Genomic DNA, 56,101 nt, shown 5'->3' on the forward strand with positions numbered 1-56,101 from the left:
TCTAACGTCTCGATTGGTCATGGCACTTCCCCTTCCACGGGAATCGGTGATCGCAACGTCACCACCGTGCCATGGCCGCTCGCCCCTCAGAGCAAGCCCCGTTCTCTCTCCAAAACTTTTTGCAGAACCTTCAGCACACTATCCTCCCCCTCAAGGGGGGAGATTGGCAGTTCCCGCGCCCTGCCCGCCCTTCCGGCGCCGGTGATTGGCGAAAGCCGAGGCGACATCCGATCTCCCCCCTTGAGGGGGAGATGCCCGGCAGGGCAGAGGGGGGTGCCTCGCGCCGACATTTCCTACCAAGGCATGACACTGATCTCCGGCCAGTTCTCCCTGGCACGCGCGCCCTTTGCCTCGTGCGTCTGGCGACTGTCCAGTACCCGGTTCGGCGTGATGCGAAACGAGAAGATGTCGTCCAGACCAAACGGCGCGACGAGATCAAGTCGCCCGTCCGTATCGAAGCGGACACCGACCGCATGGGTCTTCGAGGCGAAGAAGCGAACCGAGTCGCTGGAACTGGAATAACATGGACAGGACCGTCCGAACTTGGACGGATACCATAGATGCACCCGCGCCTGGTTGCGAATCTCGACTGGTAGGGGCAGATCGGCAAAGACCGGCGCGGCGCGGGCGATCACACTGTCCTCGGCTTCATAGGACAGATCGCTCTCATCGAAATAAAACAGGTCGACATCCCGGATGCCGTACCCCGAGGGCTTTCCGGTCAGATGATTCCAGACGCTGTTGTAAAGCGCGCCGGAGACGACCAGCCAGTCCGGCAGGCCCAGCACCCGTACCCGCGACAGCGTCTCACCGACCAGCGGATCGGCCGAGACGATATCGAGAAAGGCTGCACGCTGTTCCTCGAAGGGCAGCCCTGAATAGCGCAAATGGTCCATCGCCCTTTGGACGGCGATTCGCCACCTGCCGGCAACCCCTCTAGGTCCTCAGCGCGCCATCCGTTGTGCAATTATCGGAAAGGGCGTCGTGACGCCCATTTCTGCAGGCTAGTTTCCCTCCCGCCCAAGGCTCATTGTTCGGTCGGTCTCGGACCAGAAGACTGGCTCCTCGATTGACGGCCATTCTTCGCCGTACACAAAGCCTTCGATCGCCTCTAGCTTTCCTTCAATCTCATCGAAGAACAGCACCATGCCGCAAAGAAGCTGGTCAGGTCCAACGCACGCTACCCGAAGCGAACTGAACACTCGACTCTCAAAGCGCAATTCCGGGGGAACCGATGAGGGAGTGACTCTGGTCATGAATCCTACAGGATCGCGGCTGCGTTCTTTGACTTTCAGCGCACGCATCATGTCAGGAGAAACGCCGGCGGAACGGCAGAACTCCTTGACGAAAAACACTTCCAGCGGGGTCAGGTGCATTTAGCTCAGCGGCAGAACGGACAGCGTTTCATTGGCGCTTGTACATCACGTCCGTTCGGATGACGTACTTGCGCCCCGACAGCACCTCGTCGCCGCGATGCTCGATCGGATGGTAGAATGCCAGAGCCATTCCTTTCTTCGGCTTCACCAGAAGACTGCTACCGGCATAGCCCGGCATCTCGCCACGAAACGAGGTTCCTCCCCCTTCAAATCCATCTGATAGATAAATCATGAACGTGAACTGACTGCGCTCCAAGGCGTGGCGCTCGAAATAGCCGTCATGATGCCAATCGAACTTCTGGCCCGGCCCATAGCGATAGAAACGGAAACGCTCATTCAGCCCGGTCAAGCGCCAGTCGCCGAGACCACGATAGAGCAGAGGCCGCGCCCGCGCAAAAAGCAGGTCGGCAAGATCCTCGTCATCAAAAACGACGCGGTCGTTGTTGCGGAGTTCCGTCATCACGCTCGCGCCGCCGGCGCTGTTTACCTTGGCTGCCTCAAAACCACGCCGTTCGCTGTCGGCGATCAGATCGGCGCATTCCTGGTCGTCCAGGAACCCATCGACAGTCCCGATATGCGTTGCCAGCCAGTTGATGGAGAGCTTGTGGTCCATCAGAGCATCCCCTTACGTCCGCAGCACGCCGCCGGTCTGCTTGCCGACATTATCGACGATGCGCTTGGCCAGCGCCTCGAAATCCTCATCGGTCAGCGTCTTTTCGACCGGCTGGATCGACACTTCAATGGCGATCGATTTTTTCGCCGCGCCGAGCGCTGCACCCTCGAAAACATCGAACACCGAGACGCCGGAAATCAGCTTTCGGTCGGCGGCAAGGGCGGCGCGAACGAGTGTGCCGGCTTCGACTGCCTTGTCGACGACGAAGGCGAAATCGCGCTTGACTGCCTGGAAGGCGGACAGATCCAGTCTCGGCTTTGTCCGCGTCGGCTTGGTCTTCGGCTCAGGCACCGCATCGATGAACACTTCGAAGCCGCAAAGCGGGCCGGAGATGTCAAGCCTCTCCAGCGTCTTCGGGTGGAACTCGCCAAACGTGCCAAGGATTACCTTCGGCCCGAGCTTGATCGTGCCGGAGCGGCCGGGGTGATACCAGGCCGGGCCGCTGGCCTCGATCTGCAGCCGCTCGACCGGCGCGCCGCAGGCTTCGAGTGCTGCGATCGCGTCGGCCTTGGCATCGAAGACGCCGACGGCGCCGGCATTGCCGGCCCAATGGCGGCCGGAGCCCTCGAGCCTGGCGGTGCCGCGCCGCACGCCGGCGGCAACACGCCGCTGCTGGTCGGCGCCGTCGCCCTCATAGGTGCCCGACACTTCGAACAGCGCGACATCGCCGATGCCCCTGTCGGCATTGCGTTGCGCTGCCGCGATCAGCCCCGGCAGCAGCGACGGCCGCATGTCCGACATATCGGTGGCGATCGGGTTGGCAAGCTTCAGCGCCTGCTGGCCGCCGCCGAACAATTCGGCGTGTTTTGCCGGAATGAACGACCAGGTGACGGCCTCCATCATGCCGCGCACGGCAAGTGCCCGCTTGGCGGCGCGGGTGCGGATCTGCAGCACAGTCAGGATCCTGGCGTTGACCGCATCGTGCGAACCGAGCGGCTGCGGCGCGATGTTGTCGACGCCGTGGATGCGCATGACCTCCTCGACCAGGTCGGCCTTGCCGTCGACATCCGGCCGCCAGGACGGGACCGCCACATTGACGACATCGCCCGTGCCCTCCGGCCTGAAGCCGAGGCGGGCAAGAATGTCGAGGCTTGTCGAGCGCGGCACTTCGATGCCGGTCAGCCGCTTCACTTCCGACAATGGGAACGAGACGATCTTCGGCTGATGGCCGGCATAGCCGACGACTTCGGTTTGCGCCGGCGTACCGCCGCAGAAATCGAGCACCAGCTTCGTCGCCAGCTCCACACCGGGAATCATCATTTCCGGGTCGACGCCACGCTCGAAGCGGTAGCGTGCGTCGGTGATGATGCCGAGCGTGCGGCCGGTGCGGGCGGTGGTGATCGGGTCCCAAAGCGCCGACTCGATCAGCACGTCGGTGGTGTTCTCGTCGCAGCCGGAATGCTCGCCGCCCATGATGCCGGCAATCGATTCGATGCCGTCCTGGTCGGCGATCACGCACATCTCCGGCGTCAGCGTGTATTCGCGGCCGTCGAGCGACAGCACCTTTTCGCCATCACGCGCCCGGCGCACGGCGAGATTGCCGGTGACCTTCGCAGCGTCGAAGACATGCAGCGGCCGGCCGCGGTCGAAGGTGACGTAATTGGTGATATCGACGAGCGCGCTGATCGGCCTCAAGCCGATGGCGAGAAGCCTTTGCTGCAGCCATTTCGGCGACGATCCGTTCTTGACGCCGCGCACCAGGCGCAGCGCAAAGCCGGGACAGAGCTCCGGCGCTTCGATCGTCACCTTGACCGGCGTCTCGCCCTTGCCGGGGATCGGCTCTATCGGGGCGCTCTTCAGCGTGCCGAGCCCGCTCGCCGCCAGATCGCGGGCGATGCCATGGACACTGGTCGCATCCGGCCGGTTCGGCGTCAGATTGATCTCGATCAGCGGGTCGTCGAGATGGGCATAGGCGGCGAAGCTGGTACCGACCGGCGCATCGGCCGGAAGGTCGATGATGCCGTCATGCTCCTCGGACAATTCGAGCTCGCGCTCGGAGCACATCATGCCATGGCTTTCAACGCCGCGGATCTTGCCGACGGTCAGCGTCACGTCGATGCCGGGAATATAGGTGCCCGGTGCTGCAAAGGCGCCGACCAGGCCCGCGCGGGCGTTCGGCGCTCCACACACGACCTGCACCGGCGGCTTGCCGTCGCCGGTGTCGACGGTCAGCACGCGAAGCCGGTCGGCGTCGGGATGCTGGACCGCCGTCACCACCTTGGCGATGACGAAGGGAGCCAGGCTCGCCCGGTCGTCGACATGCTCGACCTCGAGGCCGATCGAGGTGAGACGCTCGACGATTTCCGCCAGCGAGGCGTCGGTCTCGAGATGATCCTTGAGCCAGGAGAGGGTGAGTTTCATGACTGTGTTCCGTCTGGTCTGGGCACGCTGCACTTGAAGCTATGCGGCCGCGCGTCGGACATGTGCAGGAAGGCGAGCTGCCCGCGGATTTGCTGCGGCCCGGTCGTCACGCGCTCAAGCCCCCGAACAGCGTCGGCATGTCGAGCGGCCTAAAACCGTAATGCGAAAGCCAGCGGACATCGGCGTCGAAGAAGGCGCGCAGATCCGGCATGCCGTATTTCAGCATGGCGATGCGGTCGATGCCCATGCCCCAGGCGAAGCCCTGGTATTCGTCAGGATCGAGGCCACCGTAACGGAGCACATTGGGGTGGACCATGCCGCAGCCGAGGATCTCCATCCAGTCCGAGCCCTCGCCGAAGCGCACCTCGCCGGGCCGCGAACGGTCGCACTGGATGTCGACCTCGAGGCTGGGCTCGGTAAACGGGAAGAAAGACGGCCGGAAGCGCATCTTGACGCTCGGCACCTCGAAGAAGGCTTTGCAGAACTCCTCCAGCACCCATTTCATGTTGGCGACGTTGGCTGATTTGTCGATCACCAGCCCCTCGACCTGATGGAACATCGGCGAGTGGGTGGCATCGGAATCCTGCCGGTAGGTCTTGCCGGGGATGACGATGCGGATCGGCGGCTTCTGCATCTCCATGGTGCGGATCTGCACCGGCGAGGTGTGGGTGCGCAAAAGCTTGCGCTCGCCCTGCTCGTCCGGCTGGAAGAAGAACGTGTCGTGCATCTCGCGCGCCGGGTGGCCTTCCGGGAAGTTCAGCGAGGTGAAATTGTAATAGTCGGTCTCGATGTCCGGACCTTCGGCGATGGCAAAGCCGAGATCGCCGAAAATCGCCGCGATCTCGTCGATAACCTGGCTGATCGGATGGATGCGGCCGCGCTCGGCCGGCGATTGCCTGACCGGCAAGCTGACGTCGACCTTCTCGGCGGCAAGCCGTGCTGTGATCGCCACATCTTTCAGCTCGGCGCGGCGCGCCGAAAGTGCCTCGGTGACGCGGTTCTTGAGGCCGTTGATTGCCCGGCCTTTGACCTGTCGCTCCTCGGCGCTCATCGAGCCGAGTGTCTTCAGCATCTCGGAAACCGAGCCCTTCTTGCCAAGGGCAGAGACACGCACCGCCTCGATCGCCTGCTCGTCGGCGGCCGAGGCGATCTCGGCCATCAGGGAATTTTCGAGAGTTTCCATGTCACTCATGTTCCAGATCCGATTGGAAGCAAAGAAAAACCCGCGCCAGCCCTGCCAGCGCGGGTTTCCCAAATCAAGTGTCGAATAGCTTGGGAAGCGCTGGTCTTAAGCGACAGCGCTTTCAAAAGCATTCGGCGTGGTATTCTTCAGGTATTCGAGCGCGACCTTGGCCTTGGCCACGAGTGCGGCGAAGGCCTGCGGCTCGTGGATGGCCATGTCCGACAGGATCTTGCGATCGATCTCGATCCCGGCCTTGTTGAGACCGTCGATGAAACGGCCATAGGTCAGGCCATGCTCATGCGTCGCCGCATTGATGCGCTGTATCCACAGCGCGCGGAACGAGCGCTTGCGGTTCTTGCGGTCGCGATAGGCGTACTGCAGCGACTTTTCCACCGCCTGCTTGGCGATGCGGATGGTGTTCTTGCGACGGCCGTAAAAACCCTTGGCGGCTTTCAGGACCTTCTTGTGCTTGGCGTGCGAGGTGACGCCTCTCTTTACGCGTGCCATGTCATGATCTCCTTAACGCTGTCCAGACCGAATGCTCAGAGGCCGTTCGGCAGAAAATTCTTGATGACCTTCTTGCCATCCGGTTCAGCCAGAACCATCGTGCCGCGGGCATTTCGAATGAACTTGTTGGACCGCTTGATCATGCCGTGACGCTTGCCGGCCGCAGCCGACAGAACTTTACCCGTACCTGTGATCTTGAACCGCTTCTTGGCGGCCGATTTGGTCTTCATCTTGGGCATTTTGCTACTCCGTTTATATGCGCACCAATGCGCTTTTTGTTCGCTTCAGGCCGACCAAAGCCCGAAAAGCAAATGAAACCGCCACGGCATGCCCTGCCGGGCGGTTTTTTGGGAACGGCGGTCCTATACGTCAAAGCGGGCTGGCGCGCAACACCCCGTGCCGAGCAACACTGTAGTGCTCAGGGGAAACGGAACAGCACCGGCAATATGCCGGACTGCTGGGCGCCGTCGATCAGTTCGAAAGCCGGCAAGGCAACCAGGAAGACCAGACCGTCGAGCAGCGTGGTTCGCAGCAGGCGCGGCTTGAAGCCGCCGGTGTCGCCTTCCTGATACAGCGACAGTTTCGGGAAGAAGCGCGGCACTTTCAACAGGTAGGTCTGGTATGGCGCGCCAAGAACCTGCCTGAGGAATTTCTCCTCGCGCAGGATAACGATGTAAAATGCACCCGCGCAGAGCGCTCCAAAGCCGATCGTGGCGGTGATGGAGCCGATCTGTGCGCCGACACCGGCGGCAGCTAAAGTAGAGAAGACATAGAGCGGGTTGCGGGTGATCGAATAGGGTCCGCCGGTCACCACTTCGGAGGATTTGCGTCCACCAATATAGAGCGTCGACCACAAGCGTCCGACAACGCCGAGAAAGATCAGCAGGACGCCGACCATTTCGATCGTTTCATGCACAGGCGTATCGGGCGGAAAAACCGACTGCCCGAACAAAAGCATCGCGAAAAGGACGACGACGACGACGGCAAGCACCATCCTGCGCGTGTGCTGGTAGCTGCCCAGCCCATATTTGGCTTCCGAATGCTTGACGTCATTGACCATGTCGGGAATCCGATCGTCGAGGGAACCAGAGCGTCTTTGCTCTCGCCGGCGATCGCAGCGTCTGGCCAAGAACAGGCGCCCCGCCGATCGCCGGGACGCCTTGCAATATGATTCAGGCGGATTTAATGCACGTCGCCCAAAAGTGCGCTGCGGTTTTGCGACAACGACATGCACAAACAGAACTAAAGCGCAACGCGCTTTAGCGGGGCGCCAGCACCATCATCATCTGGCGGCCTTCGAGCTTCGGTTCGGCTTCGACCTTGGCGATGGGCGCCACTTCCTCGCGAACCTTGTTCAGAAGCTGCATGCCGAGTTCCATATGCGCCATCTCGCGACCGCGGAAGCGCAATGTCAGCTTGACCTTGTCGCCTTCCTCGAAAAAGCGCCGGACGGCCTTCATCTTGGTCTCGTAGTCGTGGCTGTCGATGTTCGGGCGCATCTTGATCTCCTTGATCTCGATGACCTTCTGGTTCTTGCGCGCCTCGGCCGCCTTCTTCTGGTTGGCGTATTTCAGCTTGCCGAGATCGAGGATCTTTACGACGGGCGGCACTGCATTGGGCGATATCTCGACCAGATCGAGCCCAGCCTCTTCGGCGAGCAGCAATGCGTCGTTGATGGAGACATCGCCGCGGTTCTGGCCTTCGGCGTCGATTAGCTGGACCCGGGGAACCCGGATGTCACGGTTGGAGCGCGGGCCTTCCTTGGTGGGCGCCGCTGCTTTGAAAGGTCTGCGAATGGTCGTGGTCTCCTTGAGCCGTTTCGTTAAGGGGTTCTTCAGTTCAGAATTGCGAACGCGCAATGTGGTGAGCGCGCGGTCGGAGTCAATAGCACAGCATTCTCAGGAAATCACCTGCTCGATGGAATGCTCCTCTGCACCAAGCGAAGAAAGTGGCGGAGCACTTTTCGTTGAATGCCTTGCTGTGCCAAAAGACCGGCGTGAGGGAATACACCATGAGCACCACCCCGATCTTCCTGGACGTCGACGGGACGAGCATCGCCGTCAGGCATGCGGCAGGTGCCGAGCCCGGCATTGTCTGGCTTGGCGGCTACAAATCCGACATGCTGGGCACCAAGGCCGAAACCTTGTCGGAATGGGCGCTCGGGGAAGGCCGCGCCTTCCTGCGCCACGATTATTCCGGCCACGGCGAATCGGGCGGCGCCTTTGCCGACGGCACCATCTCGAAATGGCTGGGCGAGAGCCTGGCGGTTTTCCGCCGTTTCACCCAGGGCAGGCAAATCCTGGTCGGTTCGTCGATGGGCGCCTGGATCGCGCTGCGCATGGTGCAGGAGTTGCGCAAGGCGGGCGAGAACAGCGTCGCCGGCCTTGTGCTGCTGGCGCCGGCGCCCGATTTCACATTCGAACTGGTGGAGCCGGTGCTGACCGGGGCGCAGAAGCGCAACCTCAGGAAAAAGGGCTTTTTCGAAGAGCCGTCGGACTATTCCGCCGAACCGTACATCTACACGCGCACACTGATCGAGGACGGCCGCAACAACCGGGTGATGACCGGGCCGATCGACACGCACTGTCCGGTCCATATCCTGCAAGGGCTGGCCGATCCCGACGTGCCGTCGAGCCATGCGCTGAAGCTGGTCAGCCTGCTGCCGGCCGACGACGTCACGCTGTCGCTCATTCCCGACGGCGACCACCGCCTGTCGCGGCCGCAGGATCTCGACATGCTGGTGCGGGCGGTGGACGCGATGGTGCGGCAGGCGGGATAGAGACATGCGCATTTCCATTCCGGTGTCCGCCTTCGTGGCGGCGATCGTCGGCTTCGGCGGTACGCTGGCCATCGTCATTGCCGCCGCCAAGGCGGTCGGCGCAACGCAGTTCGAGACCGCAAGCTGGGTGACGACGCTTTGCCTGGCGATGGCGATCGAGAGCCTGTGGCTGTCCTGGCGTACGAAAATGCCGGTCATCACCGCCTGGTCGACGCCAGGCTTGGCGCTGATCGCCGCGTCGACCGGCTTTTCGATGGGTGAGGCGGTTGGTGCCTTCGTCGTCACCGCGGTCCTGCTGATCACCACAGGCCTGTTCGGGCCCTTGACCAAGCTGATCGCCAGAATACCGGCGTCCGTCGCGTCCGGAATGCTGGCCGGCATCGTCGTCACCTTCGCCATCAATGCGGTGAAAACCGTTCCCGTCGACCCCTGGCTGATCCTGCCGCTGGTTGCGGCGTTCTTCGTCATCCGCCTGTTCAACCCGGCCCTGTCGGTGCTGCTGGTGCTGATCGGCGGCGGTCTCGCCGCCTTCCTCACCGACCGGGTCGGCGGTCTGCCGGCACCGGAACTCTCGAGCTTGACGCTGGTGATGCCGCAGTTCACCGCCACTGCGATCATCGGCCTCGCCTTGCCGCTCTACCTCGTCACCATGGCCTCGCAGAACCTGTCCGGCCTCGCCGTGCTGAGGGCAGCCGGCTATCATCCCGAACCCGGGCCGCTGATCGGCGTCACCGGCCTGTTTTCGCTGCTGACGGCGCCGTTCGGCGCCTCGACCACCAATCTGGCGGCAATCTCGGCGGCGATCTGCACCGGGCCCGACGTGCATGCCGATCCGGCCGAGCGCTGGAAGACCGGGCCGTTCTATGCGTTGGCCTATCTCGTCTTTGCCCTGTTCGGCGCCTCGCTGGTGGCGATCTTCGCCGTATTGCCGCAGAGCCTGATCGCGCTGGTCGCCGGCCTGGCGCTGATGGCGCCGCTCGCCAATGCACTGTCGATCGCCTTGAAAGACGAGGACGAGCGAATGGCCGCCACCGTCACCTTCGCCGTCACCGCATCGGGGCTGACGCTGTTCGGCGTCGGTGCGGCGTTCTGGGGCCTGATCGCCGGATTGGTCGTGCTTTTCCTTGAAATGCTCAAAAAGCGATAATCATTTCAGCCGCTTGTCCGGTTTTGGCGGTTGCTGTCTTGAATCGCCGTTTTCTTCATCCCATTTCGATTCCACGCAGCCGGATTTGGCTGTCTCCAACTGAAGGATTGGGAGAAAATGAACACATCTGCATTGATCCGTCCGGCCTGGACGCCGGCAACCATCGCGTTGATGGTAATCGGGTTCATGGTGTTCTGGCCGCTCGGCTTCGCCATGCTCGCCTACATCATCTGGGGCGATCGGCTCGAGGGCTTCAAGCGCGACGTCAACCGCGCCACCGACGGCATCTTCGCCGGCTGCCGCCGCGGCTCCGACAGGGCCGCGCGCTGGGGCCATGGCTCCGCACGCACCGGCAACGTCGCTTTCGACGACTGGCGCGAAAAGGAACTCGAGCGGCTTGCCGAGGAACGCCGCAAGCTCGACGAGATGCTGAGCGAGTTCGATGAATATGCCCGCGAATTGCGCCGCGCCAAGGACCAGGAAGAGTTCGATCGCTTCATGGCCAACCGCAACAAGTCGACGTCGCCCACGACGGGTGGGTTAACTGGCTCGACGACGAATAACAAACGCGGCGGCAACTCCACGCCAGGCCTGCTCGACGAGTAAGGTCCCGTGCCCAGATAGATAATCCAACGGCGTCGCGTCAGCGGCGCCGTTTCTTTTTTGTTCTAGTCGTTTCCCTCGAATCACGTATCGTCCCGGAATGTCCTTCGGCTTCTTCCGCACCCCGACGAAACCCAAGCCCACGCCCGTCGTGGAGCGCGAGCATTGCGTTGCCGGCCGCACGCTGCCGCTCAAGATCGTCGAGAACGACCGGGCGCGGCGCCTGACGCTGCGCATCGATTCCGGCGGCCGCGGTTTGCGCATCACCGTGCCGCCGGGGCTGCGCCGCGGCGAGGTGGAAAAATTCCTCGACCGCCATCAGGACTGGCTGGAGCAAAGGCTGGCCAAGGTACCCAACCGGCCGCAGGTGCGGCCCGGCATCAAGGTACCGGTGCGCGGCGTGCCGCATCGCATCGTCCATGAACCGTCGAAACGCGGCACCGTCACGCTGTCGCGCGACGAGCGCGGACCGCTGATGATCGTGCATGGCGAGCGTGTGCATCTGCCGCGCCGCATCGCCGATTTCCTGAAGCGCGAAGCCAAGCGCGAGATCGAGGCGCTGGTGACGAAGCACAGTGCGGCGGTCGGCAAGCGCGCCAAGGCGATCCGCTTCAAGGATACGTCGAGCCGCTGGGGATCGTGCACGTCGGACGGCAATCTGTCGTTTTCCTGGCGCATCATGATGGCGCCGCGGCCGGTGATAAACTACCTCGTCGCGCATGAGGTGGCGCATCTCAAGGAGATGAACCACGGCCCGAAGTTCTGGAAACTATGCGAGCAGCTTTGCCCGGATACCGAGCGCTGCAAGGACTGGCTCAAGCGCAATGGCGGCGCGCTGCAGGCGATCGCGTTCGAGTAGGATGCTTGTAGGGGCACGAAATGGAAACTGTAGCGATCCTTCGCGCCGGCCTCAATAGATTCTGCACTGCCGATCAATCGTCATTCGCCGCGTTCAACTCCTCCGGCCGCAACCCCTCATCGACATGGCGCGGCCAGGGCAAGAAATCTTTCTCGAAGCCATCGTTGCTGAAATAAGCCAGCGCCCGGTGCGCCTCGGCGCCGTTGAAGGCTGCCTTGTCCATCAAATGAGCGATGACCTCATGGGCCTGCGCCAGCTTTTGCCTGAGTTCCGCGACGGTCTTTTCCGGCATGATCTTTGTTCTCCCGCCTCTGTGCCTGAGCAAGTAGCGTTGCGCTCTTATATTAGCAAGGTAGCGCGTTCCGCTCTTACATTAGCAAGGTAGCGCGTTCCGCGCTGGCGGCAAACAGGATGCTTTTTCTCGACTCTTTGGCAGTTTCATGCCAATCCCGCGCCATGGCGCTGGACATCAAGATATGCGGGTTGAAGACCGACAAGGCACTGGCTGCGGCATTGGCCGGCGGCGCCAGCCATGTCGGCTTCATTTTCTTTGCCAAAAGCCCGCGCTATGTCGAGCCGGCGGAAGCCGGCCGCCTGCGCGAAGCGGCGCGCGGCAAGGCCAAGGCGGTTGCCGTGACGGTCGACGCCAGCGATGCGTTCCTGGATGACATCGTCGAAAAGATGCAGCCCGATATGCTGCAGCTTCACGGCGCCGAGCCTCCCGAGCGGGTGGCCGAGGTGAAGGCCCGCTACGGCTTGCCGGTGATGAAGGCGCTGCCGGTCAGCGAGGCCGCCGATCTCGGGCGAGTCAAGCCCTTCATCGGCATTGCCGACCGCTTCCTGTTCGATGCCAAGCCGCCTAAGGGTTCGGAATTGCCGGGCGGCAACGGTCTTGCCTTCGACTGGGGCATTCTGGCTGGCCTTGACGCCGGCGTCGATTACATGCTTTCCGGAGGGCTCAATGCCGGCAATATCGGCGACGCCTTTCGGCTGGCGAACCCGCCCGGAATAGATGTTTCCTCGGGCGTGGAGAGCGCGCCGGGCGTCAAGGAACCGGCGCTGATCGAACAATTTTTCCGCGCCGTCGGGGCAGCACGCGACAACCGCGCCGCCTGATCACGCTTCAAACCACAGACCAGGAGATCGGCGATGGACAAGCCGGCGATACCGAATTCCTTCCGCACCGGCCCCGACGAGCAGGGCATGTTCGGCATTTTTGGCGGTCGTTTCGTTGCCGAAACGCTGATGCCGCTGATCCTTGAGCTGGAGCGGCACTGGAGCGAGGTCAAGAACGACCCGGATTTCAAGGCCGAACTGACCGATCTCTCGACGCATTACGCCGGGCGGCCGTCGAAGCTCTATTTCGCCGAAGGCCTGACTAGGCATCTTCGTGAGGTGTCCTCGGCGAAGGGCCTCGGGGGCGGCGCAAGGGTCTATTTCAAGCGCGAGGACCTGAACCACACCGGCTCGCACAAGATCAACAACTGCCTCGGCCAGATCCTGCTCGCCAAGCGCATGGGCAAGACGAGGATCATCGCAGAGACCGGTGCCGGCCAGCATGGCGTCGCTTCCGCTACGGTGGCGGCGCGTTTCGGCCTTCCTTGTATCGTCTATATGGGTGCAACCGACGTCGCCCGGCAAAGCCCCAACGTCTTTCGCATGAAGCTTCTGGGCGCCGAGGTGCGGCCGGTGACGGCCGGCCACGGCACGCTGAAGGACGCCATGAATGAGGCCCTGCGTGACTGGGTGACCAACGTCGAGGATACCTATTACCTGATCGGCACCGCCGCCGGCCCGCACCCCTATCCGGAGCTGGTGCGCGACTTCCAGTCGGTGATCGGCACCGAGGCGCGCGCCCAGATCCTCGAGCAGGAAGGCCGGCTGCCGGACACCATCATCGCTTGTGTCGGCGGCGGTTCCAACGCTATCGGCCTGTTCCATCCCTTCCTCGACGACAGTGAGGTGCGCATCATCGGCGTCGAAGCCGGCGGCCGCGGGCTCGACGGCATCGAGCATTGCGCCTCGATGAGTGCCGGCGCGCCCGGCGTGCTGCATGGCAACCGTACCTACCTCCTGCAGAACGCCGACGGCCAGATCATGGACGGTCACTCGATCTCGGCCGGCCTCGACTATCCGGGCGTCGGTCCCGAGCACTCATGGCTGCGCGATTCCGGCCGCGTCGACTATGTGCCGATCCTCGACAGCGAGGCGCTGGAGGCGTTCCAGTTGACGACACGCGTCGAGGGCATCATTCCGGCGCTTGAATCGGCCCATGCCATCGCACAGGCGGTGAAGATCGTGCCTGACATGGACAAGGACCAGATCGTCATCGTCAACCTGTCCGGCCGCGGCGACAAGGACGTGCATACGGTGGCCAATATGCTGGGCATGGAGATCTGATCATGGCCACCCGTATCGACCGCCGCATGGCAAAGCTGAAGGCCGAGGGGCGACCGGCACTCGTCACCTATTTCATGGGCGGCGATCCGGACTACGACACGTCCCTGTCGATCATGAAGGCGCTGCCCGGCGCCGGCAGCGACATCATCGAGTTAGGCATGCCGTTTTCCGATCCAATGGCCGACGGCCCGGCGATCCAGGCGGCCGGCCTGCGGGCGCTGAAGGGCGGCCAGACTTTGGTCAAGACGCTGAAGATGGCCTCGGAATTCCGCGCCGGCGACAGTGAAACGCCGATCGTCTTGATGGGCTATTACAATCCGATCTACATCTACGGCGTCGAGCGCTTCCTGAGCGATGCGCTGGCCAGCGGTATAGACGGGCTGATCGTCGTCGACCTGCCGCCTGAGATGGACGAGGAACTTTGTATCCCGGCACTCAAGGCCGGCATCAATTTCATCCGGCTGGCGACGCCGACCACCGACGACAAGCGCCTGCCCAAGGTGCTGCAGAACACCTCCGGCTTCGTCTATTATGTGTCGATGACCGGTATCACCGGTTCGGCGCTGGCCGACACCGGCAAGCTGGCGGCAGCGGTTAAGCGCATCAAGAGCCATACCGACCTGCCGGTCTGCGTCGGCTTCGGCGTCAAGACCGCAGAGCAGGCGCGCACCATCGGCGCGTCGGCCGACGGCGTCGTTGTCGGCACCGCGATTGTCAATGCCGTCGCCAACGTGCTCGGGCCGAAGGGCGAAAAGACCGCCGATCCGGCCGAGGCCGTCGCCACGCTGGTCAGCGGGCTTTCGCAAGGGGTTCGCGCGGCTCGCCTTGCTGCCGCCGAATAATCTTGATCTTCTGGTTGGCCATGATCTCCAGCGAAAACCGGTTTCCACTTTTCGGGATCATGGTCTAACTCTTCGTAAGGACAGGAGCCGAAGCGATGAACTGGATCACCAATTACGTCCGCCCGAAGATCAATTCGATGCTCGGCCGCCGCACCGACATGCCGGAAAACCTGTGGATCAAGGATCCCGAGACCGGCGAAATGGTGTTCCATAAGGATCTGGAGCAGAACCAGTTCGTCATCCCGTCCTCCGGCCACCATATGAAGATATCGGCTAAGGAACGGCTGAAATTCTTCCTCGACGACGGCAAATACGAGACGCTGGAAAACCCCAAGGTCGTTCAGGATCCGCTCAAGTTCCGCGACGAGAAGCGCTACGTAGACCGGCTGAGGGATGCCAAGGCCAAGACCGGCATGGAAGACGCCATCATCAATGCGCTGGGCACGGTCGAGGGCGTGCCGGTGGTGGTGACGGTGCAGGATTTTGCCTTCATGGGCGGCTCGCTCGGCATGGCGGCAGGTGACGCCATCGTGCATGGTTTCGAGGTCGCCTTGCAGCGCAAGCGGCCGCTGATCCTGTTTGCGGCCTCCGGCGGCGCCCGTATGCAGGAAGGCATCCTGTCGCTGATGCAGTTGCCACGGACCACGGTCGGCGTCGACAGGCTGAAGGAGGCCGGCCTGCCCTACATCGTCGTCCTGACCAACCCGACGACCGGCGGCGTCACCGCCTCGTATGCCATGCTGGGCGACGTGCATATTGCCGAGCCCGGCGCCCTGATCGGCTTTGCCGGCCCGCGCGTCATCGAGCAGACCATCCGCGAAAAGCTGCCTGACGGCTTCCAGCGCGCCGAATATCTGATGGAACACGGCATGGTCGACATGGTGGTGTCACGGCTGGAGATGCGCCAGACCATTGCACGGCTGCTGAGAATGCTGCTCAAGCTGCCGGAGGAGCAAAAATCTCAGGAACCGGAAATCTTGCCGCCGTCGGTGATTCCGGCCGAAGCCCGGCCGCACGCCTGACGCATTCGCCACGAACTGCGATTGCGCGCCGTCCGTGGCGCGCCTAGGATTCGCCATGACCACGCTTGCCGCCGACCGCGAAATCGAAAGCCTGATGGCGCTTCACCCGAAGGGCTTCGACCTTTCGCTCGACCGCATTTCGCGGCTGCTCGAGCGGCTCGGCAATCCGCAGGACCAGCTGCCGCCGGTCATCCACATCGCCGGCACCAACGGCAAGGGCTCCTGTGCTGCTTTTTCACGGGCGCTGCTCGAAGCCGCCGGCTACCGCGTCCACGTCCACACCTCGCCACATCTTGTGAACTGGCACGAGCGCTACCGGCTGGCCGCAGATGGCGGCGGCAGGCTGGTGGACGACAAGGTCTTCGCCGAAGCCATCGCCTGCGTCGCCAAAGCCAATCAAGGCCAGAAGATCACCGTCTTCGAAATCCTCACCGCCGTCACCTTCCTGCTGTTTTCCGAACATCCGGCCGATGCCGTCATCCTCGAGGTTGGCCTTGGCGGCCGCTTCGACGCCACCAATGTCATCGCCGAGCCGGCCGTGTCGGTGATCATGCCGGTGTCGCTCGACCACGAAGCCTATCTCGGCGACCGCGTCGAGCTGATCGCCGCCGAAAAGGCCGGCATCATCAAGCGCGGATGCCCGGTCGTCATCGGCGCGCAGGAAAGTGAGACGGCCCAGCAGGTGCTCATCGAAACCGCCGAGCGGCTCGACTGCCCCGCCTTCGTCTATGGCCAGGATTTCCTTGCCTATGAGGAAAACGGGCGCATGGTCTATCAGGACGAAGACGGATTGATGGACCTGCCGCCGCCGCGCCTGCCGGGGCGCCATCAATTCGCCAATGCGGCGGCGGCGATCGCGGCGGTCAAGGCGGCGGGCTTCGAGATCAGCCACCGCGCTGCCGAGAAGGCGATGGCGAATGTTGCCTGGCCGGGCCGCATGCAAAAGCTGCCGCAAGGACGGCTGAGCGAACTGGCGCCGAAGGGCGCCGACATATGGCTCGACGGCGGCCACAATCCCGGCGCCGGCGTGGTCGTCGCCGAGGCGCTGGCCGAGCAGGAGGAAAAGAACCCGCGTCCTCTGTTCCTGATCTCGGGTATGATCAACACCAAGGACCAGAGCGGCTATTTCCGCGCCTTCAAAGGGCTGGTCCGGCATGTCTACACCGTGCCGGTGAGCCTGAGCGACGCGGGCGTGCCGAACGACGAGCTGGCGACCCGCGCCATCGAGGCCGGCTTGTCGGCCGAACCGGTCAGTTCCGTCGCCAATGCGCTGATGCTGCTGCGCGACACATGGGACGGACCGCCGCCGCGCATCCTGATCGGCGGGTCACTTTACCTGGCCGGCGCGGTGTTGGCCGAAAACGGCACGCCGCCGGTTTGAGGCGTGCTTCAGCCGGGCCACGGTGACGCCACACTTGTCAGACCACCGCGAGGAGCCAATCATGATCAAGGTAAAGCAGCTCGCACACGTTTGCATTTTCGCGAATGACCTGGAGATGACGCGAAGCTTCTATCGGGACGTCCTCGGCATGGACACCCAGTTCAATTTCCTGCGCGACGGGAAGATTTTTGGCTTCTACCTCAATTGCGGCAGCCGTAGCCATGTCGAGGTGTTCCAGAAAGACGGCGCCAGCTATGGCGACTTGAACCAGATCAACCACTTCTGCCTCGAAGTGGAAAACATCGACGCCGCGATCGCCCATCTGAGGTCAAAGGGGGTTGATGTCACTTCCAAGAAACGCGCGTGCGATGACACCTACCAGGCTTGGATCCGCGACCCCAACGGCGTGAGGATAGAACTGTTCGAATACACTGAAAAAAGCGCACAATTCGTCGGCGGCGATCGTGTCGCGGATTGGTGATCGCGCCTCGCCGGGACAATTGTAGCGGCGCAGCCGATGGTTGGTGGACTACTTCAGCTCGACCTCGATGAAGGCGAATTCGCCATCGTTTGCACTGATGACGTCATGTTCGACGCCCTCGTTGCGGAAATACGGGGCGCCCTTCTTCATCTCGGCAAAGGATTCGCCATCCTTGGTCAGGAGCTTCACCTTGCCGTCGGTCAACGGCACGATCACATAGTCGTGGCCATGGCGGTGCCAGCCGGTGTTGTCGCCCGGGGCGAAGCGGTATTCGGTGACGATGACGCGCTCATTGTCGATGAAGACGGTGGCCTTGGCGGATCCGGTCATATCGCTTCTCCTGCTTTAAGCCAGACAAGAGCATGAGACTGCAAGTGGCGAGTGCCAGATCTGCGGATCGGTGACGCCACAATAAAGCCCGGCGCGAGGCCGGGCTTTTCTGCAAAATTTTGATCGGATCAGGCGAGACTGCCGTTGATCCAGTGCGACAATGCCGTTTTCGGCGCAGCACCGACCTTCATGTCGGCGACCTCGCCGCCCTTGAAGATCATCAGCGTCGGGATCGAGCGCACGCCGAACTGCGCGGCCAGCTCAGGATTCTCGTCTATGTTGAGCTTGGCGATCTTTATCTTGCTGCCGAGTTCGATGGCGATGTCCTCGAGCGCCGGGGCGATCATCTTGCACGGGCCGCACCATTCCGCCCAGAAATCGACCACGACTGGCTCCTTGGCGTTGAGCACGTCGGCCTGGAAATTGCTCTTGTCGACCTTGACGGTGGCCATGCTGAGATCCTTTCGATTTATTCGTCGCACCAAATGTGGTGGTGATCGCGTCCGTCTTCAAGCAAGTGTTGTGTCACGCTCCCGTGAGTCTAGCAAGCGCGTCGTCCATGACCGCTGCCGGCAGCTCGATCAGCCGCGGCGCCTCGGTGAACAGCAGCGCCGCCGAGACCTCGCGTCCCGGATAGAGCGGCTGAAGCAGCGCGCAATAAAGTGCGAGCTGCAGAACATAGGCTTGCGGCACTTCGGCGAGCGTAGCTGGCGCTGGCCGATTGGTCTTGTAGTCGACGATCGAAACCTTGTCCGGCGTTACTGCCAACCGGTCGATCTTGCCGGAAATCGAGCGCAGTTTGCCCCTTACCTCCAGGCTGCCCATGATGGCGACTTCGGCGCGCGAGTTTGGCGCAAACAACGGCGCGAAGCGGCTGTCGGCAAGAATTCTGAAAACGCCAGCCAGGGCCTTGTCGCGCTCGTCGTCGGGCCATGCCGCGCCGGCTCTTGCCAGATAGCGTTCGGCGGCATCCCGGCGTGTTCCCTCGGCGATGCCGGGCAGCATCTGCAGCAATTTGTGCAGCGCCAGCCCGCGCACGACGGTAAAGCCGGGCTCGGCGTCGGCATCCAGCTCCGGCGAACGCGTGTCGGCCACCGCTTGCCGCGCCTCGTCGATCAGCACCGAGGCGCCGGACGGCGAGAGCGGCCGCGGCAATTCCTCGAAGGGCGGCAGAGGCCGGAACAGGGTTTCCGGCAATGGCGCAAAGCGTTCAGTCTGTCGTGCCTCATCCACTGACGCCGGTGGCATGGGCGGCAGTTTCGTCACCTGGAAACGATGCACGGTCTCGCCAGTGGCGGGATGCCGGCGTTCTTCGCTCTCTGCGGCACCGACCAGTGCGCGGCTGACGATCGAATGCCAGGTACCGGTATTCGGCGCCCGTTTGCCATGGTAGCCGCAGACGATCAGCCGATCCTCGGCGCGGGTCATGCCGACATAGAGCAGCCGGCGGTATTCGTCGTCGGCGAGCTCGCGGGCGCGGGCCGATGCGGCGCGTGAAAACCCATTTGCGACATCGCTGGCCGAACGCCAGAGATAGCCCTTGCCCTCCCAGCAGTCGCCCGAGCCTTCGAACGGCATCAATCTCGGCAGATGCTGGTCGCTGAACGGCGCGGAGCCGCCATCAACAAGGAATACCACCGGCGCCTCCAGGCCTTTGGCGGCATGCACGGTCATGACGCGAACCTCGTCGCGGGTCTGGTCCATTTCGCGCTTGATCTCGGGGCCGGCGTTTTCCAACGTCGACAGGAAGGATTCCAGTCCCGGCAGGCCGGTCCGCTCCTCGGCCAGGCAGAAATTCAGGAATTCGTCGAGGACGTCGCCGGCCTCCGGCCCGAGCCGCGCGATCATCTTCTTGCGCAGGCCGTCGCGGGCGAGAGCTGCAGCATAGAATTCGAACACCGGCTTGAATGCGGCCTCGTTCGACCATGTGCCGAGCCGGCTGACGACGGCGGCCAACGCCTCGCTTTCGCCGGCATGCCGGCGCAGCGAGGCGATCAGCGAGACGCCCGATGGCCTCTCCGCAGCAAGCGCGAAAAGCTGCTCTTCCGAGACATCGAAGATCGGGCTGCGCAGCACAGCGGCCAGCGACAGATCGTCCTCGGGCTGGATGAGAAAATGACCGAGTGCGATCAGGTCCTTCACCGCGATATGGCCAGGCAGGCTGAGCCGGTCGGCGCCGGCCACCGGGATGTCGCGGCGCTTCAACGCCCGTGTCAGCGCATGGACGAAGCGGTCGCGCTTGCGCACCAGCACCAGCACGTCGCCGGGCCGGAGTTTCTTGCCACGCCCTTCGATGACCTCGCCGCCGCCGATCCAGCCGGCAATGGTCGCTGCAACGTTTTCGGCAACGCGCACCGCCGGTGCGTGGGCGTGATCCACCGCTTGCGTCCAGTCGTCCGGTTCGTCGACGATGTCGGCGCCGAGCGAGGGCCAGACGTCGACATAGCCCGGCGCATCGCTGCGGATCGCCTTGTGGTCGAGCGGATCGGGATCGTGGCTGATGCCGCGCCGCACGTTCGGGTCAGCAAAGACACGATCCACCGCCGCAAGCACGTCGTCGGTCGAGCGAAACGACCAGGTTAGCTTGAGATCGGCGAAGGCGGCGGCGGCGGATCTGACTTTGCCGGCAAACAAAAGCCGGCTGTCGGCAAAGGAGTCCGGGGCGGCTCCCTGGAAGGAATAGATCGACTGCTTTTCGTCGCCGACCGCAAAGATGGTGCGGTGGACGGCGTCGCGTGCGCCGAGCCCGGCAAAGAACTCCTCCGCCAGCCGCTTGACTACCTCCCACTGGTCGGGACTGGTGTCCTGCGCCTCGTCGAGGAGGATGTGGTCGATGCCCTGGTCGAGCTTGTACTGCACCCATGGGCCGGCGTCGGGCCGCGCCAGTAGATGGACCGTGCGGGTGATCAGGTCGTTGAAGTCGAGGAAGCCGCGCGCGCGCTTCAATTGCTCGTAGCGGGCGATCAGCCAGTCGGCGATGGTCAGCGCCGCACGCGTGCCTTCCAGCATCCTGAACAAGGCCAGCCGGTCGGAGATTTCGAGAATGGCGTCGACCGCCGCCAGATATCGTTCGGCAAGATCGGGCAACCGGTCCAGCAATGCCCTCTTAAACGTCTTTGCCGGATCGTAAGGCTCGCCGTCGGCCCTCAGGAAAGCCTTGGAGAGCAAATTCAGGCGACGTACCGGATCCTCCTCGGCAAAGGCAAGGCGGGCGTATGGCAGCAGATTGTTCAGCACGATGCGCGCATCGGCGGCCTCGGCTGCCCGTGAAAAGGTGACGAGATAATCCGGCAGGAAGCCGGGCAGCGGCCAGACCGAGGCGGCTATACCTTCGGCCATCTGGCCGGCGCGGAAATGGAACTCGTCGAACAGCGCCTGAAAACCATCGCCGCCGGCCGCGGCGATGAACGCACGCAAACCATCGCGCTTGCGCACGATCTCGGCCAACAGTGCGTCGAGCCCATGCTCGCCGCCGCGCTCCAGCACGGTGGCGAAGGCCTCGGACAATGCCGCATCGCCTGCAACGCCGCCCGAAATCATGTCGCGGCGGGCGGCGGCAAACAGCGAAGCCTCCATTTGCGGATCGAGCATTTCGAAATGCGCAGGGATATTGGCTTCCAGCGGGAACTGATGCAGCACCGATTCGCAGAAGGCGTGGATGGTCTGGATCTTCAGCCCGCCCGGTGTTTCCAGCGCCTCGGCAAACAACCGCCGCGCCCGGCGCATGGTTTCGCGGTCGGGCTGGCGGCCGTCCAGCGCCTCTATCCGTGTCGAGAGCTCGGCATCGCCCAGGGCCGTCCATTGCGACAGCGTCGAAAACACCCGGTTCGACATGTTGGCGGCGGCGGCACGCGTATAGGTCAGGCACAGGATCTTGGACGGATCGGTGCCGCGCAGCAACAGCCGGATAACGCGCTGGGCGAGTACATGGGTCTTGCCCGATCCGGCATTGGCCGACACCCAGGCGGAATTGCGCGGGTCGGACGCGCTTGCCTGGCTCGCGGCAGTGTCGCTTGGAATGGGGTAGGCCTTTTTCATGCCTCCCCTCCCTCGTCATCGGCGTCGCCGCCGGCGGACCATTCGAGCACGCGGGCGAGATGGTCGTAGTCGCCGTCGGTCTCGCCCTCGCGGAACGGCAGCGCCCGCGACAGATAGCCGGTCGCCGGGTCGGCGTAGTGGATCAGCAGTTTTTCCAGCCGCGCCCACGCTTCTTCGGCGAGATCGGCGGCGGTTCGCGGCTTGCGGTTGTATTCGAGGATGGATTCCTCGAACACTTCGCCATTCGGCCTCAGCCGCACGAAGGCCAGTTGCGACGGCTCGCATGCGCCAAGCTCCTTGAAAGCGCCGCGCCTGAGCAGCGCGCCCTCGAGTGCCAGTTGCGGCGCGAGCAGCGTGTGCGCCTGTGCTTTGGATGGCGAGGAGCCGGTCTTGTAATCGAGGATGTCGGCCATGCCGCCGGCCAGCAGATCGATGCGATCGGCATAGCCGGACAGGGTCACACCGGATCGGCCCACACCGGTCTTTTCGGCGCGTTCCTCGGCGTACCGCCGTGCCACGGCTGCGGCCCGGCCGCGCTCCCATTCGATGATGCCGACGGCAAGCTTTTCGAAGCGTGGCCACCACACCGCCTCGACATCGGCCGGCAGGGCCGCCTCGGCAAAGCAGGAGCGCCCGGCGGCAATAAGCCCATCCAACGCCTCCAGCGCGCGCGGGTCGGCCACCGTCGTTGCGAAAAGGTGCAGAATGGCGTGAAACAGCGTGCCACGCTCGGCTGCGCCCGGATCGCGAATGACCGGATCGAGCGGCATCAGGCCGAGTATCCTTCTGGCATAGACCGCATAGGGATCGCGACGCAGCGTTTCGATCTCGGTGACCGAGAAGTGGTGCGGCCGCGCGGCGAGCGGCGGTTTCGGCTGCGGCCGCGGCGCAAAGTCCTGCTTTTCGCCGGCATCGAGCACACGCGCCCAGGCAAGCAGTTCGTCGCCGCGCCGGCGAAGTGCAGCAGCGTGGTCCTCGCCGACGAATGTAAGGATGCGCTGCAGCCAGCGCGAAGGTACCGACGGTGCATCGCCGGAGCGGCCGGAGCGAGCCAGCACCACTTTTTTGGCGCCCATGGCCATCTGGAAATCATGGGCGGCAAGGCCGATGCGCCGCTCGGGCGGTTCAAGATCGATGCCGGTCTTCATCAGCCGCGACATGAAGCGGTCGCTCTCCGGCTTGCGCGGCCACACGCCTTCGTTGAGCCCGCCGACGACCAGCGTGTCGACATCCTGAAGCCGCGCTTCCAGCACACCCCAGATGGCGATGTTCCTGTCGGTGCCCTGCGCCGGCTTGACCGTCTCGGGCGCGATCAGCGCCTCCATCACGTCAGGCCATTCGTCAGCGGCGAAGGAGAACGACACCGAGGCCGCGACCAGCTCGCGCAAGAGCTCGGCGAGCTTTTCGCCGGCATCGCCCGCATAGAGTTCGCTCGGGCTGCCGTCAGCGGCGCGGCCGAGACTTTCGAGCGCAACGACGCTGGCGCGCACAAGGGTGGCAAGATCGGCATTCTCGTCGCCGCGAAAAGCAACCAGCGGCGCCAGCGCGGCCGTTAGCCGGATCAGCAGGTCGCGCGCCTGTTCGATGCGCCTGACCGAAAGCCGCGGCCACCAGAAGGGTGGGCGGCGATTGCCGCTGCCGTCGAATTCGAGGAGCCGGGTGTCGAAGAGCTGCGGCAGCGACGCCACGTCCGGACGCCCTGTGCCACCGCGCAGCGCCACAAGTTCGACGATTTCGGCCGCATGGCGCACGCTTGCCCGCTCCAGGCCGAGGCCAAGCAGGGGATGCTTGAGCAGCGACAGCAGGGCGACGGGGTCGCCCGGGCGGAAGGCTGCCTGAAGCGCCAACCTGAGCAGGCTGGCGGCTGGTGTGTTGATCAGCGGCGTGCCGCCGGAATCGTCGGCGGCAACGCCGAAGCGCAGCAGCTCGACTGAGACGCGCCGCGCCAGAGCGCGGTCGCCGGTGACGAGTGCGGCGCGCTGGCCGGGCCGTTCGACAGCCTGTTTGAGCGCGACGGCGATCGCCACGGCTTCGTCGCGTTCGCTGGCGGCTTCGAGAAGCGTCACCTCGGCGAAGGCCTCGGCAATATCGCCGGCCCTAAAGCGGGCGCGCGTCTCGGCCCAGAGCTCGGTGGTCTCCGCCGGGCGCAGCGCTTCGCCGACAAGTGCGGCGCGCAGCGCAAGCGGTCGCGGCGCAACAGCAATCTCCTCGACATCGGCGCGCGGCACGCCGATCTTGCCGATCAACTTTGCCAGGCCATATTGCGGGTGGCCAAGCACGGCTGGGCGCGCGCCCGGTGCGGTGATCGCGGCAAAGGACGGCTCATCCAACGCCAGGTCGAGCCCGGGCAGCACAACGGCGCCATTGGGCAGGCCGGCGATCACGGCAAGCAGCTCGGCCGTGGCGGGAATGGAGCCGGTGGAACCGGCGGCGATCACCGGTCCGGCTGGCGGATTACGCTTCAGCCGCGCCGCCTCCAGCCTTATCAGGGCATTACGATGCGCGGCCGGATTGGAACGATGGTGTTCCTCGAGCAGGTTCGGCCAGTTCTCCGTCACGATGGTCAGGAAGTCGAGTGTCACCTGCCACCAGCCTGCAAGATTGCCGGTTACAAGGTCGGCGAGCCTTGCCCAATCCGTGCCTTCGGTGTCGATCTCATCCATCAGGCGTGCAAGGTCGCGCGCCAGCCAGACGGCGTCGGCGGCGGAGGCCGGTATGACGATCTCCTCGTCGAACAATGCCGCGACATGTGCCGGCAGGCGGCGTTTCCACGCCCGCACCAGCGGCGCAAGCAGCAGAAGACGCTCGACCGCGGCGATCGGCGGCGCAAGGTCGATGGCGGCCGAACCTCCTGCCTCGAAGGCGGCTTCATCCTCATCGAACTCACCAAGCGGGCGGATGACCGGCAGGATCGCCGAGCGGCTTCCCGAGCGCGAGAGAGCATCGACGAAGACGCCGCGAAGCGCCCGCGCCGCACGGCGCGTCGGCACATAGATGGTGAGATCGGCCAGCGCCAGCGGATCGCCGTCATAGGCGAAGCCGGGAACCAAGCGCCCCGCAAGCAGCGCCTCGGCCAGCGTCGGCAGGAACGGCGCTCCGGGCGGGATCGAGAAAACGCGGCGGGAGCCGCTCATTTCGACTCGGTAAGAGCGCCGGGTGCCTCACCGACAGCATTGGGCGTGCCGGCAAGCGCGGCGGCGACCGCTGCTTCCGCCCGCGGGATCGCGTCAGGTGTGCCGACAGTAATCCAGTGACCCTGCATTTTCATGCCGAACAGGCGGCCGGCGGCGATTGCCGCATCGAAATAGGCGTTGAGCGACAGCGGGCCGGCTGGCGCATCCTTGAAGATGCGCGGATGGACGATTGCGGCGCCGGCATAGATCAGGCCGGCCGGATCGTTGTTCGCACGCCGCAAGGCGCCGTCCGGCGCCATCAGGAAATCGGTGCCGCCGCTATGTCCGGTTGCCGACTGGAGATCCGCAAGCATCAGCAGAATGTCCATTGTCGCGCCCTCCCATGCAAGGGCAAGTCGCCTGAGATTGGAAACGCCGCTGTCGATCCAGAAGGTGTCGGCGTTGAGCACATAGAAGGGCGCGCCTAATCTGGGCAATGCCTTGACGATACCACCGGCGGAGTCAAGCAAGCCCCTACTCTCATCCGAGATGACGATTCTCGGCGCACTGCGGCGGGCTACATGGTCCACGATCTGTTGCGGGAGGTAATGGACGTTGACGACGGCCTTGGCGACGCCGGCTCCGGCTAGGCAGTCCAGCCCCCAGTCGAGCAATGTCTTGCCGGCGACCTTGACCAGCGGCTTCGGCATGGTGTCGGTGATCGGCCGCATGCGCTTGCCGAGCCCGGCGGCGAGCACCATGGCGGTCGTCGGCATCGGCTGCTCATCCGCCGCCTTCAGGCCCAAATCCTTAGCCGTCAAATCGAGCGTTCCTCCAGCAAGCCGTGGGCGATGTAGAAATCCTGCAGCCCGGCCAGCGCCGGATGCGCCAGTGCCCGGCGAAGATAGTCGCGGATGCGCGGCAGATGCTTCAGATAATAAGGCTTGCCGTCGCGTTTTTCGAGCCGCACGAAGATGCCGAGGATCTTGGAATTGCGCTGTGCGGCCATGATTGCATAGCTTTCGCGGAATTCGTTCTCATCGAAGGCACCGGCAGCACGTCGCGCGGCGATGTAGGCGGCGAGCGTGTGCTTTTCGATTTCAGGTGAGATGGTGACGCGCGCGTCCATGGCGAGCGAGGCGACGTCGTAGGCTGACGGACCGATCAGCGCATCCTGGACATCGACGACGCCGAGGCGGTCGTGACCGGAACGGTCAGCGCGCCAGATCAGGTTGGGCGAATGAAAGTCGCGCAGCATCAGCGTGTACTCGCGCCCCTCCAGCCGATCGAGCACCGCACTCCATTCGCTGCGGTAACCGGCGCGCAGCGCCTCTCTAGGCGGAGCGCCTGATATCGCCGGGACATACCAATCGACCAGCAATTCGGCCTCGATCATTATGGCGTCGCGGTCGAAAGGCGGCACGTCGTGGAAGACGCCGGGGCCGGCCTGCATGCGGGCCGGCCATGTTTTGCCGTGCATCATGGCAAGCAGTTCGGCCGCCGCCGCATAACGCGCGGCCACCGGCTGGCCGCGCTTGTCGAGGAAGCCTTGGGAACCGAGATGCTCCAGCAGAAGAAAACCCTGCTCGAGATCCTGGGCATGGATTTCCGGGACGCTGACGCCGCCGGCCCGCAAGGCCCGGTCGATGGCGACGAACGCCGAAACAGATTGCGCGGTGTGAGCGATCTCGGCATAGGGTTTGCCGTCGCGGACTGGCGGTCCGAGCACCAGCCTTGGCGAGTTCATCAGCACGCGCGGCGGAAATCCGGCGAGCGTGACGATCTCGTAGGAGCGAGCCGAGGCATCACCGATGAAATATCGTCGTTGCGCTTCGCCCCAACCGGCCTGCCCGAGAAAATCGCGCATTGCCAGCGATCGCGCCGCGCGCTCGAAGGCGGCGCCCTCTCCCGATAGTCTCGCCAGTCGGCCGTCGCCCTGCTGGAGAAGTTCGACCAGCACCGAGGTTTTCGGCAGATATGCCTCTGCCCGCTCCGGCCATTCGACCAGCGCGGCGCCTTGCGTCAGCGCCTCTTCGAAGCCCAGCTCGTCCAGCTCGGATGCCGTGCCCAAGCGGTAGAGATCGAAATGATGAACCGGCACACGCGTGTCGTAGCTCTGGACCAGCGTGAAGGTCGGGCTCGGCACGTCGAGCCCGGCATCGTCGGCCAGTGCCCTGATCAGCGCCCGTGCCAAGGTCGATTTGCCGGCGCCGAGATCGCCCTTGAGGGCGAGCACGTCGCCAACGCGCAGCGACATGGCGAGATCCTCGCCGAACCTTGCCGTCGCAGCCTCGTCGGCGAGAAAACGCTCCAGCACCAATACCGCCATCGAACGCGCTACTCGGCCGCCGCGCGGATGCCGGACGGCGTGTCGGGAAAGGCGCAAACAACCGTGGTGCCCTTATCCCTGCCGGTCTCGATGCGGACGCTGCCGCCATGCAGTTCGACAAAGCTCTTGACGATCGACAGGCCGAGCCCGGCGCCACGGCGGCGGCCGCCATTGGTGCGCGGCTCGAAGCGCCGGAACACTGAGTCAAGCAGGTCCGGCGGCATGCCGGGGCCGTCATCGTGAACGGAAAATTCCACGCCGTCGGCAAGTTGGCGGCAGGCGAGCGTTATGGTGCTCGCCTCCGGCGCGTAATTGGCGGCATTGCTGAGCAGATTGAAGAGGATCTGGCGGACGCGGATCTCGTCGCCGTGGAAGGTTTTCGGCGCGGCCGCCGCGTCGATCCTGAGCTTGATCGCATGTTCCTCCAGCCGGTCGGCGACCAGTTCGGCGGCAGCCGTAATGGTTCGATCGATGTGAACTTCGGAAATGTCGAGTTCCATGATGCCGGCATCCACCGTCGCCAGGTCGAGGATGTCGTTGACGATGGTGAGCAGGACCGAGGAGGACGAGCCGACATGCCCGATATATTCGCGTTGCTTCTGGTTCAGCGGACCAGTCGACGGCAGTGAAAGAAGCTCGGTAAAGCCGATGATGTTGGTGAGTGGCGAGCGCAGCTCATAGGAGACGTGCTGCACGAATTCGTTCTTGATCTGGTCGGACTTTTGCAGCGCCTCATTCTTGTCCTTCAGCGCCCGCTCGACATTAACGCTGTCGGTAACGTCGACGAAGGTCATCATCACCTGGCCGTTGGGCAAAGGGATGACGGCGTAGCGCAAAACGGTGCCGTTGTTCAATTCGGTTTGGCCGTGGCGGTCGCGGCGCTCGTCGTCGAAGCCGGTGATGGCGGCAACGAACCCGCCCCACGGACTGTCGACGGCACGGCGGTCGCAAAGGTCGCGGATCGTCGAGACATGGACGTTGGGTTTTGAGGCATCGGCATCCAGCCCCCACAATGCCGCGAACGCCGGGTTCGACAGTCTCAGCCTGCCGTCGGGGCCGAACACAGCGACGCCTTCGGCGAGGTTGTCGAGCGTCTCGCCCTGGACCCGGACGGCGGTCTGGTAGCGGCTTTCAAGGTCCATCTTCTCGGTCAGGTTCTCGAACACCCAGGTGACGCCGCCCTTGGGCTGCGGATTGGCGACGACGCGAATGGTCTTGCCGTCCGGCAGATGCCACCAATGCTCCTGCGATTCAACCGCGCGGTAAGCGCCGAGCAGGCTCTCTTTCCAGCGCCGCCATTCGGGCTGCTCGGCGATCTTGCCTTCGCTGCGCAGGCGATCGAGCAGCAAGGCGTTGTCCGGCGCGCTGTGCAGGAAGCCGCTGTCGAGGCCCCATAGTTTCTGGAACGCCTGATTGAAAAACCGCAATTTCTCGTCGGTGTCGAAAATCGCCACGGCGGTGTTGAGCTGATCGAGCGTGTCGGCGTGGCTCTGCATGGTCCGCTCATATTCGGCGCGAATGGCCTCGATAGCGCTGATGTCGCAGGCAAGACCAGCCGAACCATCCGCCCCGGCAAAATCGGTCACGGCAAACATACGGCGATCGCCTTCGATGACCGTGGAGAGCGTCTGTTCAAAGACCGCGCGCGACTTGTGCTGCGCAGCGATCGTGTCGCGCGCCTGGCCGCCGAGGAATTCCTTGCCATCGCGGACCGCCGCTTCGGCATTCTCGGCCTCGACCGCTTCGGCATAGGCGCGGTTGACCCATTTCAGCCGCCCGTCGACAGTACGCAGCCATGACGGCATCTTGAGCGCATCCAGAAGACCGATCAGCGTCTCATGGTCGGCAGCTAAGCGCTGGTTCTCGATCTTCAGCCTGGCCTGGCTTCGCTGTGTCTCCGAAAGCGAGACGAAGCGAACCAGCACATGCGCCGCACTCTTGCGGCCGTGAACCTCGAGCGGCTGGCCGGCCTGCGATTCGATGACCAGATCGAACGGCTTTGCCTTGTCCCGCAGTGCCGCGACGGCATGTTCGAGTGCGGCCGCCGAACGCGGCATCAGCCAGCGGCCGAAAGCCAGGAAGGCCGCCCGGTCCTCCGGCGCGCCGCTCTCGATCGGCAATGTCCCGACAAGCTCGGGCTTCTTGTTCTCGGCCGCCCATACCACCACGCGCTGATCGCGGGAATGGAGCAGCGCCTCCGAGCGCTGCAGCGCGGCATTGACGTCGGCGATACGGGTCCTGAGCTCGGCATTTTCCGCCGCGGTGCGCGCCCGTTCGCGGATCAGAAAGATGGCCGACAGCAATGCCGCCCCCATGACGCCGACGAACATGGCGAGTTGCATGACCTCGACCGTGCTGACCGACAGCCCGGCCTTTTGCGCCACGCGGGTTTGGGCATGTGCAGTAAAGCCAAGCAGCGGACCAACCAGCGCGGAAGAAGCAAGCAGCACCCCGACACGGCTGCCGGCGCGCCATAGAAGGCTGCCGCCTCTGGCAGCGGAGCCCGTGATCGAATCGTTATGGCCGCCGGAAACGGCCTGTCCCGCGCAAGGCGGGTTATCCCCCGGCATGTCTTGGTCCTCTTCGCCGCCTGAATGCAAGACCGCCCTGATGCGTGCGCCCGGGCCTCGTCCCCGGACCGCGAATCAGCACCATAGCGCTTGCGCGAATCGGCGTGAAGAATCAATCAGCGCAAAAATAAAGCCGGGCGAAAAGTCAATCGCCCGGCTTCAATATCTAGTGGCAAGTTTCGCCGTGGCTAATAGCGGTAGTGTTCCGGCTTGAACGGTCCGTGCGGAGTGACGCCGATATAGGCGGCCTGTTCGCCGGACAGTTCGGTCAAGCGGGCACCGAGCTTGTCGAGATGCAGGCGCGCGACCTTTTCGTCGAGATGCTTCGGCAGGACGTAGACCTGGTTCTCGTACTGGCCGGGCTTGGTGTACAGCTCGATCTGGGCCAACACCTGGTTGGTGAAGGACGCCGACATGACGAAGCTCGGGTGGCCGGTAGCGTTGCCGAGGTTGAGCAGGCGGCCTTCCGACAAAAGGATCATCCGCTTGCCGTCCGGGAAGGTGATCATATCCACCTGAGGCTTGATGTTGGTCCATTTCAGGTTGCGCAGCGAGGCCACCTGGATCTCGTTGTCGAAGTGACCGATGTTGCCGACGATCACCATGTCCTTCATCAGGCGCATGTGGTCGAGGGTAACGACGTCCTTGTTGCCGGTGGTGGTGATGACGATGTCGGCCGTCGGCGCCGCGTCTTCGAGCGTGACCACCTCGAAACCGTCCATCGCCGCCTGCAGCGCGCAGATCGGATCGACCTCGGTGACCTTGACGCGGGCGCCGGCGCCCTTGAGCGAAGCCGACGAGCCCTTGCCGACGTCGCCATAGCCGCAGACAACCGCGACCTTGCCAGCCATCATCGTGTCGGTGCCGCGGCGAATGCCGTCGACAAGCGATTCCTTGCAGCCATATTTGTTGTCGAATTTCGACTTGGTGACGGAATCATTGACGTTGATCGCCGGGAACGGCAGCAGGCCTTTTTTCTGCAACTGATAGAGCCGGTTGACGCCGGTCGTCGTCTCTTCGGTGACGCCGCGGATCGCTTCCTTCTGCTTGGTGAAGAAGCCGGGCGATGCCTGCATGCGCTTCTTGATCTGGGCAAACAGGATCTCTTCCTCTTCGCTGCCCGGATTGGACAGCACATCCTCGCCGGCCTCGGCGCGGGCGCCGATCAGGATGTACATGGTGGCATCGCCACCGTCATCGAGGATCATGTTGGAGGTGCCGCCATCGGCCCACTGGAAGATCTTGTCGGTGTAGACCCAATAATCCTCCAGCGTCTCGCCCTTGACGGCAAACACCGGAATTCCGGCCTCGGCAATGGCCGCGGCAGCGTGGTCCTGGGTCGAGAAGATATTGCAGGAAGCCCAGCGGATGTCGGCGCCGAGCGCTTTCAGCGTTTCGATCAGCACCGCCGTCTGGATGGTCATGTGCAGCGAACCGGTGATGCGCGCGCCCTTGAGCGGCTTCTTGTCGCCGAATTCCTCGCGGCAGGCCATCAGGCCGGGCATTTCGGTTTCGGCGATCTCGATCTCCTTGCGGCCCCAGCCGGCAAGCGCGATGTCAGCGACCACATAGTCCTTGCTACCCGTCATGGCAGTGCTCCGATGCGAATTGATTGCGGGACGCGCCCGCCCCGAAGGCATTTCGGAGGGCGCGAGTTGCCGGCCTGACTAGCAGATCGGGAGTGGGACGACAATGGGATATAAAGAAATCTTTATCCGTGCATGTCTTCAGCGGCGGCGGCCATGAGAGCGCGCAGAAGGGGTGCTGTCCAAGGTGGCCGTCCCTCAGACCTCAAATCGGCAACACTTTCAAAGCCGGAAACAAAAACCCGCCTCGGCGGGCGGGTCTTCGGGGCCAATTGGCACCATAGCGAAATTAGTAGCATAGCTGCCGGCACAAAGCAAGAACAAAATACGCGACGGTCGCGCAAAAATGCGATTTCCTTCACCGCCGCAAGGTTGCGCCCGAACATGCCGTAGCAGGTGCCGTCGGCGAAGCCGTCAGCACTCCTCGCCGAAACGGGAAGCAACCAGTTGCTCCAGCGCATCGATGACCTCTTCGGCCTCCGGGCCGGTGGCGGTGACGCGTATCGAATAACCGGGGCTCGCCGCCAGCATCATCAGGCCCATGATCGAGGTGCCGCCGACCTTGACGCCGTCCTTCTCGACCTGGACCGTGGCGTTGAAGCCGCTGGCGATTTGAACGAACTTGGCCGAGGCGCGCGCATGCAGGCCGCGCTGGTTGACGATTGGAAAGTCGCGAACGATCTTGTCCTTTTCCGGCAACAGCGCGCTCATTTGCTGCTCAGGAGTTGACTGGCGACATTGATGTATTTGCGGCCGGCAGCCTGCGCCTCATCCAGCGCGGCCGTCATGTTGTCGCCCTTGCGAACGCTGGACAGCTTGATCAGCATCGGCAGGTTCATGCCGGCAATGACCTCGATACGCCCGGATTCCATCACGGAAATGGCGAGGTTAGAGGGCGTGCCGCCGAACATGTCGGTCAAAACGATGACGCCTGATCCCGTATCGACGCGGCCGACTGCCTCGATAATGTCGCGGCGGCGCTGTTCCATATCGTCGTCGGCACCGATCGCCACGGTCTCGAAATTGTCTTGTGGCCCAACGACATGTTCCACGGCATTGCGGAACTCGGCGGCCAGTTGACCGTGCGTTACAAGCACGAGTCCGATCATTCTTTGGTGGCTCCCGTCATCGCCGCTTCACAGGCGCATTTTATGCTCGCCGACCATTCCAGGTGGCGGGAGCGCTATCTTGTCGACGCAAGGCCCGTTGACAAGCCCAAAATTGCGCCGGCCCAAGCCAATTTGACGCATTGCAGCAAAAAATCGAAATCGGATCACAGGAAAGGTGCAATCGACAGGCGCGACATCAATGCCGGCAAGGCCGCCGCTACATTGCGCCCGGCAAGATCGATGCGCGGCACTCGTACGCCGACAACGAGTTCGCTGCAGTCTTCCTGGAAGCGGGCCATTTTGCCGGCTGGCACCAGCCGGATAATGAGGTCGATCACGCAGCTTGGCTGGAACTGTATCGGTTTGGGGCCGAATCCCGGCACCTCGACGAGGCCGGCTATGCTGACTGGTGCGCGGCAGACCAGCCGCCCGTCGCAATCTGCAGCATAGAGCTGGTCATCGCCGATCAGCCGGGAAAACAGCTCACGCTGGCTGCAATGATCGATCAGGGCGAGCGCCAGCGTCGTCTTGCCCAAACCGGACGGTCCGGTGATGAGAATGCCGCGATCACCCATCAGGATCGCGGTGCCGTGAATATTTTCAGGCTGCACAATAGGACCAGGCGTGATTGGAATTCATCCGTCAGCCTTCCGCCGGCAGCGTCACCACGAAGCGCGCGCCCTTGATCTCGCCAGGCTTGGTGCCCGGGATGTTCTCGGCGCTCAGCGTGCCGCCATGGGCTTCAACGATCTGCCTGGATATCGACAGGCCAAGGCCCGAGTTCTGACCGAACGCCTCGCCGGCCGGCCGATCGGTATAGAACCGCTCGAAAATGCGGTCGATGTTATCGGCCCGGATACCGGGTCCATTGTCGTCGATGGTGACGATGTTGAACTTGCCGGCGCGCGCCAGCGATATGGTGATGTGGCCACGTTCCTCGGGAACGAACGAGCGGGCATTCTCGATCAGGTTGGTGATCACCTGGCCGATCCTCAGATCATGACCGACGACGAAGTAGCCTTTCACGCCCTGCGGCAGTTTGGCGACCTTGAATTCGATCTCGACCGCCTTCTTGTTGCGCGTGGCCTCGCGCGAGACGGCGACCAGATCGGTGATGAACTTCTTGAGGTCGACGGTTCCTGCATCTTCCCGCGCCAGTTCGGCATCGAGACGGGAGGCATCGGAAATATCGGTGATGAGACGGTCAAGCCGCCTCACATCGTGCTGGATGATATCCATCAGCCGGCTGCGCGAATTGTCGTTCCTGGCCAGCGGCAATGTCTCCACCGCGCTGCGCAGCGAGGTAAGCGGGTTCTTCAACTCGTGCGAGACATCCGCGGCAAAACTTTCGATCGCCTCGATGCGGGCGTAGAGCGCATTGGTCATGTCGCGCACGGCGATCGACAGATTGCCGATCTCGTCCTGGCGATCGGAGAAGTCGGGGATTTCCTCGCGGTTCTTGACGCCGCGGCGAACCCTGACCGCCGCCGCGGAAAGCCGGCGCAGCGGGTTGGCGATGGTGGAGGCCAGCAGCATCGACAGGATGGCGGTAACCAGGGCGGCAATGCCGAATACGCGCAGGATCGCCTTGCGCTCGGCCGCGACGATCTTGTCGATGTCGCCGCCTTCGGTCGACAGCATCAACACGCCGAGAACGGCACGGAAGCGCTGGATCGGTACCGCCACTGAAACGATCTGCTCGCCCTGCTCCGAGATCCGCACGATCGTCGACGGACTGCCGGTAAGCGCCTTGACCACTTCCGGAAACGCGGCGCCGTTGCCACCTGGCTGCTCGCGATAGACAGGCAGCTGCTTGTTGCGAAAGAAATCAAAGACGAATTTCTGGATGCGCTCCAGAAGGTCCGGCTGCTCCTCTTCGACCGGCGGCAGGTCGTAGCGAAGGATCTGGCCGCGCGAATAGAGATGGCGGGAATCGAGCAGCAGGTTGGCGTCGCGGTCGTAAATGCGGGCGCGTGTGCGCGTCGGCGAGATCAACCGCCTGAGCACCGGCGCCACGCGCTCCGGATTGATCGGGAAATCGAGATTGTCGAGCTGATCGGAACCCGGGCCGAGGCTTTCGCCGGCCTGCAACTCGAGCAGCTTCTCCGGATCGATGCTGATCGAATCGGTCTCGACCGTCGCCGAGGCGGCGATCGCGCCGGCGATGATCTCGCCTTGAGTCATCAGGCTCTCGACACGGGCGTCGATCAGCCCGTCGCGAAAGGTATTGAGATAGAGAATGCCGGTGACCAGGACGGCAAGGCCGGCAAGGTTGAGAAAGAGGATACGCCGCGTCAGGCTGGAAAAGATGTGATGGCCGAGAAACCGGCGCATCGGCACCGTAATTTTCGACACGAAGGCGGGCAGAATCCGCGGCGGGCGCCTGGCGGCGCCCGACCGTCTCACTCGCTCTACTTGCACTGCCATCGAATAGCAGCTCCCGCTCGACTCAAGCTTCGCGGAACCGATATCCGACTCCGTAAAGGGTTTCGATCATTTCGAAGTCATCATCGACGGCCTTGAACTTTTTGCGCAGCCGCTTGATGTGACTGTCGATGGTGCGGTCATCGACATAGACCTGCTCATCATAAGCCGAATCCATCAGCGCATCACGGCTTTTTACGACCCCCGGACGCTGTGCCAGCGAATGCAGGATGAGGAACTCGGTGACGGTCAGCGTCACCGGCTCGCCCTTCCAGGTGCAGGTGTGGCGCTCCTGGTCCATGACAAGCTGGCCGCGCTCAAGCGACCGGGCCTGCTGGTTGGGCGCCTTGGCCGCCGCCTCGCGGGTGCTGGCGCGGCGCAGCACGGCGCGGACGCGCTCCACCAGAAGACGCTGCGAGAAGGGTTTGCGGATGAAGTCGTCGGCGCCCATCTTGAGGCCGAACAGTTCATCGATCTCATCGTCCTTGGAGGTCAGGAAGATTACTGGCAGGTCGGATTTCTGACGCATCCGGCGCAGCAACTCCATGCCGTCCATGCGCGGCATCTTGATGTCAAGGATGGCGAGGTTCGGCGGGCGCGCCGCCAGTCCCTCCAGCGCCGATGCCCCATCCGTGTAGGTTTCGACCCGATAACCCTCGGATTCGAGGGCGATCGAAACCGAAGTCAGAATGTTGCGATCGTCGTCGACAAGCGCGATTGTTGCCATTTCAAGCGGCTCCCTCATGAGCTGTCCCTTCTTTCGTCGAGAAGGGGCTTTTGCAGGACAAATTAGGTACAAAATGTGGCACAGGCTGTATCCGCTGTCACGCGCGGCATGTCGACGGCCACAATTGTACCTCGATATGGATTGGACGAGTGAACATCGCCAATCCTTTGGGCAACCATCAGTGTTTTTGCACATATAAACGATTTAAACAACTTTCAAAATATTTAAATCGATTAATGATTTGATATCATTCGCCTTTTCTGGTTTTGACGTTTTTAGCTCCTGCAATGGGGGTTCCGGAATTCGCCGGTAAAGACGCGGTAAATCGAAGAAGGGACACCCATGTCGGAAGCCGGCAAACGCAATCCTGCATGTGCAATCGATCGCATCGGCCTGAGAACCACGGGGGTGGTACGCTATAATTTCGGCGCGGCCGCGCTCTACGAGGAGGCAATCCGCCGTGGCGAGGCCCGACTCACCGCGCATGGCGCGCTTGCCGCCGAGACCGGGCAGCACACCGGCCGCTCGCCCAGGGACAAATTCGTGGTGCGCGACGAAGGCACCGCGCCGCATATATGGTGGGACAACAACAAAGCGATTTCGCCGATCCAGTTCGATACGCTGCTTGCCGATTTTCTCGCCCACGCCGCCGGAAAGGACCTTTATGTGCAGGACCTGGTCGGCGGCGCCGACGAGGAACTGAAGCTGCCGACCAGGGTGATCACGGAGCTTGCCTGGCACTCCTTGTTCATCCGCAATCTGCTCATCCGACCGGCCGCCGCCGAACTCGAGCATTTCATGCCCGATTTGACGATCATCGACCTGCCGTCGTTCCGCGCCGATCCCGCCCGCCACGGCACGCGCGGCGAAACGGTGATTGCCGTCGATCTTTCGCACAAGATCGTGTTGATCGGCGGTACCTCGTATGCCGGCGAGATGAAGAAATCGGTGTTCACCGTGCTCAACTATCTGCTGCCGGCAAAAGGTGTGATGCCGATGCACTGCTCGGCCAATGAAGGGCCCGTCGGCGACGCGGCCGTTTTCTTCGGCCTTTCCGGGACCGGCAAGACGACGTTGTCGGCCGACCCGTCGCGCACGCTGGTCGGCGACGACGAGCATGGCTGGGGACCGCACGGCATCTTCAATTTCGAGGGCGGCTGCTATGCCAAGACGATCAAGCTTTCGGCCGAAGCCGAGCCGGAGATCTTCGCCACCACCCAGCGCTTCGGCACGGTGCTGGAGAATGTGGCGCTCGACGCAGGCCGCGTGCCGGATTTCGACGACGGCGGGCTGACCGAAAACACACGCTGCGCCTACCCGCTCCACTTCATCCCCAATGCCAGCAAGACGGGGCGCGCCAGCCACCCGAAGAACATCATCATGCTGACCGCCGACGCATTCGGTGTGATGCCGCCGATCGCGCGGTTGACCCCGGCGCAGGCCATGTACCATTTCCTCTCCGGCTATACCGCCAAGGTGGCGGGGACCGAGAAGGGCGTTACGGAACCCGAAGCGACATTTTCGACATGCTTCGGCGCACCGTTCATGCCGCGGCATCCGTCGGAATACGGCAATCTGCTGCGCGAGCTCATCGCCCGCCACGGCGTCGATTGCTGGCTGGTCAACACCGGCTGGACCGGCGGCGCCTACGGCACCGGCAAGCGAATGCCGATCAAAGCAACGCGGGCGCTGCTTGCGGCGGCGCTCGACGGCTCGCTGAAAGCGGCCGACTTCCGCACCGACGCCAATTTCGGTTTCGACGTACCGGTGACGGTTGCCGGCGTCGACCGCGCCATTCTCGACCCTAGATCGACTTGGATCGACAAGCCCGCCTACGACCGGCAGGCGGCAAGGCTGGTCGGCATGTTCGTCGACAATTTCGAGAAATTCGAAGCCCATGTCGACGCCACGGTGCTCGGCGCCGCACCACGCATGCAGGTAGCGGCTGAATAGCCGTCGCCCCTGGTGATGCTTCAAGGCCCGGCTTCGATCGGGCCTTTTCTTTTTTCGCCTGCCGCGCCATGAGTGCGGCATGAACGCCGACGACAAGATCATCATTACCGACGATGCGGTGATTAATCCGGGCGACCTGCACGAGGACTTCATCCGTTCGTCCGGCCCGGGCGGCCAGAACGTCAACAAGGTGGCGACGGCAGTGCAATTGCGCTTCGATGCCGCCAATGCGGCTGGCCTGTCGGAGCGGGTGCGCGAACGGACCATCAAGCTTGCCGGCCAGCGCGCCACCAAAGACGGCGTCATCGTCATTGAAGCCGGACGCTTCCGCACCCAGGAGCAGAACCGGGCGGACGCCCGGGCGCGGCTGACGGCACTGGTCGCCAAGGCCGCCGAACCACCACCACCGCCGCGCAAGAAGACCAGGCCGTCCAAAGGCGCGGTCGAAAGACGGCTCAAGAGCAAGGCCGGGCGCGGCTCGATCAAGAAACTGCGCGGCCGGGTCGGGGATGAGTGACAGCCGAAGCGGCTTCGGATCTCAGATCGCCGGTTAAAGCGCGCAGCCACCGTCGGAGGCGGCTTTCGGGTCGCCGGTTTCATTTGACGGTGGCATTCTGATTTCTCCAGACCAACGGATTAAGCGACGCGATGCTCGTACTGCCCAAAGGCGTCCGCCATATGCCCGGCTACCTGTCGCGCGCCATGCAGGAAGTGCTGGTGGAAGATATCAGGCAGATCGTGCAGAACGCGCCGCTGTTCGTGCCGGCGATGCCGCGTACCGGCAAGGAGATGAGCGTGCGCATGACCAATTGCGGTCCGCTGGGCTGGGTCACCGACAAGGAGCACGGCTATCGCTACCAGCCGACCCATCCGGTGACCGGAAGGCCTTGGCCGCCGATCCCGGAGATGCTGCTCGAACTGTGGCGGGATGTATCTGCCTATGCGCACCCGCCGGAAGCCTGCCTGGTCAATTTCTATGCGCAGGATGCCAAGATGGGTCTTCACCAGGACCGCGACGAGAGCGATTTCTCCGCGCCCGTCGTCTCGGTGTCGCTCGGCGACGATTGCCTGTTCCGGGTCGGCCAGACGACGCGCGACGGCGCCACCAAATCGTTCAGGCTGAGGAGCGGCGACGTCGTCGTGCTTGGCGGCGAAGGACGGCTCTGCTTTCACGGCGTCGACCGTATCTACCCGTCGACCTCGGCATTGCTCAGGAGTGGCGGCCGCATCAATCTGACGCTGCGACGGGTGACGATGCCGAAATAGGCTGTTCGGGTGGCCGGTGGCCCGGGCGGACATAATCGTCGCGCAGATAGATGCGCTCGGTCTCGTCCTCGATAAGAATGCGGTAGTGCGCCAGGATGGCGTCAAAGCCAAAACGCTCCATCAGTTGGCTTGTCCACATCGTGTTGTTTTTCTTGAAGACGACGATATCCGGGCGCAGACGCACGAACTCTTCGCGTTTGCTTTCGACGTAGCGCGCCATGATGGCTCGGTAACGCATGGCTTCGGCGGTGTCACCCGAGAGAGCTGCCTGCCGGGACAGGGAAAGTGCGAACGCTCCAAGCCAATCGCTGACGTGGGTCGAAACGAACTGCCCATCGATCATACGGTTCAACGGATGTCCCGAGGAAATATCCGAACTAACCAACGCTACGGTCGGCCGATCGGTGGCGGCGCGAATTGCGGCAACCAGCGCCGGCCCTGGTTTCTGGGTGCTCCAGTACGGCAAGAAAGCGATTGCCACCGCCGCCAATGCCCAAGCTCGCGAAGGAGCCGTCACGAACGTCAACAGCTTCGACGGCTGCTGCACGATCCTGGGCAGTGCCAACAGGCAGAAAATGGCTGCCACAGCGCAAAAGATCGCGGGATAGGCATGATAAGACCAGCCTTTGGCCTGGTAGAACAGGGGAAACATGCCAGCGATCGATGCCGCCAACGCTACCGCCGCCAGCTCTGGAAATCGCTTGGCAGGCCACAGCCACCAGATCAGGAAGACAAGGAAACACCACGAGAAACCGTAGCCGATCACAATCGGCCAAAAGATGCCGATCTTTGCATAAACGTCCGCCAAGAGGGGATAGATGTCGCGCACGAATTCCGGATGGATCAGCGTGACGGTGCCGAGATAGACAACGCAGATGCCGCCAATGACCCAGTGTTCCAGGGCGAAGATCGATTTCAGACTGCGCCGGCGCACTGCAACGACCAGCGCCGGCGCCAACACCATGATCGCATAGTAGGGCTTGACCAGCAGCAGAATGCTGCCCGACAGGCCGGCGAGTGCGGCGAGCCCGGGGTCTGGTTGGGCAGCTGCATCTCTGCGCGCGCGCCAGGCATGAAGCGCAAGCAGCGGCATGAAAAGTGCCATGCCGATATGCTCCCGCTCGCTGAAGGCATTTCCGGGGAAGACCACCAACATTGCGCAAAACGCTGGCCCCAGTGCAAACAATGATGCAGTTTCGGTGAAACCCGCACGCTTGACGATCACGCCCGAGAGCGAAAGTCCGATAAGCACGGCAAGGTATGTCCAGGCTTCAACCAGGATTTCCGGCGCGGTGCCCAGCCATCTGGCCGCAGCCACTGGCGGCAGATAGAGCCAGACGCTGAATGGGGGATTGGTCTCGTAGATTTGCGAGTAGAGCCGCTCACCGGACAGCATACGCTCGCAGACCGTGATCAGCCAGCTAGTGTCGGGAACAGTCCCCCAACGTCGCTGCCAGAAGATCGAGAAGACGGTGACTGCGGCAATGGCCAGGACATTGCGGCTAGGAAGCAGCGGCGCCGCAATATCCCGTTCGCGCCAGCGGCTCAAGCCGCCAATGTCGTTCGAGACGCTCATGCTGTTGCACCGAGGCTCTCGAGATCGAGCCATATGTCGTCCAGCGGAGCGACTGGATCCAGCGGTGTCATGGGTTTCCGGGGGCTCCTGCTCTATCGGTTTGGAGCGGCGCAGGCGCCGTGTAACGCAGATAGACAGTGATTTCCGGCTCGGCGTGCAGCAGACGATAGTCGGCCATGGCGACCTGGATCCGCTTGTCCTGCAGCATCAGGGCAGTCCACGCCGGCGAGCCTGACAGCACGATATCGGGCTTCTTCGCTGATATCTCGGCGGCGTTTTCGCCGATCACCCGATCGCGGATGCTTTCAAGTTCCGGTCTCCGTTCGAGATCGCCGGTGACGCGGGCGAGCGTGTCCGCGTTGGAGACCGCCCAGGCGCTCGGATGGCGTGATATGAACCTGCCGCCGACCAGCCTGGCGAGGGGATGGGCAACCTGCATCTGGTCGGCAATCGACATGATGGTCGGGGTTTCGACCGTTGCGCGGATCGCGGCGACAGACCGGGCGGTCGGGCCGTTATCCGTCGTCAGCGCCGCGTACTGTGCCCTGACCGCTATTTGCAGCACCAGCACGCAGCCGAAGATCAGGGCGGCCTTGCGAACGAAGCCTGCACTGCCGAATGTGCCGAACCACACAAGCTGGATGCCAAATGCAAGTGTCGCAACAACGACCATCGGCAGCGCGTGATTGGGCCAACCCTTGCCCATGACGATGAAGGCCGGAATGAACCCCAGGGCGGTCAGAAGCGGAATCCTGACGTCCCAGTTCGTCTTTCTCAGGCCGCCGGCGGCAAGCACGGTGGCGGCGGCCAGAAGCAGCACCACTTTCGGCCAGTTTGCCAGCATATCGGCGGCAGAGGCCCTCAACGGAAGATAGACCTCCCTGACCAAGGGCAGCACGTCGCTGACGTAAGCGCGGTCGAAGAGCGCGATGGACGCGATATAGGCGGCCACGATCGCAGCGCCCATCAGGTTCTCTGCGACGAAGAGCGGTCTCAGCGACCGCCTTTCAAGCGCAAGACAGAGCGACGGCAACATGAAGGCCAGCACAAAATAGGGCGGCTTGACCATGACCACGACCGCCGCGCAGAACCCGGCGACCATGTGCTCCAGGCGCGAGCCCGCGCTGAAATCCAGGTTCCGCTGACGTGTGCATTGCAACGCCACCCAAGGCAGAATGGCAATCAATGCGAAGTGCTCGCGTTGGCCGAATTGATCCGGCATGAAACACAGGATCAAAAACAGGGCCGCGGCTGCCGCCCACAGCGCATGGGGCTGCCGGTAGACCGGTTCATCGCGCGCGAGAATGCGGACGGAAACGGAAAGACTGGCCAGGCTCAGGCAAACGACGCCAAGCGTCAGCCAGAATTCCGCACGCATGCCAGTGAGCTTTTCCAGGAGCATGAACGGCATGTAGAGCCAGATCGAGAAAGGTGGGTTGGTCTCCACGATGTCCGTGTTGAGCCGCTCTCCGCCAAGCAGGCGGTCGCAGACGACCAGAAGCCATGACACGTCGACATTGGTCGGGATTGCAACGGTGGATAGCCAGACGGCGTATGTGACGATCAGGCAGGCCAGCAGCAACGGAGCACCCGCTACGCCCGCAAAGGGCGAGAAGCGGTTGGCGCCGGGCAGCAGTTCACTGAGGGATCGCGCGCTAGAGACCACGAAACACCCACCGCCCGAGGACGACATAGTTGATGACCGGCACGGCAATGCAGGTGAGCAGGATCGGGATTGCGGCAGGGACGCCGAGCATCTGGGTCAAAAGCCCCGGCAGGGCGATCGCGACGGCGAGGCCGGAAGCGGTGAGCAGGAGGAAGCGGGGCAATTCCATAGCGTGACTGCCGCCCGAGGTGAACGTGAAATATTTATGCCCGGTGTAGGAGAACAACGCGGCGACGGCGTAGGCCGCAAACGATGTGAGCGCCGCCGGCAAGGCTGCCGTTGCCTGTCCACGCGACAGCAGAAAAGCGCAAACGGCGTAGATCAGCGTCGACGCGATGCCAATCAGCGCAAAGCGCGATAGTCGACGATACGAGCCGGTGCCCATGACGCGGTCAAGCTGCCAATTTCTCGTCGGGGCGAGCGGTTTCGACGGCGCTGTTCTTGCGGAATACCGCCAGCAGCGAAACCCCGAAGGGCAAGCTTGCATTTGGTATGATGCGGCCTTCCGCCGAAAACACTGCCTTCATCGCTGCATTCAGTGGTTTCGGCGGCGTGGCATGACCGGCTGGCAAGGCCGGCCTGCGCAACCTGTCCACCAGTCGTGCCAGCGCCGCTACCGGGAAGAGCGCGGCATTTGTGTAGCTCAGCCGGTCGATCGCGAAACCAGCCTTTTCAATTCGTTCACGCAGCAGATTGCGTGAATAGCGCCGCATGTGATGCAGCCCAACATCATGCGTGCTCCACAACCATTGGTGTGCTGGCACCGTGAGGACGACGCCGCCGCCCGGCTTCAGCATCTGGCGGATCGCGGCAAGCGACGCCTCGTCTTCGGCGACATGTTCCAGCACGTCGAACAGGCAGACGAGGTCGCAGCTTTGCGGCGCGACAGGAATGTTGTCCGGCAGATGTCCGGCGAGGAAGTCGCGGCCGGTCTTTTCCCAGGCAATCCTGCGCGCGAGATCGCTCATCTCGACTGCCGTCACTGCGCCGAACTGCTCCAGCATCCGGATGTTGCCGCCGGTGCCGGCGCCGATCTCGACGATGCGCGCGTTTTCAGGCAGGCCGATGCTGCGAATGACCGCCTCGGCGATGGCGCGACGCCCGCAGAACCACCAATGCTCGTCTTCGGTGGCGGCCATCTGTCGGTAAGCGTCCATCTCCATCAGCTCATTCCCTCATATTTGCGGCGCACGATATAGATCGGACGCTGCTTGATCTCGGCGTAGACCCTGCCGAGGTATTGTCCGATGATGCCGATGCCGAGTAACTGGATGCCGCCAAGGAAAAGAACACTGACCAGCAGGGAGGCGTAGCCGGGCACATCAACGCCAAAGATCATTGTCTTGGCGACGATCAGCAGGCCGTAGAGGAACGACAGCGCGGAAATCGTCGCGCCGACATAGGTCCAGATTTCAAGCGGAGCGGTGGAGAAGCTGGTGATGCCTTCGAGCGCAAAGTTCCACAGCTTCCAGCCGGAGAATTTCGACTGGCCGGCGATGCGCTGATCGCGGACGTATTCGACGCTTGCGGTGCGGAACCCGACCCAGGCGAACAGGCCCTTCATGAAACGACGGCGTTCGGGCAAAGACCGCAGCGCCTGGATGACCTGGCGGTCGATCAAACGGAAGTCGCCGACATCGTGCGGGATCTTCTGCTGCGCGATCCAGTTGTGAACGCGGTAGAACATCGAGGCGGAGCGCTGCTTGAGAAAGCTGTCGCTCGACCGATTGGCTCGCTTGGCCAGAACAACCTCAAAACCCTCGCGCCACTTTTCCACAAGCAGCGGAATGACATGCGGCGGATCCTGCATATCGACATCCATCGGGATCGCTGCATCGGCATCGCAGCTGTCGAGCCCCGCGGTCATCGCGGCTTCCTTGCCGAAATTGCGTGAAAGGTCGATTACGTGGATGCGTGGATCGGTTTGTTGGGCTTCGATCAGCTTTTCGAGCGTCGTATCGCTGCTGCCGTCGTTGACGAAGATGAACTCGAGGGCAACGCCTTTGTCCTTCAGCAGCGCGGTGCTTTCGCATACCGCCTTCAGGAATGGAGCAATTGCGCCTTCCTCATTGTGGACAGGCACGATCAAGGCAATCGTTGCGCCGCCGCTGCCCGGACGTGCGATGCGGTCAGCTGCCGGCCGATCGATGTTTAGGAATGGCGCATTCATTTGTTTGCCGAGCCCGCAGATCAGGCCCGACAATAGAAAGACTGGGTTAAGATGACTTTAAGGAATGTCCCGGGATTTCACAGTTTCCTGAGCGCCACTTCCTCGACCAGATGGTTGGCGCCCTTGCGCAGGATGAGATCGGCTCGGGCGCGGGTCGGCAATATATTCTCGCGCAGATTCTTCAGGTTGATGTTGGTCCACAGGCCCTCGGCGATGGCGCGGGCCGCATCCTCGGAAAGTTGCGAATAGCGGTGAAAGAAGGAGGCCGGGTCGCGGAAGGCGGTTTCGCGCAACCGCATGAAGCGGGCGATATACCAGTGATGGATCAGCGCCTCCTCGGCATCGATGTAGATGGCAAAGTCGAAGAAATCCGACAGGAAAGGCACGATCTTGCCGTCCTTCGGCAGCTTGCCCGGCTGCAGGACATTAATGCCTTCGAAGATCAGAATGTCGGGCCGGTCGATGGTCTGGAACTCGCCCGGAATGACGTCATAGGTCAGGTGCGAATAGACCGGCGCGCGGACGTTGCGCTGCGCCGATTTGATGCCGGACAGGAAGCGCAGCAGCGCGCCGACGTCGTAGCTGTCCGGAAAGCCCTTGCGCTCCATCAGATTGTTGCGACGCAGGAGTTCGTTCGGCAGCAGGAAACCATCGGTGGTGACCAGGTCGACCTTGGGACTCGACGGCCAGCGCGCCAGCAGCTCCTTCAGCACGCGCGCCGTGGTCGATTTGCCGACCGCGACGGAACCGGCAATGCCGATGATGAACGGTGTCTTGGCCGCGTCCAGCGCGTTGAAGAAGGCCTGGCGCTGCCTGAACAGGAGTTGACTGGCTTCGACATGAGCCGACAACAGCCGCGACATCGAAAGATAGATGCGCTCGACCTCGTGGAGATCGACCGGATCGTTCAGCGACCGCAGACGACGGACCTCGTCCTCGGTGAGCGTCATCGGCGTATCGGCGCGGAACCGCGACCATTGCTCGGCCGAGAAGAAACGATAGGGTGAATACTTCTCGGTAGGAGCGAGCTGGTCCATCGAGTTCCTCCGCAGCGATCAGCCCCGGTCCAGCCGAGACGCCTTTTCGGCGATGCCCGAACGACCGGTGCGGCGTTCAAGCTCGTTGAGCACATCGCTCAGCGGAATGTCCGCTATGCCGAGAACGACAAGCCAATGATAGATGAGATCGGCGCTTTCCGAAACAAGCGCGTCCCGGTCGGCGCTGACGGCTGCGATCACCGTTTCGACTGCCTCTTCGCCGAGTTTCTGCGCTGCCTTGCTCATGCCACGCTGAAAGAGCTTGGCCGTCCACGAATCCGGATCGCCGGAACGTGCGCGTTCGCCAATAATCTTCTCCAGATCGGAGAGCGAGAACTCGGTCATGACGGCGTTTACAGCCTCTTCTTAGCCGGAAAGGCTCTAGGACCGATTACCCGGCGAGTCCAGCCGCATCGGCAGTCCGGCCTGAGCCATGTGCAGCTTGGCTTCGGCGATGCTGTAGGTGCCGAAATGGAAGATCGACGCCGCCAGCACCGCGCCGGCATGGCCGTCGCGAATGCCTTCGACAAGGTGGTCGAGCGTGCCGACGCCACCGGAAGCGATGACCGGCACGCGTACGGCATCGGCGACCGCGCGGGTAAGGGCTATGTCGTAGCCGGCCTTGGTGCCGTCGCGGTCCATCGATGTTAGCAGGATCTCGCCGGCGCCGAGATCGACCACTCGCCGAGCGAACTCGACGGCGTCGATGCCGGTCTTCTCGCGGCCGCCATGGGTGAATATCTCCCAGCGATCAGCCTCGCTCGCAGCGGACACTTTCTTGGCATCGATGGCGACGACGATGCACTGGTTGCCGAATTTGTCGGCAGCCTCGGCGACAAAATTTGGGGTCTTCACCGCCGCCGTGTTGATCGACACCTTGTCGGCGCCGGCCAGTAGCAGCTTCCTGATGTCGGCGACCTGACGGACGCCACCGCCAACGGTCAGCGGCATGAAACATTGTTCGGCGGTGCGGGCGATGACATCGAAAATGGTCTCGCGGTTTTCCGACGAGGCGGTGATGTCGAGAAAGCAGAGCTCGTCGGCGCCGGCCGCGTCATATGCTTTTGCCGCTTCGACGGGATCGCCGGCATCGACCAGGTCGACGAAATTAACGCCCTTGACGACACGGCCGTTCTTGACGTCGAGACAGGGGATGACGCGGGCTTTCAGCATCAGATCCTCTCGATCGCCGCAAGAAAATCGACAAGCAGCTGGCCGACGACGGCCGGAACTTCGGACTGGGAATCAAAGGCCGGGTCGTAGGCCGAGAGCGTCACGCCGACGATTGGGATTGACCTGGCCAGTCCGCAGGCAAGCTGCCGTAGCTGTTCCGGACTCGGGCCGCCCGGGTGCGCGTAGCGGTTCACCTGCAACACATCCGGATCGAGGACATCCAGGTCGAGATGCAGATGCGCCCGCACAGTCCCTGTCGCCGTGAGCTTTCCGATCATATCGAGTGCACCGGCACATTCGGTGCGCACGATCGGCAAAGTTTCCAGCAGTCGCTTTTCGTCGGGATCGAGGTCGCGGGCATCGACCAGCATGCAGCGCGCCGGGTCTATCGGCCGGAACCCCGGAATTGCTGCCGCCATCGGATGCCAGCAGAGCCCGAGCGTCGCCGCCAGCGCCATGCCGTCGAGAAAGCCGTAGGCCGACGTCTCCGGCGTGTTGAGATCGCCATGCTGGTCGATCCAGATGATCGAATCCGCCGCTTCGCCGGCAACCGCACCGGCGGCGGTCAGGCAATTTCCAGCAAGGATAATGGGGAAGCGTCCTCCATCGCGGGCGAGGTTAACCTTGGTCGCGACGGCGTTGCAGACGGCGAAGCCGGTTGCAATTTCGCGCCCCTGCTCGTCTCCGACCTTGCCGATATCTTCGACGGCGACGTCATGGCCAGCCACGGTCAGGGCTTCGACCAGCCCACCGCCGACGATGGCGTCCGGCCCCTGGCCGCACCCTTCGAGATAGTGCCCGCTGTCGTAGGGAGCAACGATAATCGAGACCTTCACGTTTCACACCCTGCCATCGGTTTGCCACGCAGGATCGCCAATGCCTCGGCCGGGTCGATGCGGCCGTCGTAGAGGGCGCGGCCGGAGATCGCGCCTTCGAGCTTGCGGGCATCGGGCATGGTCATGCGCACGATGTCGGCGATCGAGGCGAGCCCGCCCGAGGCGATAACCGGGATCGACACCGCGTCGGCGAGATCGATGGTGGCGTCCCAGTTGATGCCAGTCAGCACACCGTCGCGGTCGATATCGGTGTAGATGATGGCGGCGACGCCGGCACCCTCGAATTTCCTCGCCAGTTCAATGACGCCGAGGCTCGAAGCCTCAGCCCAGCCTTCGACCGCGACCTTACCGCCCTTGGCGTCGATGCCGACAGCGATCTTGCCCGGGAATGCCTTGCAGGCCTGCCTGACCAGATCCGGATCGCGGACCGCCACGGTGCCAAGAATGACGCGGGCCAGCCCACGGTCGAGCCAGTCCTCGATCTGCGCCAGGGTGCGGATGCCGCCGCCGAGCTGCACCGGATTGCTCGTCGCCTTCAGGATGGCGCCGACCGCGGCGCTGTTGACGCTCTGGCCCTTGAAGGCGCCGTTGAGGTCGACGACGTGCAGCCATTCGAAGCCCTGCTCTTCGAAGACGCGCGCCTGAGCGGCGGGATCGTCATTGTAGATGGTGGCGGTCGCCATGTCGCCATGCCTGAGGCGCACGCATTTGCCGTCCTTGAGGTCTATCGCCGGAAACAGAAACACCTTCAGGCGCCTTCGACGATGACAAAGTGGCCGGTCGAGCCGGCGAGCCTGTACTTCAACGCCTCCTGGTATTCAGGCGAGCCGTAGCATTCCAGCGCCTTTTCATAGGATTCGAATTCCACCAGCACGTGGCGATTGCCTGCCGGTCCTTCCGGGCTGGTGTACCGCCCGGCGCGCACCGGGAACTTCGCGCCGTATTTCGCGAAAGCCGCGGCATTGGCCTCGATATATCGCTTGTAGATCTCGGGATCGCGGACATCGACCATTGCCATCCAATAGCCCTTCTTGCTCATGGTTCAGGGCCTCCAGCCTAGGAAATTGGTGATCAGCGCCAGGCCCAGCGCCTGGCTCTTCTCGGGGTGGAATTGCGTTCCGGCGAGGTTGTCGCGAGCGACAGCGGCCGTTACCGGGCCGCCATAGTCGGCAACCGCCAGCACCTCATCCTCCTTCCGTGCATCGAGATGGTAGGAGTGGACGAAATAGGCGTGCAGTCCCTTGCCACCCGTCGCAATGCCGGAAAACAGCGGATGCTTGCGCTTCAGGTCAATCGTGTTCCAGCCGATCTGCGGGATCTTCAGTGTCGGATCGGCCGGCGTGATCTCCTTGACGTCGCCGGCGACCCAGCCAAAGCCCTTTGTGACGGTCTTTTCCAGGCCTCGCTCCGACATCAGCTGCATGCCGACGCAGATGCCGAGGAACGGCCGAGCCTTGGCGATCGCCACCTCCTCGACCGCTTCCCACATGCCGGCGACCGCACGCAGTCCAGCGGCGCAATCGGCATAGGCACCGACGCCGGGCAGGACGATGCGGTCGGCGGTCCTGACCCGCTCGGCATCGGCGGTGAGTTCGATCGCGGCGGCAATACCGGCTTCATGCGCGGCACGCTCGAAGGCCTTGGTGGCCGAGCGCAGATTGCCCGACCCGTAATCGATGATCGCTACCCTCATCTCAGGGCTTTCCCGGAATATGGTTCAGCCCCAGCGCCAGGCCCATCTGCGCCGACCGGGCATGTGCTGCGTCTGGGACGATGCGTTGCACCGTCGGTTGTTCATCCGACTGAGCATCGGCTTCCAATGCATAGCGGAGGTCTGCGTCGTCGAGCCTGTCGGCCTCGACCACGCCCCATTCATGCCAGCCGCGACGGCGCAGGGCTGCGATCCGCAAGCCCTGCCCTTCCAGTCCGACAAAGAGCATGACAAGCAGGGATAACAGCGAGCCGGTTGTTTCCAGGTCCAGCCTTTCGCCTAGCATCGAGAGCAGGCCCATTGCGACAAACGCCAATGCCGCCTCGACCCACAGCCGGTGCCAGGCCAGCCACAGCGGCGGCACCAGGAAGCCGAGCCAGGCAAAGCCGTCACGGATAAAGGTAGTGTCCACGCTTTCGCTGCGGCCTGGCGGCTTCATCACGACATAGATGGCCATGACGCTATCCTTTCAGGGATCCCTTGGTGGAGGGAACCGCGTCCGGCTGGCGCGGGTCGCGCTCAAGCGCCGAACGCAACACACGCGCCACGGCCTTGAAGCAGGTCTCGGCGATGTGGTGGTTGTTGGCGCCGTAATGATTGGTGACATGAAGCGTGATGCCGGCATTCTGCGCCAGCGCGTGGAAGAATTCGCGCACCAGCTCGGTATCGAACGTACCGATCTTCGGCGACGAGAACGAAACATTCCAGACCAGAAAAGGCCGGCCGGAGACATCGATTGCCGCCCGCGTCAGTGTCTCGTCCATGGCGAGATCGATCGAGGCGTAGCGCATGATGCCGCGCCGCTCGCCCAACGCCTTGGCCAGCGCCTGGCCGAGCGCGATGCCCGTATCCTCGACCGAGTGGTGGTCGTCTATGTGCAGGTCGCCCTTGGCCTTCACGGTCATGTCGATCAGCGAATGGCGCGACAACTGGTCCAGCATATGGTCGAAGAAGCCGACGCCCGTCGAAATGTCGGATTTGCCCGAGCCGTCGACCTGAACCGACACGGCGATGTCGGTTTCCCTGGTCTTGCGGCTTATCTCGGCGGAACGGGGCGCCATGACCTCATCCTTGTCTCAGATTTGCACGGTTCAGGCGTTCACATGCCTGAAAACGAAAGCCTTCTAGCAGCATGATCCGGCGATTGCCAGTTACCGCTGCGGAGCACAGTCCGGCCCGGCGGATGGCCGGTTTGCAATCATCCGGCCTATGCATACATATGGCCGATCAAGTCACTCGTAACGCGCCGATCGCCTCGATGGGATCGGTGCTGATCGGAGCAGAAAATGTCGAATGAACTGACCATGCATGCCACGACCATCCTGACCGTGCGCAAGGGCGGCAAGGTGGTGATCGCCGGCGACGGCCAGGTCAGCCTCGGCCAGACCATCATGAAGGGCAACGCCAAGAAGGTGCGCCGCATCGGCAAAAGCGGCAATGTCATTGCCGGCTTCGCCGGGGCCACCGCCGATGCCTTCACGCTGCTGGAGCGGCTCGAAGCCAAGCTCGAACAATATCCCGACCAGCTGACACGTGCCTGCGTCGAGCTCGCCAAGGACTGGCGCACCGACCGTTATTTGCGCCGGCTGGAAGCAATGATGCTGGTGGCCGACAAGTCGGTGTCGCTGGCGCTGACCGGCACCGGCGACGTGCTGGAGCCCGAATTTGGCGTCATGGCCATCGGCTCCGGCGGCAATTACGCGCTGGCAGCGGCACGCGCTTTGATGGACAGCGACAAGGGCGCAGAGGAGATCGCCCGCAAGGCGATGCAGATCGCGTCAGACATTTGCGTCTACACAAACAACAACTTCGTCGTCGAAACCCTCGATGCCGCCTGAGCGGAGCCTCCGCTATGGTTTTCGGCCGGTGATCCAGAGGGACCTGCCGATGATCGCCGGCTGGCTTGCCGAGCCGCATGTCGCCGAATGGTGGAACGACCCAGAGACCGAGATTGCGGAGATCCGCGAGCATATCGACAGCATTTCGGTCGAGCCGCTGATTATCGAGCTCGACGGAAAGCCCATCGGCTATTTGCAGAGCTACGATCCGCATCTGGAGGACGGCCATCCCTATAGCGACCAGCCGTTCGGCACGCTCGGCATCGATCTGTCGATCGGCGTGCCGGGGCTTGTCGGGGTCGGCCACGGCTCGGCGATCGTCCGGCAGTTCGTCGAGCAGCTTTTCGAGGAAGGTACGCCGCGCGTCATCATCGACCCGGACCCCGCCAATGCACGGGCTATCCGTGCCTATGAAAAGGCCGGTTTCAGGGCTATCGATCGCAGGAAGTCGGAATATGGCGATGCCGTGCTGATGGCGATTGATGCCCCAGAGGGCGACGCCGGACAAGGTGAGGCAAAAGAGGGGCAATAGCAGCATGAGCGTATCCAGCGACAAAACCGTCTCGGCCTACGAAGACAGCTGGCGAATGGGGCTTCTGCTGGTTCTCGGCCTGGTCATCTTCCAGGCCGGGGCTCTCTACGGCATGGGGCGGACGCCGATCTGTACCTGCGGCTATGTCAAGCTGTGGCACGGCATTGTGCAGAGCTCCGAGAATTCCCAGCATATTTCCGACTGGTACAGCTTCTCGCACATCATTCACGGCTTCTTGTTCTATGCGCTGGCGTGGTTCCTTTTCCCGCGCTCGCCGATCGGGCTCAGGCTGGCCTTTGCGGTGGTTATAGAGGGCGGCTGGGAGTTGCTCGAGAACAGCCCTTTCATCATCGACCGCTACCGCGCCGGCACAATCTCGCTCGACTATTATGGCGACAGCATCATCAATTCGGTGTCCGACACGCTGGCCATGGTGCTGGGGTTTGTCATGGCGCGAAGGCTTCCTATATGGGTGATCGTGACCCTCGCCCTCATCTTCGAATTCGGTGTCGGCTATCTCATCCGGGACAATCTGACACTCAACGTGATCATGCTGCTGCATCCGTTCGAGTCCATTCGGCAGTGGCAAAGTGGAATTTAGTGACATGAGCACCTTCTCTCCCCGCGAAATCGTTTCGGAACTCGACCGCTTCATCATCGGCCAGAAAGACGCCAAGCGTGCCGTGGCGATTGCCTTGCGCAACCGTTGGCGCCGCCAGCAGCTCGAGGGCCAGATGCGCGAAGAGGTGATGCCGAAGAACATCCTGATGATCGGCCCGACCGGTGTCGGCAAGACCGAGATTTCACGCCGCCTGGCACGCCTTGCCGGTGCGCCTTTCGTCAAGGTCGAAGCCACCAAGTTCACCGAGGTCGGTTATGTCGGCCGCGATGTCGAGCAGATCATCCGCGATCTGGTCGAGATCGCCATCGGGCTGGTGCGCGAGAAGATGCGCGAGGACGTCAAGGCGCGTGCCCACATCAACGCCGAGGAACGGGTGCTCGAAGCGCTCGTCGGCAAGACGGCGAGCCCGGCCACCCGCGACAGTTTCCGCAAGAAGCTGCGCGACGGCGAACTCGACGACAAGGAGATCGAGATCGAAGTGGCCGATACCGGCAATGGCGGCATGCCTGGCTTCGAGATTCCCGGCATGCCGGGCGCCAATATCGGCGTGCTCAACATCAACGACATGCTGTCGAAGGCGATGGGCGGCAAGAAGACCAAGTTGCGCAAGACGACCGTCAAGGAATCCTACGGGCTGTTGATCAGCGACGAGTCCGACAAGCTGCTCGATCAGGACGAAGTGGTGCGCAGGGCACTCGAATCGACCGAGAATGACGGCATCGTCTTCCTTGACGAGATTGACAAGATCGCCTCGCGCGAAGGCGGCATCGGTGCCGGTGTTTCGCGTGAAGGTGTGCAGCGCGACCTGCTGCCGCTGGTCGAAGGCACCACGGTTGCGACCAAATATGGACCGGTGAAGACCGACCACATCCTGTTCATCGCCTCGGGTGCGTTCCACGTCGCCAAGCCCTCCGACCTGCTGCCGGAATTGCAGGGCCGCCTGCCGATCCGCGTCGAGCTGCGGGCGCTGGAGAAGGACGATTTCGTCCGCATCCTCACCGAGACCGAAGCCAGCCTGATCAAGCAGTATATCGCGCTGATGAAGACCGAAGGCGTCGACCTGGTCTTCACCGATGACGCGATCGATTCGTTGGCCGGCATCGCCGTGGACCTTAACGCCAGCGTCGAGAATATCGGCGCCAGGCGGCTGCAGACGGTGATGGAACGGGTGCTGGACGATATCTCCTATGACGCGCCGGACCGCAACGGCACCTCGGTGACCATCGATGCCGCCTATGTCGAGAAGCATGTCGGCGACCTCTCCAGAAACACGGACTTGTCGCGTTTCATCTTGTAGGAGACGCTTCATTCTCGAAGAGGGTCGGGGAATTGCTCCCGGCCTCCCCAGTTTGGCCCAGCATTCCCGATGTGTGGCCAAATGGAAGCATCCGGCAAGCTTTCGTCCCGTCGGGTGCAGGCGTCTCTCGACTCCCGGTGGAGCATTACCTAGTTTGCCGGCGACTATTTGGGCGGCGGCGCATGAAAAAACTGATCCTCGTCATTTTGGGGCTGACGCTGGCGGCAGCCATGTTCGCCGCGCAAGCGGCAACGATGGTGCCGCCGGGCAACCGCAACACCGAGCAGCCCGACATACCGGGCGCTTCGAGCCGGCGCACCCAGGCGACCAACACCACCTTCCAGGCGAAATACCGCAAAGTCTTTGCGCTGCTCCAGAACGATGCCGAGTTGCGCGGCAAGATCAAGCAGGCAGCCGCGGCCTATGGCATCGACCCAATGCATATCGTCGGCGCCATCGTCGGCGAGCACACCTACAATGTCGATGCCTACGACCGGCTGCAGACCTACTACGTCAAGGCGATTTCGTATCTGTCGAGCAAGCTCTCCTTTGCCTATGATGGCGAGGATATCTCCGATTTCGTGCAGCGGCCGCAATTTGCGAAATGCGCAGGGAAGTCCGACAGCTACGATCTGTGGGAGTGCCGCGAACAGGTGTGGAACCGGTCGTTCCGCGGCAAGACCGTCGACGGCGAGAGCTTTCCCAACGACCGCTTAGGCGCCATTTTCTTCCAGCCTTATTATGCCGGCCAGACTTTTGGCCTTGGCCAGCTCAATCCGCTGACGGCACTGCAAATGAGCGACCTCGTGCACAAGGTTTCCGGCCTGCCGGAACTCGACGTCGGCGATCCCAACGCGGTCTACAAGACCATCATGGATCCTGACCTGACACTGCCTTATGTCGCAGCAATAATCCGGAAATCGATCGACGCCTATAGAAGCATTGCCGGCTTTGACATCTCAGGCAATCCCGGCATCACGTCGACGCTCTACAATATCGGCAACCCCGAACAGCGCGCCTATGCGCTGAAGGCCGAGAACGACAAGCGCCGCGCTGCGGGCGAGCCGGAAAAACTGCCCGAGGAAAATTACTATGGCTGGCTGGTCAACGACAAGCTGCCGGAGCTGAAGGCGCTGTTTTAGCCGAACGCGCTCGGCCAATTATCCACGCGGCGGATCAAGCCGCCAGCAGCGACTTTAACTTGATGGTCTGCGAGCCTAGCGCTTCCGGCGCCGGCCTTGCCTGCTTCGCAATCAGCATCTCGGCCAGCCTTATGTCGCGGGCGACCGCGTTGCCGGCGCCGATGCCGCTTGCCGCAACCAGCCTGCCGTCCTCGGCGAGGTGGAACAGGATGAAGGCGCCGTCGCCGAGGTCGCGGCGCACGATGCTGCGGCCTTCGTCCGACAGGCCGGCGATCTGCAAGGTCAGGCCGTACTGATCCGACCAGAACCACGGCACCGCCGCATGGGCCTCGCCGGCGCCAAGCATATTCCTTGCGGCGAGCGCGCCCTGCTCCTGTGCGTTGCGCCAGGCTTCGAGCCGCACGCGCCTGCCGCCATAGATGGCGAGCGGAAACGAACAGCAATCGCCGGCGGCAAAGACATCCGGGTCGCTGGTGCGAAGCTCGGCGTCGACGGCAACACCATTGTCGACGGTCAGCCCCGCCTCCGCGGCAAGTCCGGTCACCGGCACGGCGCCGATGCCGATCACGGCAAGATCGGCGACAATGTCGCGTCCACCGGCGAGCGCGATGCGCACTTCGGCGCCATCATCGGCAATGGCGGCGATGCCCTCGCCGCACAGGATTTTCACGCCTTCCGCTTCATGCGCCTGATGGATAACCCCAGCGATCTCGGCTGGCACGCCGCGCATCAAGATGCGCGGCTGCGCCTCAATGATGGTGACCGCCGCACCCAGCCTGCGCGCCGCCGCGGCAAGCTCAAGCCCGATGAAGCCGCCGCCGACTATGGCGATGCGATTTCCGGCGCTGAGATGGGCGCGAATGGCCAGCGCGTCGTTGAAGGTCCGGAGGTAGACGCAGCGCCCGCCAAGGCCCGGCATAGGCAGCTTGCGCGGCACCGAACCGGTCGCCAGCAGGAGCTTGTCGTAGGCCAGGGCGGAACCGTCCGAGAGGCGCACGACATGCGCCTCTCGGACGATCGCCACCGCCTGGACCGAATGGATATGCCTGATCGATCTTTCGGCCAGAACCGCCTCACTGGCGATCGCCTTGATCAGGGGCGCGTCGGCAACCATCGCGTCTTTCGACAGCGGCGGGCGCTCATAGGGCAGATGCGGCTCGTCGCCGACCAGCGTCACCGGGCCATCATAGCCGAGCTCGCGCAGCGCAAGGGCGGCGCGCCCGCCGCATTCGCCGGCGCCGATGATGACCATTCCCTTCGTCATCATCAACCGATCCGGACAAGGACTTTGCCGGCGTCGACTTTGACCGGATAAGTTCTTAGATCGACGCAGACCGGCGCGCCCTTGGCAGCCCCTGTCTTGTAGTTGAAGCGGCCATTATGCTTCGGGCACTCGATGACGTCGTCCATGACCAGCCCGTCCGCCAGATGCACCTTCTCAT

Annotated in this window: 57 protein-coding genes (1 of these 57 cut by a window edge); 18 read left to right on the forward strand and 39 right to left on the reverse strand. The window is 63.1% G+C overall.

All coding sequences use genetic code 11. From position 1 onward, the window contains the following. Window positions 1-293: 293 nt before the first annotated feature. The 9 genes from NKH33_RS13110 to infC all read right to left on the reverse strand — a co-directional run bounded on the left by NKH33_RS13110 (window position 294) and on the right by infC (window position 7,896). Entirely contained in the window at window positions 294-896 is a 603-nt protein-coding gene (locus NKH33_RS13110; RefSeq protein WP_352919833.1) for a nucleotidyltransferase family protein, read from the reverse strand. A 108-nt stretch (window positions 897-1,004) separates the two neighbouring features. Beyond that, complete coding sequence (locus tag NKH33_RS13115) at window positions 1,005-1,376, reverse strand: hypothetical protein (RefSeq protein WP_352919836.1); 372 nt, start codon at window positions 1,374-1,376, stop codon at window positions 1,005-1,007. Between the two features lie 28 nt (window positions 1,377-1,404). Then, the gene (locus NKH33_RS13120; RefSeq protein ID WP_352919839.1) at window positions 1,405-1,989 is read right to left on the reverse strand and encodes a prolyl hydroxylase family protein; all 585 of its coding nucleotides are present in this window, start codon (window positions 1,987-1,989) and stop codon (window positions 1,405-1,407) included. A 12-nt stretch (window positions 1,990-2,001) separates the two neighbouring features. Then, complete coding sequence (pheT, locus tag NKH33_RS13125; RefSeq protein ID WP_352919841.1) at window positions 2,002-4,410, reverse strand: phenylalanine--tRNA ligase subunit beta; 2,409 nt, start codon at window positions 4,408-4,410, stop codon at window positions 2,002-2,004. 106 nt (window positions 4,411-4,516) lie between these two features. Continuing rightward, window positions 4,517-5,602, reverse strand: coding sequence for a phenylalanine--tRNA ligase subunit alpha (gene pheS, locus NKH33_RS13130; protein ID WP_352919844.1), 1,086 nt, complete (start codon window positions 5,600-5,602; stop codon window positions 4,517-4,519). 96 nt (window positions 5,603-5,698) lie between these two features. Then, a complete protein-coding gene (gene rplT / locus NKH33_RS13135) occupies window positions 5,699-6,100 on the reverse strand; it encodes a 50S ribosomal protein L20 (RefSeq protein WP_006201247.1) in 402 nt (133 codons plus the stop codon). A gap of 35 nt (window positions 6,101-6,135) precedes the next feature. Further along, entirely contained in the window at window positions 6,136-6,339 is a 204-nt protein-coding gene (gene rpmI / locus NKH33_RS13140) for a 50S ribosomal protein L35 (protein ID WP_006201248.1), read from the reverse strand. 179 nt (window positions 6,340-6,518) lie between these two features. Next, a complete protein-coding gene (locus NKH33_RS13145) occupies window positions 6,519-7,160 on the reverse strand; it encodes a methyltransferase family protein (RefSeq protein ID WP_352919847.1) in 642 nt (213 codons plus the stop codon). 199 nt (window positions 7,161-7,359) lie between these two features. Further along, the gene (infC, locus tag NKH33_RS13150) at window positions 7,360-7,896 is read right to left on the reverse strand and encodes a translation initiation factor IF-3 (RefSeq protein WP_023677573.1); all 537 of its coding nucleotides are present in this window, start codon (window positions 7,894-7,896) and stop codon (window positions 7,360-7,362) included. A gap of 215 nt (window positions 7,897-8,111) precedes the next feature. Between infC and NKH33_RS13155 the strand changes: the two genes are divergently transcribed. The 4 genes from NKH33_RS13155 (at window position 8,112) to NKH33_RS13170 (ending at window position 11,488) form a co-directional block, all read left to right on the forward strand. After that, on the forward strand, window positions 8,112-8,879 hold the full coding sequence (locus NKH33_RS13155) for an alpha/beta hydrolase (protein ID WP_352919850.1): 768 nt from the start codon (window positions 8,112-8,114) through the stop codon (window positions 8,877-8,879). 4 nt (window positions 8,880-8,883) lie between these two features. Further along, window positions 8,884-10,026, forward strand: coding sequence for a benzoate/H(+) symporter BenE family transporter (locus NKH33_RS13160; RefSeq protein ID WP_352919853.1), 1,143 nt, complete (start codon window positions 8,884-8,886; stop codon window positions 10,024-10,026). 117 nt (window positions 10,027-10,143) lie between these two features. After that, complete coding sequence (locus NKH33_RS13165) at window positions 10,144-10,632, forward strand: DUF2852 domain-containing protein (protein WP_352919856.1); 489 nt, start codon at window positions 10,144-10,146, stop codon at window positions 10,630-10,632. A gap of 97 nt (window positions 10,633-10,729) precedes the next feature. Beyond that, window positions 10,730-11,488: a M48 family metallopeptidase gene (locus tag NKH33_RS13170; RefSeq protein WP_352451640.1), complete on the forward strand. Its 759-nt coding sequence runs from the start codon at window positions 10,730-10,732 to the stop codon at window positions 11,486-11,488. 73 nt (window positions 11,489-11,561) lie between these two features. Here the strand turns inward: NKH33_RS13170 and NKH33_RS13175 are convergent, their stop codons facing one another. Continuing rightward, window positions 11,562-11,780, reverse strand: a complete 219-nt coding sequence (locus tag NKH33_RS13175) for a hypothetical protein (RefSeq protein WP_023718294.1) — start codon at window positions 11,778-11,780, stop codon at window positions 11,562-11,564. A gap of 164 nt (window positions 11,781-11,944) precedes the next feature. Between NKH33_RS13175 and NKH33_RS13180 the strand changes: the two genes are divergently transcribed. From NKH33_RS13180 to NKH33_RS13205, 6 genes are all read left to right on the forward strand, one after another. Beyond that, entirely contained in the window at window positions 11,945-12,604 is a 660-nt protein-coding gene (locus NKH33_RS13180) for a phosphoribosylanthranilate isomerase (RefSeq protein ID WP_352919859.1), read from the forward strand. Window positions 12,605-12,637: 33 nt separating this feature from the next. Next, window positions 12,638-13,888 (forward strand): tryptophan synthase subunit beta, encoded by a 1,251-nt coding sequence (gene trpB / locus NKH33_RS13185; protein WP_352919862.1) that lies wholly within the window; start codon window positions 12,638-12,640, stop codon window positions 13,886-13,888. Window positions 13,889-13,890: 2 nt separating this feature from the next. Beyond that, on the forward strand, window positions 13,891-14,730 hold the full coding sequence (gene trpA / locus NKH33_RS13190; RefSeq protein ID WP_352919864.1) for a tryptophan synthase subunit alpha: 840 nt from the start codon (window positions 13,891-13,893) through the stop codon (window positions 14,728-14,730). Window positions 14,731-14,825: 95 nt separating this feature from the next. After that, entirely contained in the window at window positions 14,826-15,752 is a 927-nt protein-coding gene (gene accD, locus NKH33_RS13195; RefSeq protein WP_352682217.1) for an acetyl-CoA carboxylase, carboxyltransferase subunit beta, read from the forward strand. A 55-nt stretch (window positions 15,753-15,807) separates the two neighbouring features. Beyond that, window positions 15,808-17,133: a bifunctional folylpolyglutamate synthase/dihydrofolate synthase gene (locus NKH33_RS13200; RefSeq protein WP_352832557.1), complete on the forward strand. Its 1,326-nt coding sequence runs from the start codon at window positions 15,808-15,810 to the stop codon at window positions 17,131-17,133. A 61-nt stretch (window positions 17,134-17,194) separates the two neighbouring features. Continuing rightward, the gene (locus NKH33_RS13205; protein ID WP_352769627.1) at window positions 17,195-17,614 is read left to right on the forward strand and encodes a VOC family protein; all 420 of its coding nucleotides are present in this window, start codon (window positions 17,195-17,197) and stop codon (window positions 17,612-17,614) included. Between the two features lie 48 nt (window positions 17,615-17,662). On the opposite strand, the gene NKH33_RS13210 is transcribed toward NKH33_RS13205, so the two are convergent. The 13 genes from NKH33_RS13210 to NKH33_RS13270 all read right to left on the reverse strand — a co-directional run bounded on the left by NKH33_RS13210 (window position 17,663) and on the right by NKH33_RS13270 (window position 35,840). Then, window positions 17,663-17,944, reverse strand: coding sequence for a cupin domain-containing protein (locus NKH33_RS13210; RefSeq protein ID WP_023718287.1), 282 nt, complete (start codon window positions 17,942-17,944; stop codon window positions 17,663-17,665). Between the two features lie 128 nt (window positions 17,945-18,072). Next, the gene (gene trxA, locus NKH33_RS13215) at window positions 18,073-18,396 is read right to left on the reverse strand and encodes a thioredoxin (RefSeq protein WP_023677558.1); all 324 of its coding nucleotides are present in this window, start codon (window positions 18,394-18,396) and stop codon (window positions 18,073-18,075) included. Window positions 18,397-18,469: 73 nt separating this feature from the next. Continuing rightward, the gene (gene addA / locus NKH33_RS13220) at window positions 18,470-21,982 is read right to left on the reverse strand and encodes a double-strand break repair helicase AddA (protein ID WP_352919867.1); all 3,513 of its coding nucleotides are present in this window, start codon (window positions 21,980-21,982) and stop codon (window positions 18,470-18,472) included. Further along, entirely contained in the window at window positions 21,979-25,116 is a 3,138-nt protein-coding gene (addB, locus tag NKH33_RS13225) for a double-strand break repair protein AddB (RefSeq protein WP_352919870.1), read from the reverse strand. Before addB ends, addA begins: the two co-directional genes overlap by 4 nt. After that, window positions 25,113-25,856 carry a nucleotidyltransferase family protein gene (locus NKH33_RS13230; protein ID WP_352540039.1) on the reverse strand — a complete coding sequence of 248 codons (744 nt, stop codon included), beginning with the start codon at window positions 25,854-25,856 and terminating at the stop codon, window positions 25,113-25,115. Before NKH33_RS13230 ends, addB begins: the two co-directional genes overlap by 4 nt. Before the next feature lie 56 nt (window positions 25,857-25,912). Beyond that, a complete protein-coding gene (tsaE, locus tag NKH33_RS13235; RefSeq protein WP_352919873.1) occupies window positions 25,913-27,424 on the reverse strand; it encodes a tRNA (adenosine(37)-N6)-threonylcarbamoyltransferase complex ATPase subunit type 1 TsaE in 1,512 nt (503 codons plus the stop codon). A gap of 8 nt (window positions 27,425-27,432) precedes the next feature. After that, window positions 27,433-29,994 (reverse strand): sensor histidine kinase, encoded by a 2,562-nt coding sequence (locus tag NKH33_RS13240; RefSeq protein ID WP_352472571.1) that lies wholly within the window; start codon window positions 29,992-29,994, stop codon window positions 27,433-27,435. A gap of 188 nt (window positions 29,995-30,182) precedes the next feature. After that, window positions 30,183-31,583: an adenosylhomocysteinase gene (gene ahcY / locus NKH33_RS13245; protein WP_352832573.1), complete on the reverse strand. Its 1,401-nt coding sequence runs from the start codon at window positions 31,581-31,583 to the stop codon at window positions 30,183-30,185. Window positions 31,584-31,994: 411 nt separating this feature from the next. Next, window positions 31,995-32,291, reverse strand: coding sequence for an HPr family phosphocarrier protein (locus NKH33_RS13250; protein ID WP_023677551.1), 297 nt, complete (start codon window positions 32,289-32,291; stop codon window positions 31,995-31,997). Then, entirely contained in the window at window positions 32,288-32,689 is a 402-nt protein-coding gene (locus tag NKH33_RS13255; protein ID WP_023677550.1) for a PTS sugar transporter subunit IIA, read from the reverse strand. Before NKH33_RS13255 ends, NKH33_RS13250 begins: the two co-directional genes overlap by 4 nt. Before the next feature lie 164 nt (window positions 32,690-32,853). Next, window positions 32,854-33,300, reverse strand: a complete 447-nt coding sequence (locus NKH33_RS13260; protein WP_352919876.1) for an HPr kinase/phosphorylase — start codon at window positions 33,298-33,300, stop codon at window positions 32,854-32,856. A gap of 31 nt (window positions 33,301-33,331) precedes the next feature. Further along, a complete protein-coding gene (locus NKH33_RS13265) occupies window positions 33,332-35,116 on the reverse strand; it encodes a sensor histidine kinase (RefSeq protein ID WP_023677548.1) in 1,785 nt (594 codons plus the stop codon). A gap of 22 nt (window positions 35,117-35,138) precedes the next feature. Beyond that, a complete protein-coding gene (locus tag NKH33_RS13270; protein ID WP_023677547.1) occupies window positions 35,139-35,840 on the reverse strand; it encodes a response regulator transcription factor in 702 nt (233 codons plus the stop codon). 342 nt (window positions 35,841-36,182) lie between these two features. Between NKH33_RS13270 and NKH33_RS13275 the strand changes: the two genes are divergently transcribed. The 3 genes from NKH33_RS13275 to NKH33_RS13285 all read left to right on the forward strand — a co-directional run bounded on the left by NKH33_RS13275 (window position 36,183) and on the right by NKH33_RS13285 (window position 39,059). Then, window positions 36,183-37,793: a phosphoenolpyruvate carboxykinase gene (locus NKH33_RS13275; RefSeq protein ID WP_352919879.1), complete on the forward strand. Its 1,611-nt coding sequence runs from the start codon at window positions 36,183-36,185 to the stop codon at window positions 37,791-37,793. A gap of 79 nt (window positions 37,794-37,872) precedes the next feature. Beyond that, on the forward strand, window positions 37,873-38,310 hold the full coding sequence (arfB, locus tag NKH33_RS13280; protein ID WP_023677545.1) for an alternative ribosome rescue aminoacyl-tRNA hydrolase ArfB: 438 nt from the start codon (window positions 37,873-37,875) through the stop codon (window positions 38,308-38,310). 131 nt (window positions 38,311-38,441) lie between these two features. Beyond that, complete coding sequence (locus tag NKH33_RS13285; protein ID WP_352919882.1) at window positions 38,442-39,059, forward strand: alpha-ketoglutarate-dependent dioxygenase AlkB family protein; 618 nt, start codon at window positions 38,442-38,444, stop codon at window positions 39,057-39,059. On the opposite strand, the gene NKH33_RS13290 is transcribed toward NKH33_RS13285, so the two are convergent. From NKH33_RS13290 to hisB, 14 genes are all read right to left on the reverse strand, one after another. After that, the gene (locus tag NKH33_RS13290; RefSeq protein WP_352919885.1) at window positions 39,022-40,455 is read right to left on the reverse strand and encodes a hypothetical protein; all 1,434 of its coding nucleotides are present in this window, start codon (window positions 40,453-40,455) and stop codon (window positions 39,022-39,024) included. The genes NKH33_RS13285 and NKH33_RS13290 overlap by 38 nt on opposite strands. 247 nt (window positions 40,456-40,702) lie before the next feature. Beyond that, window positions 40,703-42,301 (reverse strand): hypothetical protein, encoded by a 1,599-nt coding sequence (locus NKH33_RS13295; RefSeq protein WP_352919888.1) that lies wholly within the window; start codon window positions 42,299-42,301, stop codon window positions 40,703-40,705. Beyond that, on the reverse strand, window positions 42,291-42,686 hold the full coding sequence (locus NKH33_RS13300; protein ID WP_023677541.1) for a GtrA family protein: 396 nt from the start codon (window positions 42,684-42,686) through the stop codon (window positions 42,291-42,293). Before NKH33_RS13300 ends, NKH33_RS13295 begins: the two co-directional genes overlap by 11 nt. A 7-nt stretch (window positions 42,687-42,693) precedes the next feature. Continuing rightward, a complete protein-coding gene (locus NKH33_RS13305; RefSeq protein ID WP_352919891.1) occupies window positions 42,694-43,464 on the reverse strand; it encodes a class I SAM-dependent methyltransferase in 771 nt (256 codons plus the stop codon). After that, on the reverse strand, window positions 43,464-44,471 hold the full coding sequence (locus tag NKH33_RS13310) for a glycosyltransferase family 2 protein (RefSeq protein WP_352682236.1): 1,008 nt from the start codon (window positions 44,469-44,471) through the stop codon (window positions 43,464-43,466). The genes NKH33_RS13305 and NKH33_RS13310 overlap by 1 nt, the downstream gene beginning before the upstream one ends. Before the next feature lie 77 nt (window positions 44,472-44,548). Further along, window positions 44,549-45,508: a type I pantothenate kinase gene (coaA, locus tag NKH33_RS13315; protein WP_352919894.1), complete on the reverse strand. Its 960-nt coding sequence runs from the start codon at window positions 45,506-45,508 to the stop codon at window positions 44,549-44,551. Window positions 45,509-45,526: 18 nt separating this feature from the next. Next, window positions 45,527-45,853 carry a phosphoribosyl-ATP diphosphatase gene (locus NKH33_RS13320; protein WP_254815934.1) on the reverse strand — a complete coding sequence of 109 codons (327 nt, stop codon included), beginning with the start codon at window positions 45,851-45,853 and terminating at the stop codon, window positions 45,527-45,529. Between the two features lie 36 nt (window positions 45,854-45,889). Further along, the gene (hisF, locus tag NKH33_RS13325; protein WP_023677537.1) at window positions 45,890-46,684 is read right to left on the reverse strand and encodes an imidazole glycerol phosphate synthase subunit HisF; all 795 of its coding nucleotides are present in this window, start codon (window positions 46,682-46,684) and stop codon (window positions 45,890-45,892) included. Continuing rightward, window positions 46,681-47,517 carry an arginase family protein gene (locus tag NKH33_RS13330; RefSeq protein ID WP_352919897.1) on the reverse strand — a complete coding sequence of 279 codons (837 nt, stop codon included), beginning with the start codon at window positions 47,515-47,517 and terminating at the stop codon, window positions 46,681-46,683. The genes hisF and NKH33_RS13330 overlap by 4 nt, the downstream gene beginning before the upstream one ends. Then, window positions 47,514-48,263 (reverse strand): 1-(5-phosphoribosyl)-5-[(5-phosphoribosylamino)methylideneamino]imidazole-4-carboxamide isomerase, encoded by a 750-nt coding sequence (hisA, locus tag NKH33_RS13335; protein WP_352472580.1) that lies wholly within the window; start codon window positions 48,261-48,263, stop codon window positions 47,514-47,516. The genes NKH33_RS13330 and hisA overlap by 4 nt, the downstream gene beginning before the upstream one ends. A gap of 2 nt (window positions 48,264-48,265) precedes the next feature. Beyond that, window positions 48,266-48,556 (reverse strand): DUF1330 domain-containing protein, encoded by a 291-nt coding sequence (locus NKH33_RS13340; protein WP_352472581.1) that lies wholly within the window; start codon window positions 48,554-48,556, stop codon window positions 48,266-48,268. A 3-nt stretch (window positions 48,557-48,559) separates the two neighbouring features. Next, window positions 48,560-49,210 (reverse strand): imidazole glycerol phosphate synthase subunit HisH, encoded by a 651-nt coding sequence (gene hisH, locus NKH33_RS13345; protein WP_023677533.1) that lies wholly within the window; start codon window positions 49,208-49,210, stop codon window positions 48,560-48,562. A gap of 1 nt (window position 49,211) precedes the next feature. Then, a complete protein-coding gene (locus NKH33_RS13350; RefSeq protein WP_352451667.1) occupies window positions 49,212-49,685 on the reverse strand; it encodes a DUF2628 domain-containing protein in 474 nt (157 codons plus the stop codon). Window positions 49,686-49,689: 4 nt separating this feature from the next. Further along, on the reverse strand, window positions 49,690-50,289 hold the full coding sequence (gene hisB / locus NKH33_RS13355) for an imidazoleglycerol-phosphate dehydratase HisB (RefSeq protein ID WP_352472583.1): 600 nt from the start codon (window positions 50,287-50,289) through the stop codon (window positions 49,690-49,692). Between the two features lie 225 nt (window positions 50,290-50,514). Here hisB and hslV point away from each other — a divergent pair, with 225 nt between their 5' ends. The 5 genes from hslV to NKH33_RS13380 all read left to right on the forward strand — a co-directional run bounded on the left by hslV (window position 50,515) and on the right by NKH33_RS13380 (window position 54,659). Continuing rightward, the gene (gene hslV / locus NKH33_RS13360) at window positions 50,515-51,066 is read left to right on the forward strand and encodes an ATP-dependent protease subunit HslV (RefSeq protein ID WP_352472584.1); all 552 of its coding nucleotides are present in this window, start codon (window positions 50,515-50,517) and stop codon (window positions 51,064-51,066) included. After that, window positions 51,056-51,598, forward strand: coding sequence for a GNAT family N-acetyltransferase (locus NKH33_RS13365; protein WP_352472585.1), 543 nt, complete (start codon window positions 51,056-51,058; stop codon window positions 51,596-51,598). The genes hslV and NKH33_RS13365 overlap by 11 nt, the downstream gene beginning before the upstream one ends. A 4-nt stretch (window positions 51,599-51,602) precedes the next feature. Continuing rightward, complete coding sequence (locus NKH33_RS13370) at window positions 51,603-52,199, forward strand: DUF2585 domain-containing protein (protein WP_352780865.1); 597 nt, start codon at window positions 51,603-51,605, stop codon at window positions 52,197-52,199. 4 nt (window positions 52,200-52,203) lie between these two features. After that, entirely contained in the window at window positions 52,204-53,517 is a 1,314-nt protein-coding gene (gene hslU / locus NKH33_RS13375) for an ATP-dependent protease ATPase subunit HslU (protein ID WP_254815924.1), read from the forward strand. A gap of 182 nt (window positions 53,518-53,699) precedes the next feature. Further along, on the forward strand, window positions 53,700-54,659 hold the full coding sequence (locus tag NKH33_RS13380; protein WP_352919901.1) for a DUF1402 family protein: 960 nt from the start codon (window positions 53,700-53,702) through the stop codon (window positions 54,657-54,659). A gap of 34 nt (window positions 54,660-54,693) precedes the next feature. Here the strand turns inward: NKH33_RS13380 and NKH33_RS13385 are convergent, their stop codons facing one another. Next, entirely contained in the window at window positions 54,694-55,923 is a 1,230-nt protein-coding gene (locus tag NKH33_RS13385) for an NAD(P)/FAD-dependent oxidoreductase (RefSeq protein WP_352920112.1), read from the reverse strand. 2 nt (window positions 55,924-55,925) lie between these two features. After that, on the reverse strand, window positions 55,926-56,101 hold the 3' portion of the coding sequence (locus tag NKH33_RS13390) for a MocE family 2Fe-2S type ferredoxin (protein ID WP_352769569.1). 139 nt of this gene lie beyond the right edge of the window; 176 of the gene's 315 nt are visible here — the last part of the coding sequence; its start codon lies beyond the right edge, outside the window; it ends in the stop codon at window positions 55,926-55,928.

This window comes from Mesorhizobium sp. M1182, assembly GCF_040318335.1.
Taxonomy (GTDB): Bacteria; Pseudomonadota; Alphaproteobacteria; order Rhizobiales; family Rhizobiaceae; genus Mesorhizobium.

Excerpts from the sequence above, each read along its gene's own strand:
- hslU (WP_254815924.1), top strand. The coding sequence starts at position 52,204 with ATGAGCACCTTCTCTCCCCGCGAAATCGTTTCGGAACTCGACCGCTTC.
- NKH33_RS13250 (WP_023677551.1), bottom strand. The coding sequence starts at position 32,291 with ATGAGCGCGCTGTTGCCGGAAAAGGACAAGATCGTTCGCGACTTTCCA.
- trpA (WP_352919864.1), top strand. The coding sequence starts at position 13,891 with ATGGCCACCCGTATCGACCGCCGCATGGCAAAGCTGAAGGCCGAGGGG.
- rplT (WP_006201247.1), bottom strand. The coding sequence starts at position 6,100 with ATGGCACGCGTAAAGAGAGGCGTCACCTCGCACGCCAAGCACAAGAAG.
- NKH33_RS13265 (WP_023677548.1), bottom strand. The coding sequence starts at position 35,116 with ATGGCAGTGCAAGTAGAGCGAGTGAGACGGTCGGGCGCCGCCAGGCGC.
- NKH33_RS13270 (WP_023677547.1), bottom strand. The coding sequence starts at position 35,840 with ATGGCAACAATCGCGCTTGTCGACGACGATCGCAACATTCTGACTTCG.
- NKH33_RS13110 (WP_352919833.1), bottom strand. The coding sequence starts at position 896 with ATGGACCATTTGCGCTATTCAGGGCTGCCCTTCGAGGAACAGCGTGCA.
- addA (WP_352919867.1), bottom strand. The coding sequence starts at position 21,982 with ATGAAAAAGGCCTACCCCATTCCAAGCGACACTGCCGCGAGCCAGGCA.
- NKH33_RS13200 (WP_352832557.1), top strand. The coding sequence starts at position 15,808 with ATGACCACGCTTGCCGCCGACCGCGAAATCGAAAGCCTGATGGCGCTT.
- NKH33_RS13170 (WP_352451640.1), top strand. The coding sequence starts at position 10,730 with ATGTCCTTCGGCTTCTTCCGCACCCCGACGAAACCCAAGCCCACGCCC.
- NKH33_RS13340 (WP_352472581.1), bottom strand. The coding sequence starts at position 48,556 with ATGAGCAAGAAGGGCTATTGGATGGCAATGGTCGATGTCCGCGATCCC.
- NKH33_RS13310 (WP_352682236.1), bottom strand. The coding sequence starts at position 44,471 with ATGAATGCGCCATTCCTAAACATCGATCGGCCGGCAGCTGACCGCATC.
- NKH33_RS13305 (WP_352919891.1), bottom strand. The coding sequence starts at position 43,464 with ATGGAGATGGACGCTTACCGACAGATGGCCGCCACCGAAGACGAGCAT.
- NKH33_RS13165 (WP_352919856.1), top strand. The coding sequence starts at position 10,144 with ATGAACACATCTGCATTGATCCGTCCGGCCTGGACGCCGGCAACCATC.
- NKH33_RS13370 (WP_352780865.1), top strand. The coding sequence starts at position 51,603 with ATGAGCGTATCCAGCGACAAAACCGTCTCGGCCTACGAAGACAGCTGG.
- trpB (WP_352919862.1), top strand. The coding sequence starts at position 12,638 with ATGGACAAGCCGGCGATACCGAATTCCTTCCGCACCGGCCCCGACGAG.
- NKH33_RS13160 (WP_352919853.1), top strand. The coding sequence starts at position 8,884 with ATGCGCATTTCCATTCCGGTGTCCGCCTTCGTGGCGGCGATCGTCGGC.
- rpmI (WP_006201248.1), bottom strand. The coding sequence starts at position 6,339 with ATGCCCAAGATGAAGACCAAATCGGCCGCCAAGAAGCGGTTCAAGATC.
- hisH (WP_023677533.1), bottom strand. The coding sequence starts at position 49,210 with ATGAGGGTAGCGATCATCGATTACGGGTCGGGCAATCTGCGCTCGGCC.
- NKH33_RS13240 (WP_352472571.1), bottom strand. The coding sequence starts at position 29,994 with ATGCCGGGGGATAACCCGCCTTGCGCGGGACAGGCCGTTTCCGGCGGC.
- hslV (WP_352472584.1), top strand. The coding sequence starts at position 50,515 with ATGTCGAATGAACTGACCATGCATGCCACGACCATCCTGACCGTGCGC.
- NKH33_RS13275 (WP_352919879.1), top strand. The coding sequence starts at position 36,183 with ATGTCGGAAGCCGGCAAACGCAATCCTGCATGTGCAATCGATCGCATC.
- NKH33_RS13350 (WP_352451667.1), bottom strand. The coding sequence starts at position 49,685 with ATGGCCATCTATGTCGTGATGAAGCCGCCAGGCCGCAGCGAAAGCGTG.
- NKH33_RS13210 (WP_023718287.1), bottom strand. The coding sequence starts at position 17,944 with ATGACCGGATCCGCCAAGGCCACCGTCTTCATCGACAATGAGCGCGTC.
- NKH33_RS13145 (WP_352919847.1), bottom strand. The coding sequence starts at position 7,160 with ATGGTCAATGACGTCAAGCATTCGGAAGCCAAATATGGGCTGGGCAGC.
- NKH33_RS13205 (WP_352769627.1), top strand. The coding sequence starts at position 17,195 with ATGATCAAGGTAAAGCAGCTCGCACACGTTTGCATTTTCGCGAATGAC.
- accD (WP_352682217.1), top strand. The coding sequence starts at position 14,826 with ATGAACTGGATCACCAATTACGTCCGCCCGAAGATCAATTCGATGCTC.
- coaA (WP_352919894.1), bottom strand. The coding sequence starts at position 45,508 with ATGGACCAGCTCGCTCCTACCGAGAAGTATTCACCCTATCGTTTCTTC.
- NKH33_RS13320 (WP_254815934.1), bottom strand. The coding sequence starts at position 45,853 with ATGACCGAGTTCTCGCTCTCCGATCTGGAGAAGATTATTGGCGAACGC.
- trxA (WP_023677558.1), bottom strand. The coding sequence starts at position 18,396 with ATGGCCACCGTCAAGGTCGACAAGAGCAATTTCCAGGCCGACGTGCTC.
- NKH33_RS13380 (WP_352919901.1), top strand. The coding sequence starts at position 53,700 with ATGAAAAAACTGATCCTCGTCATTTTGGGGCTGACGCTGGCGGCAGCC.
- NKH33_RS13155 (WP_352919850.1), top strand. The coding sequence starts at position 8,112 with ATGAGCACCACCCCGATCTTCCTGGACGTCGACGGGACGAGCATCGCC.
- pheS (WP_352919844.1), bottom strand. The coding sequence starts at position 5,602 with ATGAGTGACATGGAAACTCTCGAAAATTCCCTGATGGCCGAGATCGCC.
- hisB (WP_352472583.1), bottom strand. The coding sequence starts at position 50,289 with ATGGCGCCCCGTTCCGCCGAGATAAGCCGCAAGACCAGGGAAACCGAC.
- NKH33_RS13255 (WP_023677550.1), bottom strand. The coding sequence starts at position 32,689 with ATGATCGGACTCGTGCTTGTAACGCACGGTCAACTGGCCGCCGAGTTC.
- NKH33_RS13300 (WP_023677541.1), bottom strand. The coding sequence starts at position 42,686 with ATGGGCACCGGCTCGTATCGTCGACTATCGCGCTTTGCGCTGATTGGC.
- NKH33_RS13230 (WP_352540039.1), bottom strand. The coding sequence starts at position 25,856 with ATGGTGCTCGCCGCCGGGCTCGGCAAGCGCATGCGGCCGATCACCGAC.
- NKH33_RS13385 (WP_352920112.1), bottom strand. The coding sequence starts at position 55,923 with ATGACGAAGGGAATGGTCATCATCGGCGCCGGCGAATGCGGCGGGCGC.
- tsaE (WP_352919873.1), bottom strand. The coding sequence starts at position 27,424 with ATGGCGGTATTGGTGCTGGAGCGTTTTCTCGCCGACGAGGCTGCGACG.
- NKH33_RS13180 (WP_352919859.1), top strand. The coding sequence starts at position 11,945 with ATGGCGCTGGACATCAAGATATGCGGGTTGAAGACCGACAAGGCACTG.
- addB (WP_352919870.1), bottom strand. The coding sequence starts at position 25,116 with ATGAGCGGCTCCCGCCGCGTTTTCTCGATCCCGCCCGGAGCGCCGTTC.
- NKH33_RS13290 (WP_352919885.1), bottom strand. The coding sequence starts at position 40,455 with ATGCTGTCCGGTGAGCGGCTCTACTCGCAAATCTACGAGACCAATCCC.
- NKH33_RS13175 (WP_023718294.1), bottom strand. The coding sequence starts at position 11,780 with ATGCCGGAAAAGACCGTCGCGGAACTCAGGCAAAAGCTGGCGCAGGCC.
- NKH33_RS13115 (WP_352919836.1), bottom strand. The coding sequence starts at position 1,376 with ATGCACCTGACCCCGCTGGAAGTGTTTTTCGTCAAGGAGTTCTGCCGT.
- NKH33_RS13365 (WP_352472585.1), top strand. The coding sequence starts at position 51,056 with ATGCCGCCTGAGCGGAGCCTCCGCTATGGTTTTCGGCCGGTGATCCAG.
- NKH33_RS13285 (WP_352919882.1), top strand. The coding sequence starts at position 38,442 with ATGCTCGTACTGCCCAAAGGCGTCCGCCATATGCCCGGCTACCTGTCG.
- pheT (WP_352919841.1), bottom strand. The coding sequence starts at position 4,410 with ATGAAACTCACCCTCTCCTGGCTCAAGGATCATCTCGAGACCGACGCC.
- NKH33_RS13120 (WP_352919839.1), bottom strand. The coding sequence starts at position 1,989 with ATGGACCACAAGCTCTCCATCAACTGGCTGGCAACGCATATCGGGACT.
- ahcY (WP_352832573.1), bottom strand. The coding sequence starts at position 31,583 with ATGACGGGTAGCAAGGACTATGTGGTCGCTGACATCGCGCTTGCCGGC.
- arfB (WP_023677545.1), top strand. The coding sequence starts at position 37,873 with ATGAACGCCGACGACAAGATCATCATTACCGACGATGCGGTGATTAAT.